This is a genomic window from Haloleucobacter albus (genome assembly GCF_052492075.1).
The window spans coordinates 399,111-456,781 of record NZ_JBQWAS010000028.1; the positions used below are offsets into that span (position 1 = coordinate 399,111).

At 63.1% G+C, this 57,671-nt stretch carries 46 protein-coding genes, 1 pseudogene and 1 riboswitch (3 of these 48 running past the window's edge); of the genes and pseudogenes, 22 read left to right on the forward strand and 25 right to left on the reverse strand.

Annotated features, from left to right (window positions below):
- Positions 1-64, reverse strand: the 5' portion of a protein-coding gene (gene catB / locus ACT6QH_RS11765; protein ID WP_444975010.1) for a type B chloramphenicol O-acetyltransferase. 572 nt of this gene lie to the left of the window's left edge; the window shows 64 of its 636 coding nt (coding positions 1-64); the start codon lies at positions 62-64; its stop codon lies beyond the left edge, outside the window.
- A gap of 103 nt (positions 65-167) precedes the next feature.
- Positions 168-1,856, reverse strand: a pseudogene (locus ACT6QH_RS11770) (DNA translocase FtsK); the annotation flags it as partial.
- A 3,176-nt stretch (positions 1,857-5,032) separates the two neighbouring features.
- Between ACT6QH_RS11770 and ACT6QH_RS11775 the strand changes: the two are divergent.
- On the forward strand, positions 5,033-6,280 hold the full coding sequence (locus ACT6QH_RS11775; protein WP_444975011.1) for a BaiN/RdsA family NAD(P)/FAD-dependent oxidoreductase: 1,248 nt from the start codon (positions 5,033-5,035) through the stop codon (positions 6,278-6,280).
- Between the two features lie 21 nt (positions 6,281-6,301).
- Here the strand turns inward: ACT6QH_RS11775 and ACT6QH_RS11780 are convergent, their stop codons facing one another.
- The 3 genes from ACT6QH_RS11780 to ACT6QH_RS11790 form a co-directional block, all read right to left on the reverse strand.
- Positions 6,302-6,862, reverse strand: a complete 561-nt coding sequence (locus tag ACT6QH_RS11780) for a DUF924 family protein (protein ID WP_444975012.1) — start codon at positions 6,860-6,862, stop codon at positions 6,302-6,304.
- Positions 6,863-6,965: 103 nt separating this feature from the next.
- Positions 6,966-8,102 carry a CobW family GTP-binding protein gene (locus ACT6QH_RS11785; RefSeq protein ID WP_444975013.1) on the reverse strand — a complete coding sequence of 379 codons (1,137 nt, stop codon included), beginning with the start codon at positions 8,100-8,102 and terminating at the stop codon, positions 6,966-6,968.
- A gap of 175 nt (positions 8,103-8,277) precedes the next feature.
- Entirely contained in the window at positions 8,278-9,555 is a 1,278-nt protein-coding gene (locus ACT6QH_RS11790; RefSeq protein WP_444975014.1) for a D-alanyl-D-alanine carboxypeptidase family protein, read from the reverse strand.
- A gap of 521 nt (positions 9,556-10,076) precedes the next feature.
- Between ACT6QH_RS11790 and ACT6QH_RS11795 the strand changes: the two genes are divergently transcribed.
- Positions 10,077-10,475 carry an acyl-CoA thioesterase gene (locus ACT6QH_RS11795; RefSeq protein ID WP_444975015.1) on the forward strand — a complete coding sequence of 133 codons (399 nt, stop codon included), beginning with the start codon at positions 10,077-10,079 and terminating at the stop codon, positions 10,473-10,475.
- A 31-nt stretch (positions 10,476-10,506) separates the two neighbouring features.
- Here the strand turns inward: ACT6QH_RS11795 and hrpB are convergent, their stop codons facing one another.
- Positions 10,507-12,996 (reverse strand): ATP-dependent helicase HrpB, encoded by a 2,490-nt coding sequence (gene hrpB / locus ACT6QH_RS11800; protein WP_444975016.1) that lies wholly within the window; start codon positions 12,994-12,996, stop codon positions 10,507-10,509.
- Positions 12,997-13,169: 173 nt separating this feature from the next.
- Here hrpB and ACT6QH_RS11805 point away from each other — a divergent pair, with 173 nt between their 5' ends.
- The 3 genes from ACT6QH_RS11805 (at position 13,170) to ACT6QH_RS11815 (ending at position 16,278) form a co-directional block, all read left to right on the forward strand.
- Positions 13,170-14,168, forward strand: coding sequence for a WD40 repeat domain-containing protein (locus ACT6QH_RS11805; RefSeq protein ID WP_444975017.1), 999 nt, complete (start codon positions 13,170-13,172; stop codon positions 14,166-14,168).
- A 131-nt stretch (positions 14,169-14,299) separates the two neighbouring features.
- Positions 14,300-15,049: an acetoacetate decarboxylase gene (locus ACT6QH_RS11810; protein WP_444975018.1), complete on the forward strand. Its 750-nt coding sequence runs from the start codon at positions 14,300-14,302 to the stop codon at positions 15,047-15,049.
- Between the two features lie 71 nt (positions 15,050-15,120).
- Complete coding sequence (locus tag ACT6QH_RS11815) at positions 15,121-16,278, forward strand: patatin-like phospholipase family protein (protein ID WP_444975019.1); 1,158 nt, start codon at positions 15,121-15,123, stop codon at positions 16,276-16,278.
- Positions 16,279-16,376: 98 nt separating this feature from the next.
- Here ACT6QH_RS11815 and ACT6QH_RS11820 read toward each other — a convergent pair whose 3' ends face one another.
- Positions 16,377-17,603 (reverse strand): polyhydroxyalkanoate depolymerase, encoded by a 1,227-nt coding sequence (locus tag ACT6QH_RS11820; protein ID WP_444975020.1) that lies wholly within the window; start codon positions 17,601-17,603, stop codon positions 16,377-16,379.
- Between the two features lie 396 nt (positions 17,604-17,999).
- Here ACT6QH_RS11820 and ACT6QH_RS11825 point away from each other — a divergent pair, with 396 nt between their 5' ends.
- A complete protein-coding gene (locus ACT6QH_RS11825; protein ID WP_444975021.1) occupies positions 18,000-18,650 on the forward strand; it encodes a glutathione S-transferase family protein in 651 nt (216 codons plus the stop codon).
- Between the two features lie 99 nt (positions 18,651-18,749).
- Here ACT6QH_RS11825 and ACT6QH_RS11830 read toward each other — a convergent pair whose 3' ends face one another.
- Positions 18,750-19,304 carry a GNAT family N-acetyltransferase gene (locus tag ACT6QH_RS11830; RefSeq protein WP_444975022.1) on the reverse strand — a complete coding sequence of 185 codons (555 nt, stop codon included), beginning with the start codon at positions 19,302-19,304 and terminating at the stop codon, positions 18,750-18,752.
- Between the two features lie 298 nt (positions 19,305-19,602).
- Positions 19,603-20,733, reverse strand: a complete 1,131-nt coding sequence (locus tag ACT6QH_RS11835) for a type III PLP-dependent enzyme (RefSeq protein ID WP_444975023.1) — start codon at positions 20,731-20,733, stop codon at positions 19,603-19,605.
- Between the two features lie 745 nt (positions 20,734-21,478).
- On the opposite strand from ACT6QH_RS11835, the gene hemA reads away from it, so the two are divergent.
- A complete protein-coding gene (hemA, locus tag ACT6QH_RS11840) occupies positions 21,479-22,762 on the forward strand; it encodes a 5-aminolevulinate synthase (protein ID WP_444975024.1) in 1,284 nt (427 codons plus the stop codon).
- 266 nt (positions 22,763-23,028) lie between these two features.
- Here hemA and yidC read toward each other — a convergent pair whose 3' ends face one another.
- The 3 genes from yidC to rpmH all read right to left on the reverse strand — a co-directional run bounded on the left by yidC (position 23,029) and on the right by rpmH (position 25,824).
- Entirely contained in the window at positions 23,029-24,861 is a 1,833-nt protein-coding gene (gene yidC / locus ACT6QH_RS11845) for a membrane protein insertase YidC (protein WP_444975025.1), read from the reverse strand.
- Entirely contained in the window at positions 24,858-25,619 is a 762-nt protein-coding gene (gene rnpA, locus ACT6QH_RS11850) for a ribonuclease P protein component (protein WP_444975026.1), read from the reverse strand. The genes yidC and rnpA overlap by 4 nt, the downstream gene beginning before the upstream one ends.
- Before the next feature lie 70 nt (positions 25,620-25,689).
- Complete coding sequence (gene rpmH / locus ACT6QH_RS11855; protein ID WP_444975027.1) at positions 25,690-25,824, reverse strand: 50S ribosomal protein L34; 135 nt, start codon at positions 25,822-25,824, stop codon at positions 25,690-25,692.
- 360 nt (positions 25,825-26,184) lie between these two features.
- Between rpmH and rplU the strand changes: the two genes are divergently transcribed.
- From rplU to ACT6QH_RS11875, 4 genes are all read left to right on the forward strand, one after another.
- Entirely contained in the window at positions 26,185-26,535 is a 351-nt protein-coding gene (gene rplU, locus ACT6QH_RS11860) for a 50S ribosomal protein L21 (RefSeq protein ID WP_444975028.1), read from the forward strand.
- A 22-nt stretch (positions 26,536-26,557) separates the two neighbouring features.
- The gene (rpmA, locus tag ACT6QH_RS11865; protein WP_444975029.1) at positions 26,558-26,827 is read left to right on the forward strand and encodes a 50S ribosomal protein L27; all 270 of its coding nucleotides are present in this window, start codon (positions 26,558-26,560) and stop codon (positions 26,825-26,827) included.
- Between the two features lie 234 nt (positions 26,828-27,061).
- Positions 27,062-27,685 (forward strand): GNAT family N-acetyltransferase, encoded by a 624-nt coding sequence (locus ACT6QH_RS11870; RefSeq protein ID WP_444975030.1) that lies wholly within the window; start codon positions 27,062-27,064, stop codon positions 27,683-27,685.
- A 113-nt stretch (positions 27,686-27,798) separates the two neighbouring features.
- Complete coding sequence (locus ACT6QH_RS11875) at positions 27,799-28,311, forward strand: RNA pyrophosphohydrolase (protein ID WP_444975031.1); 513 nt, start codon at positions 27,799-27,801, stop codon at positions 28,309-28,311.
- A 57-nt stretch (positions 28,312-28,368) separates the two neighbouring features.
- Here the strand turns inward: ACT6QH_RS11875 and ACT6QH_RS11880 are convergent, their stop codons facing one another.
- Together ACT6QH_RS11880 and ACT6QH_RS11885 are read right to left on the reverse strand one after the other, a co-directional pair.
- Positions 28,369-29,547, reverse strand: a complete 1,179-nt coding sequence (locus tag ACT6QH_RS11880) for an NAD(P)/FAD-dependent oxidoreductase (protein WP_444975032.1) — start codon at positions 29,545-29,547, stop codon at positions 28,369-28,371.
- A 40-nt stretch (positions 29,548-29,587) separates the two neighbouring features.
- Positions 29,588-30,442, reverse strand: coding sequence for a universal stress protein (locus ACT6QH_RS11885; RefSeq protein WP_444975033.1), 855 nt, complete (start codon positions 30,440-30,442; stop codon positions 29,588-29,590).
- Positions 30,443-30,688: 246 nt separating this feature from the next.
- Here ACT6QH_RS11885 and ACT6QH_RS11890 point away from each other — a divergent pair, with 246 nt between their 5' ends.
- The 5 genes from ACT6QH_RS11890 to ACT6QH_RS11910 all read left to right on the forward strand — a co-directional run bounded on the left by ACT6QH_RS11890 (position 30,689) and on the right by ACT6QH_RS11910 (position 35,737).
- Positions 30,689-31,303, forward strand: coding sequence for a 50S ribosomal protein L25/general stress protein Ctc (locus ACT6QH_RS11890; RefSeq protein WP_444975034.1), 615 nt, complete (start codon positions 30,689-30,691; stop codon positions 31,301-31,303).
- A gap of 54 nt (positions 31,304-31,357) precedes the next feature.
- Complete coding sequence (gene pth, locus ACT6QH_RS11895) at positions 31,358-31,966, forward strand: aminoacyl-tRNA hydrolase (protein ID WP_444975035.1); 609 nt, start codon at positions 31,358-31,360, stop codon at positions 31,964-31,966.
- Positions 31,967-32,190: 224 nt separating this feature from the next.
- Positions 32,191-33,288 (forward strand): redox-regulated ATPase YchF, encoded by a 1,098-nt coding sequence (gene ychF, locus ACT6QH_RS11900; RefSeq protein ID WP_444975036.1) that lies wholly within the window; start codon positions 32,191-32,193, stop codon positions 33,286-33,288.
- Between the two features lie 20 nt (positions 33,289-33,308).
- A complete protein-coding gene (locus ACT6QH_RS11905; protein ID WP_444975037.1) occupies positions 33,309-33,809 on the forward strand; it encodes a MaoC/PaaZ C-terminal domain-containing protein in 501 nt (166 codons plus the stop codon).
- 362 nt (positions 33,810-34,171) lie between these two features.
- A complete protein-coding gene (locus tag ACT6QH_RS11910) occupies positions 34,172-35,737 on the forward strand; it encodes a 2-isopropylmalate synthase (RefSeq protein ID WP_444975038.1) in 1,566 nt (521 codons plus the stop codon).
- A 244-nt stretch (positions 35,738-35,981) separates the two neighbouring features.
- On the opposite strand, the gene ACT6QH_RS11915 is transcribed toward ACT6QH_RS11910, so the two are convergent.
- From ACT6QH_RS11915 to cobO, 10 genes are all read right to left on the reverse strand, one after another.
- A complete protein-coding gene (locus ACT6QH_RS11915) occupies positions 35,982-38,213 on the reverse strand; it encodes a 3'-5' exonuclease (RefSeq protein ID WP_444975039.1) in 2,232 nt (743 codons plus the stop codon).
- Positions 38,210-38,599 carry a response regulator transcription factor gene (locus ACT6QH_RS11920; protein WP_444975040.1) on the reverse strand — a complete coding sequence of 130 codons (390 nt, stop codon included), beginning with the start codon at positions 38,597-38,599 and terminating at the stop codon, positions 38,210-38,212. Before ACT6QH_RS11920 ends, ACT6QH_RS11915 begins: the two co-directional genes overlap by 4 nt.
- 68 nt (positions 38,600-38,667) lie before the next feature.
- The gene (locus ACT6QH_RS11925; protein ID WP_444975041.1) at positions 38,668-41,436 is read right to left on the reverse strand and encodes a sodium:solute symporter family transporter; all 2,769 of its coding nucleotides are present in this window, start codon (positions 41,434-41,436) and stop codon (positions 38,668-38,670) included.
- Between the two features lie 156 nt (positions 41,437-41,592).
- Positions 41,593-41,970 carry a hypothetical protein gene (locus ACT6QH_RS11930; RefSeq protein WP_444975042.1) on the reverse strand — a complete coding sequence of 126 codons (378 nt, stop codon included), beginning with the start codon at positions 41,968-41,970 and terminating at the stop codon, positions 41,593-41,595.
- The gene (locus ACT6QH_RS11935) at positions 41,967-43,508 is read right to left on the reverse strand and encodes a DUF294 nucleotidyltransferase-like domain-containing protein (RefSeq protein WP_444975043.1); all 1,542 of its coding nucleotides are present in this window, start codon (positions 43,506-43,508) and stop codon (positions 41,967-41,969) included. The genes ACT6QH_RS11930 and ACT6QH_RS11935 overlap by 4 nt, the downstream gene beginning before the upstream one ends.
- A gap of 10 nt (positions 43,509-43,518) precedes the next feature.
- Positions 43,519-45,240 carry a cation acetate symporter gene (locus ACT6QH_RS11940; protein ID WP_444975044.1) on the reverse strand — a complete coding sequence of 574 codons (1,722 nt, stop codon included), beginning with the start codon at positions 45,238-45,240 and terminating at the stop codon, positions 43,519-43,521.
- Positions 45,237-45,545 (reverse strand): DUF485 domain-containing protein, encoded by a 309-nt coding sequence (locus tag ACT6QH_RS11945; RefSeq protein ID WP_444975045.1) that lies wholly within the window; start codon positions 45,543-45,545, stop codon positions 45,237-45,239. The genes ACT6QH_RS11940 and ACT6QH_RS11945 overlap by 4 nt, the downstream gene beginning before the upstream one ends.
- Positions 45,546-46,099: 554 nt before the next feature.
- Positions 46,100-46,861: a precorrin-6A synthase (deacetylating) gene (cobF, locus tag ACT6QH_RS11950; protein WP_444975046.1), complete on the reverse strand. Its 762-nt coding sequence runs from the start codon at positions 46,859-46,861 to the stop codon at positions 46,100-46,102.
- 21 nt (positions 46,862-46,882) lie between these two features.
- Positions 46,883-48,361, reverse strand: coding sequence for a cobyric acid synthase (locus tag ACT6QH_RS11955; protein WP_444975047.1), 1,479 nt, complete (start codon positions 48,359-48,361; stop codon positions 46,883-46,885).
- A complete protein-coding gene (gene cobO / locus ACT6QH_RS11960; RefSeq protein ID WP_444975048.1) occupies positions 48,361-48,966 on the reverse strand; it encodes a cob(I)yrinic acid a,c-diamide adenosyltransferase in 606 nt (201 codons plus the stop codon). The genes ACT6QH_RS11955 and cobO overlap by 1 nt, the downstream gene beginning before the upstream one ends.
- Before the next feature lie 131 nt (positions 48,967-49,097).
- A riboswitch (cobalamin riboswitch) is annotated at positions 49,098-49,285 on the forward strand.
- A gap of 188 nt (positions 49,286-49,473) precedes the next feature.
- Between cobO and cobW the strand changes: the two genes are divergently transcribed.
- From cobW to cobJ, 6 genes are all read left to right on the forward strand, one after another.
- Positions 49,474-50,541 carry a cobalamin biosynthesis protein CobW gene (gene cobW, locus ACT6QH_RS11965; RefSeq protein ID WP_444975049.1) on the forward strand — a complete coding sequence of 356 codons (1,068 nt, stop codon included), beginning with the start codon at positions 49,474-49,476 and terminating at the stop codon, positions 50,539-50,541.
- A 203-nt stretch (positions 50,542-50,744) separates the two neighbouring features.
- Positions 50,745-54,110 carry a cobaltochelatase subunit CobN gene (cobN, locus tag ACT6QH_RS11970; protein WP_444975050.1) on the forward strand — a complete coding sequence of 1,122 codons (3,366 nt, stop codon included), beginning with the start codon at positions 50,745-50,747 and terminating at the stop codon, positions 54,108-54,110.
- A complete protein-coding gene (gene cobG, locus ACT6QH_RS11975) occupies positions 54,107-55,450 on the forward strand; it encodes a precorrin-3B synthase (protein WP_444975051.1) in 1,344 nt (447 codons plus the stop codon). Before cobN ends, cobG begins: the two co-directional genes overlap by 4 nt.
- Positions 55,451-55,466: 16 nt before the next feature.
- Complete coding sequence (locus tag ACT6QH_RS11980; protein WP_444975052.1) at positions 55,467-56,123, forward strand: precorrin-8X methylmutase; 657 nt, start codon at positions 55,467-55,469, stop codon at positions 56,121-56,123.
- 5 nt (positions 56,124-56,128) lie between these two features.
- The gene (locus ACT6QH_RS11985) at positions 56,129-56,893 is read left to right on the forward strand and encodes a precorrin-2 C(20)-methyltransferase (protein ID WP_444975053.1); all 765 of its coding nucleotides are present in this window, start codon (positions 56,129-56,131) and stop codon (positions 56,891-56,893) included.
- Positions 56,890-57,671: the 5' portion of a precorrin-3B C(17)-methyltransferase gene (gene cobJ, locus ACT6QH_RS11990; protein WP_444975054.1), read on the forward strand. The gene runs 28 nt beyond the window's last position; the window shows 782 of its 810 coding nt (coding positions 1-782); it begins with the start codon at positions 56,890-56,892; its stop codon lies off the right edge, out of view. Before ACT6QH_RS11985 ends, cobJ begins: the two co-directional genes overlap by 4 nt.
- On the reverse strand, positions 57,654-57,671 hold the 3' portion of the coding sequence (locus tag ACT6QH_RS11995; protein ID WP_444975055.1) for a cobalt-precorrin-6A reductase. Its footprint extends 756 nt past the window's final position; only the last 18 of its 774 coding nucleotides appear in the window; its start codon lies beyond the right edge, outside the window; its stop codon occupies positions 57,654-57,656. The two genes, cobJ and ACT6QH_RS11995, sit on opposite strands and share 46 nt — an antisense overlap.

Genomic DNA, 57,671 nt, shown 5'->3' on the forward strand with positions numbered 1-57,671 from the left:
TCGGGTTCTTCACCTGCTCTTCAAGCCGAATACCCTTGAACGGGCTTTCGAATACAGAGATCATGTCAAAAATTCCATCTCATTGGCCGGGCCGGCAGGCCGGCCACACAAGAAAAGCCCCGGCCTTGCGACCGGGGCTTTTCTTCATTCAACCCTGGAAGGGCGGATCACTCGCCCCTGTTCAGCGCCAGAATCTCGCGCTTTCCGGCATGGTTGGCCGCGCCAACAATACCTTCCTCCTCCATCCGCTCCATCAGGCTGGCGGCCTTGTTGTAGCCCACCTGCAAACGACGCTGGATATAGGAGGTGGAAGCCTTGCGATCACGCATCACAATGGCCACGGCCTGCTCATAAAGATCGCCGGAGCCATCGCCCATGCTGCCCTTGTCGAACACGGCGCTGTCATCACCCTCGCCGGAGCCTTCGGCCTCGGCATCCGTCACCACTTCCTCAAGATATTCCGGGCCGCCCTGGGTCTTCAGATAGGAGACCACATGCTCCACCTCGGCATCCGAGACGAAGGGGGCGTGCACCCGCTGGATGCGTCCGCCACCGGCCATGAACAGCATGTCGCCCTGGCCCAGCAGCGTCTCCGCGCCCATCTCGCCCAGAATGGTACGGCTGTCGATCTTGCTGGTGACCTGGAAGGAAATGCGAGTGGGGAAATTGGCCTTGATGGTGCCGGTGATGACATCCACTGAAGGACGCTGGGTCGCCATCACCAGATGGATGCCGGCGGCACGAGCCATCTGGGCCAGACGCTGGATCGCGCCCTCGATTTCCTTGCCGGCCACCATCATCAGGTCGGCCATTTCGTCCACGATGATGACGATGTAGGGAAGCGGGGAGAGATCCATCTCCTGCTCCTCGAACAGCGCCTCACCGCTTTCCTTGTCGAAGCCCACCTGCACCTGACGCGTGATGACCTCACCCTTCACGCGGGCCTCGGCCATGCGGGCATTGAAGCCATCAATATTGCGCACGGCCAGACGCGCCATCTTGCGGTAACGATCCTCCATCTCCTTCACCGCCCATTTCAGGGCGATGATGGCCTTCTTCGGGTCCGTCACCACGGGGGTGAGCAGATGGGGGATGCCCTCATAGATGGAGAGCTCCAGCATCTTGGGGTCGATCATGATGAGCCGGCACTGCTCGGGCGTGTGCTGGTAGAGCAGGCTCAAAATCATGGTATTGATGGCCACCGACTTGCCGGAACCCGTGGTGCCGGCAACCAGCAGATGCGGCATGCGGGCCAGATCCGCAATCACCGGCTCGCCGCCAATGGTCTTGCCCAGGCCAAGGCCAAGCTTGGTGCGGGCTTCCTCGAACTCCTGGCTGGAGAGCAGCTCCCGCAGCCACACCGTATCACGCCGGCGGTTCGGCAGTTCAATACCGATGACATTGCGACCGGGCACCACCGCCACACGGGCGGAAATGGCGCTCATGGAGCGGGCGATATCATCGGCAAGGCCAATCACGCGGGAGGACTTCACACCCGGCGCGGGCTCAAACTCATACATGGTGACAACCGGGCCGGGATTGGCGTCGATCACTTCGCCACGCACGCCAAAATCACGCAGAATCTGCTGAAGGGCGGCAGAGTTCTGATCCAGAGCCTCTTCCGAAAGCTCGTAATCGGGCTCCAGTTCCGGCGGCTCGCTCAGCAGATCCAGATCAGGCAACTGATAGGCAGCTACCGGCTCGCCGGGCACCACCACCAGATCTGTTCCTGTCGCCACAGCTGCGGGCGCGGGCGCGGCCGGGGCTTCACCCGCGCTGTCATCCTGCGTGGACGCCTGAACCGGGGCCTGCGCGACAGTTGCGGAGGGCTGTACGGCAGCCGGTGCAACCGGCTGGGCCACCAGACCAAACCGCATCAGATCAGAGCTGATATTCTGCTGATAAGGCTGCCACTGGAAGCCCGCCCCCAGAACCTGCCCGCCAACACTGGCCGCAGCGGCCAGGCCCATATCCTGCGCCTCAGGCGTGGAAGGCTGGCTTTCAGGCTGCACGGCCACAGCATCCGCCGCCTCATCCTGCACGCACGTCTCTTCCGTCAGGACCAGTGCGGATGCGGGTTCGTCCTGCACCGGAGCGGCGTCTTGCCCGTCCGCTTCCGTTTCGGCTGCGCACGCATCCCCGGCGACCACCGCCATCTCCTCGATAACGTGTTCAGCCGCACTCACATCTTCGCTGATCCGTTCAGCCTCGATTTCATCCATCGCGTCTTCGGCGACGTCATCCTCACAAGCTACAGCGTCATGAATGAGAAGGTCCGCCTCATCATGCGCGATCTCCTCAGCCGGCTCCAAAGCCGAGAAGGTCTCCACCTCAAGGCTTTCCGCCACAGCATCTGCAATGGAGGACTGAAGCGGGGCGACATCCTCCGCGGCGAAGGTCTCTTCGGCCACATGCATCAGGCCGGCTTCATCCAGCAGTGCATCGCCGGAAACCTCGGCGAGCGCCTCGCACACCACCGCCACAAACGTGTCCAGCGGGGCTTCGGGCAAATCCACCACTTCGGCCAACCCTGTCGCGGCCTCGGCGACCTCAGCAACAGCGTGCTGGGCCGGCACCTCGTCCAGAGCCCCGATTGCGGCATCCGCAATCAGAACCGGGCTTTCGGCAATATCCGCGTCGGCCATCTGTGCCTCATCCTGCCCGATGAGTTCGTCAGAGATATCGGCGACGGGTTCAGCAAACACTACGGGTTCGGAAAGAGCTGTGGTTTCGGAGAGATCCTCTGTTTCCACGACGGTCTCAGCAACGCTGTCCAGTCCGTCAGTGTCCGCGATGAGCCCCTCAGCCTCGATCGGCAGGTCCTCTTCCGGGCGGGCCAGCATCGTGGCATCCACGACGTCACCAGCCAATTCAGCCTCTTCCGCGGCTTCAGCCTCATGCTGCGCATCGGAAGACCAGCCCATGGCCTCCAGCTCGGCGTCTCCCACCACAGGCATGCCGATGGCGGCACCGCCCACCAGCGGTTGCAGATCCTGATCGCCCGCATGGTCGCGGACAAAATCGGCATCACCCAGAATGAAACTGCGCGCCAGCACCATGAGATGCGCCGGCGGAGCGAAATCCATCTGCTCCTCCCCATCACGCGCGGAGACCGACGCCTCAAAGGCTGGCTCCTGCGCAACCAGTTCGCCGGCCTCCAGAGCAGAGGCACCACACGTCAGGGCTTCCGCATCCTCCGCTTCGGAGCGCCCCAAATCAGCCGTTTCCGCATCAGCATGCAGAAGAGCCGGCTCTCCATCCATCTGCGTAGCGGCAACGGGGCGGGCATCCGACGACCTGCTCACCTGCCCGACCACCTGCCCGCTCACCTGCCCCGCCATCTCGCTCTCAAGCGGGTTCTGTTGCAGGGCATCCTGCATCAGCCCGCCCCCGAAGGTGAGAGCAGAAGGCGTGAGTGCCGGCATGGCCTGTTCGATCGAAGACGCGTTGGCGTCGGCCCAGGCCGCATCCGCCCAATCGCGGAAATGCAGCTCCTGCCCGGCCTCAGTCATACCCTCATCAGCCACGCCTGTTTCCGGCTGCATGTCAGGCATCGAAGCTTCGGGCTGAAAGGCGCTCTCATCCTGCACAACAGGCTGGCCGCCTTGCGCATAATAACGCAGTTCCTCATCCGAGAGGCTGGCCGCAAATTCCAGATCGTCCGGTGCATGCAGCATCTGCCCGGCCTGTGCTTCCGACAGTTCCCCCCCGGCATCCGCTTCAATCAGAAGCTCAGGCTCCACCTTTACAGGGGCCGCAGCAACGTCCGGGGCGGCATAGGCGGCGGCACGCTCCACCTCTTCCGCACTCAGCTCCGAGGCGACGGACTGCTGGGCCGGAAGATCCGAGAAAGCATGTTCAAGGGCCTCCAGATCGGCATGAACACTGGAGGCAGCTCCCGCCTCCTCATCCACATCCGGCGGCACATCCAGAAAATGCCAGCCTGCCCCGCCGATGCAGTAGCCAATCTCATCGGCAGTGGACAGGTCTTCCGGCTGAGGGGGCACTGTTGCAGCAGCTTCAGCCACCAGCTCTTCATCCGATTTGCGCATCAGATGATCCGGCGTTCGGGTGAAGCGGGTGTTGCCATCCAGATTGAAGGGCCGCAGCCAGCTCGGCACAAAATCCGAGTCGATCCAAGTATGAACGTCAGAAGTATGAACGCCGGCTGGGTGCGTCTCAGGGAGAGGCTCCACAGGAGCAGGCGTCATGGCCGCCGACATGATGGGCGCGGCCGAAGCGGACGCAACCGACACGGAAGCCCCGGACATGGAAGCCCCGGACATGGAGGCAGCCGGCGCAGCGTTTCTCTGCATGGAGCCAGCCTGTGCGGTGCTAACCTGTATGGCGCTGGCTGAAACATCCCCCGCCTGCCCCGGCTGGAAAGCCATATGGCTGTTGCGTCCGGCATTTGTCCGCAACACATGGTCCAGATCGCGCAGATCCTGAGGCAGAAGATGCCGGGCTGTCCGGGTGCCGGAAGCGCGCTCATTCGTGCCCCCGTCCTCCGAAACCAGGAGCGAGGGGAAATTGACCGATCTCGGTGGCTGGTTCGAAGCTGACATGATCCATAACCCAAAGGAAGACTGATGCTGCAAGGCATAGAGCGGCGAAATTAAAAGGAGGTTTTCATGCCGGCTCAGATCTCGCCCATCTTGTGGGCATGCCGGCTTCGCTCCCGTTTCCAGCCCCGGATAAAGCTGAGACGAGCACGCCCGGCAACGTTCTCTATCCTGCTGTTCCAGCGCATCTTTCCCGGCCTCGGAGCAGCGCACAGGCACGCCGTGAGGCGGCAAGTCACAGCAGATTATGCACATGCCGTTTCATCCGCAGGGTGCGGCCTGCTGCGCCAATCCTGTCGTGGCTTCGCAACAATTGAGTGGTTCCATGAAACCGGATCGCACTCTAGAGAAGGGGGTGGAACCTTCATTCAGGCTGGCGCTGCCACCGAAACCTTCCTCGATTCTTTCCGCACCGCCCGAGCGCCTCGGGCCGATTCTCTCCCTCTTCCAGTTTGAGCCAGCCCAACACCATGCCGCGTACCTCTTCCCCGCCCCATATCGCCATTATCGGTTCCGGCCCGGCCGGCCTTGCAGCGGCAGAAAGGCTGGGCCAGGCGGGCCTTCAGGTGCATCTGCATGACCGGATGCCCTCACCCGCACGCAAGTTTCTCATGGCCGGGCGAGGCGGGCTGAACCTCACCCATTCAGAACCCTTTCCCCGGTTTCTGGCCCGCTATGGCGAAGCAGCGGAGCGGCTTGAAGCGGCCCTGCGGGCGTTTCCGCCTTCCGCGCTGCAACGCTGGGCCGAAGAACTGGGTGAGCCGACCTTCATTGGCTCCAGCGGGAGGGTTTTTCCGCACAGCTTCAAGGCCAGCCCGCTGCTTCGCGCCTGGCTGGCGCGTCTGACCCGCCTCGGCGTTCAGCTTCATCCCCGTCATAACTGGCTGGGCTGGAGCACAGATGGCGCGCTGCGGTTTGAAACGCCCGAAGGCCCTGTGGAGAGCCGGCCCCACGCCACCATTCTGGCGCTGGGGGGTGCCTCCTGGCCTCGCCTCGGCTCAGATGGCCACTGGGTGCGCCTGCTGGAACAACAGGGCGTGCAGATACGCGAACTGACGCCCTCCAATATGGGCATTCACCTCGACTGGTCGGATATATTCCGGGAGAAATTTGCCGGCAGCCCCCTCAAGCGCATCGCCATGAGCTGCGGCGGAGAAAAGGTTCGCGGCGAGGCGATGGTGACGCGGAACGGACTGGAAGGCGGCGTGATCTATGCCCTTTCCCGCAAATTGCGCCATGCCCTGTCCGCCGGCCACTCCACGCTTCTGGTGGACCTGCGCCCCGATCTGGATGTGGCAGCCCTCACCGCCCGGCTGGCCGCTGCGCCACGCAAGCTCTCATTCGCCAATCTCATGCGCAAGGCTGCGGGGCTTTCACCCGTAGCCACTGGGCTGGTGCGGGAGGTGATGGGCCAGAGCCGGCCTGAAACCGCCGCAGAACTGGCCCATCTCATCAAGGCCCTGCCCTTGCCTGTCACCGGGCTGGCCGGCATCAGCCGCGCCATTTCCAGCGCCGGCGGCATCATGTGGGAAGGTATCGGGGAAGATTACGAGCTCACCGCCCTTCCCGGCACCTTTGTATGTGGCGAGATGATGGATTGGGACGCACCCACAGGGGGCTATCTACTTCAGGCCTGCTTCGCCACCGGGCGGGCCGCAGCAGAAGGCGTGCTCGCCCATCTGACCCAGACCGGACAGATACCGGAAAGGCGGGGCTAAAGCCCCACCTGCCACCACCCGTCAGCCGCTGAAGCCGCCGCCATCCAGATAGGCCTGTTCTTCCGGCGTAGTCGTGCGCCCCAGAATGGGGTTGCGATGGGGAAAGCGACCAAAACGGGTGATCGCATCCTGATGAATACGTGCAAATTCCAGCCCGGTTTCATCTCCCCACGCCTCATAGAGAGCCACACAGCGGGCCTGCGCCCGCGCATTTTCTGCATGCATGAAGGGCAGATAGAAAAAGCCCCGCAATGAAGGCGGCGCATTCACGGCCGGCGCCTGATCGAACCCACGGGCCACCGCATATTCCGCTGCGGCAAGGGCGAGAATATCCGTTGCAAAGGCGCGAGGCGTGCCGCGAAACACATGACGCGGCACCTGATCCAGCAGAATGATCCGCGCAACGGCGCTTTCCGGCGCATCCTGCCAATCATCCAGTTCGCCGGCCACGGCGCGCTCATAAGCCGACAAAAGATGATTCTTCACCTCTTCATCGAACACCGGCCCGCCTCCGAACCATTTCTGCTGCCCCTCCGAGCGCCAGAAATCCAGAACGGCATTAATCTCGGCCTGCGTGCTCATGCATCTCTCCCTTTGGCTCTGGTGCGGTTGTTGGCGCATATGCCTGCCAGCAACCTGTTTGCCGGCAACAACAAATGTTTCCGACAAGGCTCTGCGCGGCCCCCTACCCCATGCCGGGTGGGGCCAGCGGATTTTCCGTCAAGGCCACCTTGTCCGGTCCATCAATGCGCGGAATCCCCAGAAAGGCGTTGAACAGATCCGCGATCCGGCGCGGCTCCAGATCCCGCACAATCATCACCAGACGGGTACGATGATCCTCATCCGGCCAGGCGGGCAAACGCTCTGGCGGGTGCATCACATGCTGTACGCCATGGATAACCATGGGCTGATCCGGCGTATCACTCATCTTCACGATCCCCTTCAGCCGCAGCATATGGGCCCCGTGGTTCGCCCGCACCAGATCCAGAAACATATCCAGCGTGGCTGGAGAGATGGCTGCATCCGTCGCCAGAGTGAAGGCGCGGATATGCGCATCATGCCTGTTCGGATCATGGCGTGGCGCACAGGCATCACCCGTCTCCTGCGCCGCCGCAATGGCTTCATCCGCCAGCCATCGCGCCACATCCGGGCTTTTGCCAGTGGGGTCATACAGGCCGGCATTCAGCAACTGATCGGCCGAGGCCTCGCCCTGCGCCGCATCCAGCATGCGGGCGCCGGGGGCCAGTTGCTCCAGCCGGTAACGCAAGGCCCGCCCCTGCGCCTGTTCTTCCGGCGTGACGAGAAGATCCGTCTTGGTCAGCACGATGCGGTCTGCCATGGCCACCTGCTTGACGGCTTCTGCATGGGCATCCAGCGTGGCGTCACCATTCACCGCATCCACCACACACACCACCCCATCCAGGCGATAACGCAGCACCAGATAGGGGTGAGTCATGATGGTGTGAAGCACCGGGGCCGGATCTGCCAGCCCCGTGGTTTCGATCACCACACGGGTGAAAGGCGGCAGGCGCTTGTTGTCACGTCCGCGCAGCAGATCCTCCAGCGCCGCCACCAGATCCCCCCGCACCGTGCAGCACAGACAGCCGGAAGAGAGCAGCACCACGCCCTCCTCCACCGTGCGGACAAGCAGATGATCCAGCCCGATCTCACCAAATTCATTGATGAGCACGGCCGTATCCGCCAGCGCCGGATCAGCCAGCAGGCGATTGAGCAGGCTGGTCTTCCCCGCCCCGAGAAAGCCAGTCAGAACAGTGAGTGAAATGGGAGCCGGAGGCCCCGCCTTGGGATCTGCGCCAGACATGCCGGCAAGCTAGAGCATTTGCGCAGGCAGTGGCTACCGCTTTGGACGAAGAAATCGTCTTGCGCTGCCCTGCGGCGTCATCCGCACACGGCCCCGCCCTGAAATGCCGACATGAAAAGCCGGCATGAAAACGCCCACAACAGCGAAGTTGTGGGCGCATGCTCCATTCTTCCGCTCAGATAGCTGGACGAGAAGGCGGAATGGGCGCTCCACCGGCAGCCGCGCGCGGCTTGTCAGAACTGCTCTTGTTGGAGGATCTGCGTGCAGTGTTTTTACCGGCCACACCGCTTGTATCCGCAGAAACCCGAACCGGAGGCATGGAGGGGGGCAGTTTCTGCAACAATTCCGCGCCGGAAGCCGGCAAGCCCGGATCATTGAAGGACAGAAGCCCCCCCAGCGTTTGCCCGCCGGGCTGTTCATCCTCATTTTCAGCGGCCACAGTGTTGCGCTTGGCACCACAAACTTCGGCCCGCATGCTTTCCGGCTGCCCCCCCTCATTGGGCAGGCTGGACAAGGTGGTGCTGAAGAAGGAGAGGCTGGGCCCGGAGCGGAAGCCCTTTTCCAGCAGCAGGGCGGCATCCTCATTGCGCCCCTTGGCGGAATGAGAGCCGAACACCACCGCAATCAACCGGCGATTGCCGCGCGTGGCCGTGGCCACCAGATTGAAGCCGGAATCACAGATGAAGCCGGTTTTCATGCCATCCGCGCCGGGATAGCGATCAATCAGGCGGTTATAATTGCGCAATACCCGGTTACCAATCTTGATGGAAGGGATGCGGAACAGCCCTTCATATTCCGGGAAATGATAAATCAGCGCACGCACCAGAAGGGCCATATCGCGCGCGGTCGTCACCTGTCCGGGATTGGGCAATCCGTGAGGGTTGGCAAAATGCGTGCCGCTCATGCCCAGATGCTGGGCCACGGCGTTCATCTCCCTGACGAATTCCTCTTCCGAACCGCCAACCCCTTCCGCCACCGTCACGGCGATATCATTGGCGGATTTCACCATCAGCATCTTCAGGGCATCTTCCAGCGTCACTTTCGTGCCGGGCTTGAACCCCATCTTGGAAGGTTGCTGCGAGGCGGCATTCCGGGAGACGGTGATGGGCGTATCCATGGCGAGGCGCCCGCTTTTCACAGCGTGCAGCGCCACATAGGTAGTCATCAGCTTGGTGACGGAGGCCGGATACCAAGGTTTGCCGGCATCCTTCTGCTCCAGCACCCGGCCGGTTTCAGCCTCCACCAGAAGAATGGGGTTGGCCTGCGCGGCCAGCGGCGCAAGAGCCACAACGCCTGCGAGCGCCGCCAAAGCCAGAGCAGGGCGCCCGGCGCGGCTGCGGTCCGGCCCGCTTTTCCGCCAGCCACGAGACCATGCGTTCGCGAACGCGGATATGAAGGTTTTCGCGCGCAACACCCGTTCCGCTCCCGTAATGAAAGGAGGCACCCTGTTCATGAGGCCTTCTTCTTAGCTCTTTTTGCAATTGCGGGAAAGGTGAAAGGGCATGCCGCAACCACATGCCCGGCCCGATTTTCAACCGGCTGATTGCCTTGATTTTGCCGAATTGGCGCAAAACCCATCAGCCCGAAACAGACATGCCCATACATCTTGCAGGAATCTTCCCGAAGAAAGGGCTGCCGCCGAAGATCAGAGCAGCATGCGGGGAAAAAGGCCGGCTCCGCCCACACAGCCAGGCGGAGCCGGTATCCATGCCCTGTCTGCCCCGAGAAGACATGGACGCACATATATGAGCAGAAAAATCGTCATTTGGCTCTGAGGTGAATCAAATTTCAGCACGTTGATTGTATCTTTTCCACAAAACACAACCTGAGATTGCCGAAGCACCCCTGCCCGGCGGGACAAACGCCGTACCGCACAACAGATGCTCCCCTGCCCCGATACCACCCGGCCATGAAATGTTCTAAGCTGCGCCCACCGTCAGGAGCTCTCAATCTGGCGGGACTCGGAGAAAACTGATGCAAGACACAAAAGCCAGGATGCCGGAAAGCGCCCCCGCCATCCGCACCATCGCCATGCCGGCAGACACCAATGCGGCGGGCGATATTTTCGGTGGCTGGCTGATGTCTCAAATGGACCTTGCCGCAGGTAACGTGGCCGCCCGCCGCGCCAAGGGGCGCACGGTCACGGCTTCGGTGGAAGCCATCAGCTTCCTGTCTCCTGTTTATGTGGGAGATGAAGTAAGCCTGTTCGCCAATGTGGAAAAGGTGGGGCGCACCTCCATCCGTATTGATGTCGCCGCCTGGCGGCGGGATCGCGGCACCGATGAAACCATCAAGGTGACCCAGGCCGTTTTCACCTGTGTGGCCGTGGATGAAAAGGGCCATCCCCGCCCGCTGCCGCCGGAAGGTGCCTGAGCGCATCTCCGGCTCAACGCCCACCCCGCCGTCAGGTCCCTCTGGGCTTGGCGCGTGTGGTGGGCGGGGCTTCTGCCGGGTCTTCCGGCCAGGGATGCCTGGGATAGCGCCCGCGCATTTCGGCGCGCACATCCCGCCAGGAGCCGCGCCAGAATTGCGGCAGATCCTGCGTCACCTGAATGGGGCGACGGGCAGGTGAAAGCAAAGCCAGTGTCAGTGGCACACGCCCGCCCGCCATGGCCGGATGCTCGTTCAGGCCAAACAGCTCCTGCACCCTCACCTGCACCTGCGGCCCGCCTTCCGCGCCATAATCTATCGGCAGACGCGAGCCAGTGGGCGCGGTGAAATGGGTGGGGGCCTCCTCTTCCAGCCGGCGGCCCAACTCATAAGGCAACAGGCTGCGCAGGGCATTGGAGACCTGCTCAGCCCCGATTGAGGACAGCGCCGTTTCCCCCTCGATAAAAGGGGCGAGCCATGTCTCCACCGTAGCGACGAGGGTGTTGTCGGTGAGATCCGGCCAGACCCCACCCTCCGCAGCACGCAGAAACATCACCCGCTCCCGCCACTGCTTCAGCGCCGGGCTCCAGGGCAGGCGTTCAAGCCCCAGCGCTGCAATGCCCTGTGCCAGCAGCCGCGCCGTTTCGCTGTCCGCCTCCAGCTTGCAGGGGCGGCTGGCCAGCTGAAGAGCGCCAAGCCGGCGCACTTCACGCGCCCGCATGGCTGCGGCCTGCCGATCGAAGCTCACATCGTGACCGGCCTGAATCTGGTCCTCAAACAGGCTCTCCAGTTCCTCCACCGTCAGGGCCGCCGCAAGCGTGATGCGCGCAGCCTCCGCCTTGCCGGAGATTTCGGCCACCGCCAGAAAAGGCGCGCGTGCAAGGCCCACCGCCGGGTCCATCACCCCACCGCGTCCATTAGCCAGAAGAAAGCGCGCACCATCTCCACGCGCCTTCGCCACCCGATCCGGAAAGGCAAGGGCCAGAAGGGCAGCGGGAGACATCTCTTCCCGCGCCGGCGTCACGCCCCGTTCTGCCGTTTCAGCCCAGCGAGCAGCCAGACGACGTGCATCTTCCGCCCGGCGGGAACGATCACGCAGGAACCCGTCGAGGCGATGCAGCAAATCCACGCTCTCGCCGCCCAGACCGCGCTCGGTCAACAAGGCTGCGATATTGGCAGCCAGCGCCCCCCTGCCCCGGCGCGCGCCCATCACCACCATATGGGCCAGACGCGGCGGCAAAGGCAGGCGCGCCATGCGCGCACCCAGTTCCGTCACGCCGCCCTCTTCATCCAGGGCTCCCAGCAGACACAGCAGAGCCTTCGCCTCAGCCACGGCAGGCGCGGGCGGCGGATCAAGAAAAGGCAGGGCGACCGGCTCACGCACGCCCACACGGGCCAGATCCAGCACCAGCCCGGTGAGATCCGCCGCCAGAATTTCCGGCGTGGCGAAGGGCGGCAGGCTGGCCGTCTCCCCCTCATGCCACAGCCGGTAGCAAACGCCAGGTTCAGTCCGCCCGGCGCGACCCCGGCGCTGGTCTGCGCTGGCCCGCGAGACGCGCACGGTTTCCAGCCGTGTCAGCCCCACATCAGGCTCATAGCGCGGCACGCGGGCCAGGCCGCTATCCACCACCACCCGCACACCTTCAATGGTGAGAGAGGTTTCGGCAATGGAGGTGGCCAGCACCACCTTGCGCCGCCCGGCCGGGGTGGGCAGAACGGCCCTGTCCTGCTGGGCCTGATCCAGCGCGCCATACAGGGGCACGATGTCAATCGAGGAATCTCGCACACTATTGCGCAGCAGATCTTCCGCCCTGCGAATTTCACCCGCCCCCGGCAGAAAGGCCAGCACAGAGCCTTTTTCATGCGTCAGAGCCCGCACCACCGCCTCCGACACCTGCGGGGCGATTGGCGCACGGGCATCGCGCCCCAGATAGTGCGTTTCAACCGGAAAGGCCCGCCCTGCACTTTCCAGAACCGGGGCCGGCGCGTCTTCCCCCATCAGGGCCGCCACCCGCGCACCATCCAGCGTGGCCGACATAGCCAGAAGCCGCAGATCCTCCCTCAGCCCGCGTTGCGTATCCAGCGCCAGTGCGAGGCCAAGATCAGCATCCAGACTGCGTTCATGGAACTCGTCGAACAGCACGGCGGCGACACCCGATAGTTCAGGATCATCCAACACCATACGGGTGAAGACCCCTTCCGTGACCACCTCGATGCGGGTGCGACGCGACACCTCGGCTTTCAGCCGCACGCGATAGCCCACCGTCTCGCCCACACGCTCGCCCAGTGTCTGCGCCATGCGGTGCGCGGCGGCACGGGCAGCCAGACGACGCGGCTCCAGCATGAGAATGCGACGGCCCGCCACCCATGCCTCATGCAGCAGGGCCAGCGGCACCCGCGTGGTCTTGCCCGCACCGGGCGGCGCAACCAGCACGGCGCAGGAGCCGCAGGCCAGCAGGGACTGAAGCTGCGGCAGAACAGCATCAATGGGCAAGGCGGCATCGAAGGAGGGTGTGTCAGTCATGCAAGCTGGCGATCATGGCGGGCGGAAAGAAAGGCTGGCGCCTCTATATCAGGCCATGGCGGGCGCAGGCCATCTGGTGAGGTGGAAGACTTTTCCGCACCGCGCCTATCGCATTTGCGACCGGCAGCCTACATACATGCTTTCCTCTCCTTCAGCCGGAAAGTTGCGTCGCAATGACCTCCGCCCCATCCAGCCTCACCGACAAGGTTCACACCCTCGCCCTTGATGCCGAGATCATCACGGCCGGCTTTCTGGGCGACACTCCGGCCTTTGTGAGCGCGGATGGCGAACTGCTTCTGGTGAACGAGAATGCCGAAATCCGCCGCATGCAGTTGCATGAAGGGGCCATTCTCTCCGCCATCATGGAAGATGGTCGCCTGCTGAGCGGCGGCGATGATGGCCGCGTGGTGGAAACGCGGGAAAGCGGGGACAGCGAGCCCCTCTCCGAGCACAAGCACAAATGGATTGATCGCATCGCCTTTGGCCCCTCCGGGGCGCGGGCCTGGTCTGCCGGCAAGACCGCCTTCGTGCGCGACGGCAAGGGTGCGATCAAGAGCTTCGACGCCCCCTCCACCGTGGGAGGGCTGGCCTTCGCGCCCAAGGGCCTGCGTCTGGCGATTGCGCATTATGGCGGTGTGACCCTGTGGTTTCCCAATGCGCCGGGGGCCAAGCCGGAGAAGCTGGAATGGAAGGGCTCACATCTTGGCGTGCAGTTCTCGCCGGATGGGCGCTTCGTCGTCTCTTCCATGCAAGAGCCTGCGCTTCATGGCTGGCGGGTGGTGGATGGCGCGCATATGCGCATGAAGGGCTACCCTTCACGCGTCCGCTCCTTCGCTTTTACTGCCGATGGAAAATGGCTGGCATCATCCGGCTCGGGCGAGGCCATTCTCTGGCCGTTCCAATCCAAGGATGGGCCGATGGGCAAACAGCCCACCATGCTGGCCCCTTCTCCTTCAGCACGGGTGAGCTGCGTGGCGCCGCACCCCAAAGACCCTGTGGTGGCCATGGGTTATGATGACGGCATGGTGATGATGGCGCGTATTGCCGATGGCGCTGAAATTCTGCTGCGCGCGCCCGATGGCGCAGCCGTGAACGCCATGGGCTGGCACACCGCCGGAGGGGCGCTGTCCTTCGCGTCCGTCAAGGGCGGCGCAGGCATTCTCACCTTCTGATTGCATTGCGATAAACATGCGCTACATAAAGGCTTGTGCAGTCTTGGGGTGGGTTCCCACGTACACGCCCCTTTCGCGGAGCAGCGATACTGTATCAGCCCCCGTCACGCTCGACTGGAGATCTGCCTCTCATGAAGATCGAAGACGTCCGTCGTTCAGCCTATTCCATGCCGCTGACAAGCCCTTCCTTCCCCAAGGGGCCATATCGCTTCTTTGATCGGGAGTTTTTCACCATCACCTATCGCACGGACCCCGCCGCGCTGGAGAAGGTGGTGCCCGAGCCGATGAAATTTGATGAACCCATCGTCAAGTATGAGTTCATCCGCATGCCCGATTCCACCGGCTTTGGTGATTACACCGAAACCGGGCAGGTCGTTCCCGTCACGCTGAATGGCGTGAAGGGCGGTTATGTGCTGGGCATGTATCTGGACGATGAGGCCCCCATTGCCGGTGGGCGTGAATTGTGGGGCTTCCCCAAGAAGTTCGCGCGGCCGCGTCTTCAGGTCGAGAAGGATACGCTGGTCGGCTCCCTGCATTATGGCAGCGTGCTGTGCGCCTCCGCCACCATGGGCTACAAGCATGTGGCCGCAGACCGGGAAGCCGTGCTCGCTTCTCTGGCTGAGCCCGCCTTCTTGCTGAAGATCATCCCCCATGTCGATGGCTCTGCGCGCGTGTGCGAGCTGGTGCAGTATTACATGGAAGACGTGACGCTGAAGGAATGCTGGGTGGGCCCGGCCGCCTTGGGGCTGTTTCCCCACGCCCTGTGCACAGTGGCCCAATTGCCGGTTCTTGAAGTGCTCTCTGCCGTGCATCTGAAGGCCGACATTACCCTCGGCCTCGGCACGGTGGTGTATGACTATCTGAAAGACGAGCAGGCGTGATGATCTTGCGTGGGGGCGCTGCTCCCACGCTTTCATTCCACCCGAGCAAAGCCGCCCCAAAAAGAGAGAAGATGACCATGTCTTCAAATGCCTGGGAACTGCCCCCTGATCTGTGCGACATCACCAAGGATTATGAGCGCATTGCCCTTGTGTTTCAGGGCGGCGGTGCGCTTGGCGCCTATCAGGCCGGCGTGTATGAGGCGCTTTCCGAAGCCGGCTGCGAGCCAAACTGGATTTCCGGCGTCTCTATCGGCGCGATCAATTCAGCCATCATTGCCGGCAACCCGCCCGCCCTGCGCGTGCAGCGTCTGCGCGAATTCTGGGAAACCATCTCCGGCAACAAGGGCATGGTCTGGACCCCGGAAGGTGATATTTTCCGCCAGTGGCGCAACCAGTTCAGCGCCGCCATGACCATCATGCGCGGCCAGCCCGGCTTCTTCCAGCCGCGCGTTCCCAACCCCTGGCTTCAACCCAGCGGCGCAACCGGCGCAACCTCCTTCTACGACACCTCGCCCCTGCGCGAGACCTTGCTGAAGCTGGTGGATTTCGATCTCATCAACTCCAACGAGAAGCGCTTCTCGGTTGGCGCGGTGAATGTGCGCACAGGCAACTTCATCTATTTCGACAATAAGGTAGACACCATCGAGCCGGAGCACATCATGGCCTCCGGCGCGCTGCCGCCCGGCTTCCCCGCAGTAAAGATTGATGGTGAATATTACTGGGATGGCGGCGTGGTTTCCAACACCCCGCTTCAGTTCCTGCTGGATCAGCCCGATCACCCCAGCGCGCTGGTGTTCCAGGTTGATCTGTTCAGCGCCCATGGCCCGCTGCCACGCGACATGTTCGATGTGGCGGAACGGCAGAAGGATATCGGCTATTCCAGCCGCACCCGCTACACGACGGATGTATTCCGCCGGGTGCAGGAGCTGCGCAACAAGCTGTATGATGCGCTTCAGCGTGTACCGGCAGACCAGCTGACCCAGGCGGATCGAGATCTGATGAAGGATTACTCCACCTCCGGGCCGGTCAATATCTGCCACCTGATTTATCAGGAAAAAACCTATGAGCGCGATTACAAGGACTATGAGTTCTCTCTCGCCTCAATGCGGGACCATTGGCGCACCGGCTATGAAGACACGGTGAAAACCCTGCGTCAGCGCAACTGGCTGCAAAAGCCGGATGATTCCATCCAGATTGCGGTTCACGATATTCACCGCATAGCGGAGTGATCCGCGCCCCAGCGCGGGGCGTGTTCCGATACATATGAAAAGGCCCGCGGCAAATCTGTGCCGCGGGCCTTTTCATGTTCACTTCATATCCGGCTAGTTCAGTCTGACGCAAGAATGTGATTGCGCACGATGGGATAGACCTGCCCCGCCCATTTGCGGCCAGAAAATACCCCATAATGCCCCACCCCCGCCTGCATATGGTGGCGCTTGCGGTGCGGGCGGATATTCGCGCACAAATCATGTGCAGCCATGGTCTGGCCGATGGAGCAGATATCGTCCCGCTCCCCCTCCACCGTCAGCAAAGCCGTGCGACGGATAGCCCCGAAATCCAGCGGCCGGCCCCGATAGGTCAGCGCGCCCTTCGGCAGCAGATAATCCTGAAAAACATATTTCACGGTTTGCAGGTAGAAATCCGCATCCATATCGAGAACCGCGAAATACTCATCATAGAAATGCTTCGTGGTCTGTGCCTGCTCCCAATCGCCTTCTGCCAGACTGTAATATAAATCCAGATGCGCCTTCAGATGACGGCTCATATTCATGTTCACAAAGGCTGTGAGCTGCATGAAGCCGGGATAGACCCGCCGCCCGGAACCGGCGAAACCACGCGGCACCCGTGAAATCAGATTGCGCTCAAACCAGCTCATCGGCTTGGTGGTGGCCAGCTTGTTCACGGCCGTGGGGTTGATGCGGCAATCAATCGGCCCGGCCATCAGCGTCATGGAGGCAGGCGTCGCCGGATTTTCCTCTTCCGCCATCACCGCCGTGGCCACCAGAGCCTGCACGCAGGGCTGGCACACCGCCAGAATGTGCGCGCCCGGCCCCAGAACTTCCAGACAGCGGATGACGTGCTCCACATAATCATCAAAGCCAAAGCGGCCATCGGAGAGGGGTACATCACGGGCATTGTGCCAGTCCGTGATGTAAACATCATTGTCGGGCAGCAGCACCTTGACCGTATTGACCAGCAGCGTGGAAAAATGGCCGGAAAGCGGGGCCACCACCAGCACCCGAGGTTGCGGCGGCAGATCCGCCTCCTTCCGAAAGCGCAGAAGGGTGGCGAAAGGCAGGGTCGCGACTTTCTCCTCGGTCACCGCGACCTCGGCCCCGCTCTCCCCCACCTCCACGGTGCGAATGCCGAAATCCGGGCGGCCATGGCTGAGGCCGGCGCGCTCCACCATCTCGCAGGCGGCCGCCAGCGGGCGCAGAGCAGGGCGGGCCTGCGCATTGAAGATGGGGCCGCTCAGTGTCTGCCGCACCAGCCCTGCACATGCGCGCACCGGCTCCATGAGATCGGCCTGAGCCTGATATGCCTGATACATCATGAGCAACCTGTCATGGCTGTGAGCACAGGGCGAAACGCCCGCGGAAAATGGCGGCCCCCAAGGGGCTGCCGAAAGAAAGGATCTGCACATATGGCCAAGCCATCATTCCCTCCTGTTCCGCAGGGGCTGCTGGCCCACAGTGCTGGAACGTCAAGATGTTACCCCCAATTGCTGCAACTGTTGCTTCAGCCCCGCTGAAATTGTAACAATAATGGATATTGAGACGCCGGATGGCGCATTGCAACATACTGTGCCGCCGAAACAAAAGGCACGACTGCCTATATATTCATCTTCTTCGCAGCCCTATTCTGGCGATAATCAGAAGGGCGGACGGCAAAACCACTTTCCACCATGAAAGTATCCGGCGACAAGCCGCGAAGCCAGGGAGCAGGCGATATGGCAACACTCACCATCTCCAGCAAGAACTACTCCTCCTGGTCCTTGCGGGGCTGGCTTCTGTGCAAGATGGCCGGCCTGCCTTTCCGGGAAGAACAGGTGCCAGCGGATGATCCGGGCGTTCGGGCAGAACTGCTGCTGCTCTCCCCTTCCTTTCTGGTGCCCCGCCTCACCCATGAAGATGTGACGGTGTGGGACACGCTTGCTATCGCGCTGTTTCTCAACGAGCTGTTTCCGCAAGCCCGCCTTCTGCCAGAAGATCGCGCCGCCCGCGCCCACTGCCTCTCCATTTCGGGAGAGATGCATTCCGGCTTCGCCAATCTGCGCTCGGCTTTGCCCATGAACATCAAGGCCCACTATCCCGGCTTCAAGGTGTGGTTGGGGGCACAGGCGGATATTGACCGCATCGCCGCCATCTGGCGCGGCTGCTTTGCGGCCCATGGCGGCCCCTATCTCATGGGCAACCGTCCCACACTGGCAGATGCCATGTATGCGCCGGTCTGCTCACGCTTCACGACATATGACGTGCCGCTGGACGAGGCATGCGCCGCCTATCGCGACAGGGTAATGGCCCACCCCGCCATGCAGGAGTGGATTGCCGGCGCCCTGTCCGAGCCGGACGATCTTGAAGAACTCGACGTCGAGTTCTGAACCTGAAATCCTGACACCCCAACGGCTCCGCCTGATGGGATGCGGCAGGCTTGCTACTGCCCCGCCGCCCCCAATGTTTGCCCCCCCCTGAACGCCTGTTCAGGCGGACTGACGGAACTCCCCGGCGATCAGATCCGCCAGAGACGGGCGCGCCACTTCCAGCCCGGTGGGGCTGATGAGCCCGCGCGCGCCCAGCAGGGCATCGGCTTTCAGCTCCAGCCCCAACAGGCGATGCTGTTCATACACCCCCGGCATCCACAGGGCTCCGGTACGTGCGGCAGAAAAGCCAAAGCGCTGGTAATAAGCCTCATCACCCACCAGCAAAATAGCGTCATGGCCAAGCTGACGTGCCGCCTCGATAGCCGTACGCATCAAAGCCCCGCCCAATCCTCCGGCGCGAAACCAGGGATGGACAGCCAGCGGCCCCAGCAGCAGCGCCGGGCGCGCCGCGCCAGCCGAAACGTGCCAAAGCCGCACAGTGCCTGCAAGGCGCCCATCCGGTCCATGGGCTGCAAAAGCCAACCCTTCCGCAGGCAAACGCCCTTCACGCAAACGCTCGGAGGCTTTAGCCCGCCGCCCCTCGCCCATGCACAAATCCAGCAGGGCTTCGCGAGCGGCCAGATCTTCCACGGCTTCCAGAACGATGTCTGTCATCGACAACTCCCGTGGGCACCTTGTGCCCGATCCGAGATATGAAAACCCCTGCTCCGGCCCGCAGGCGCAAAAGCGCGCGACAGCCAGCGACCTCACACGAGGCACAGCAGCCGAAACGGTTCAGAAACAGGGTGCGGAAGACGAGGGGGCATCCCCCTCCTCATGCCTCCGGACGGCAAGCCGGTGCCGGAAGAACAGACGCAGCATGAAACGGGCGCACAATCACGCTCTCCCGGCACGACGTCTGCCGTGCCGTTCCCGTTTCAGCCAGACCGGCAGCCCAATGCAGCCGACGCGTTCAGATAACGTAGGACTTCAGCGGCGGGAAGCCATTGAAGGCCACGGCCGAATAGGTGGTGGTGTACGCACCGCACGCCTCGATGAGAATCTTGTCACCGATGGCAAGCGAAAGCGGCAGTTCCACCGGGGTCTTTTCATACAGCACATCAGCGGAATCGCAGGTCGGGCCGGCGAGCACGCAAGGTGCGGTATTGTCCCCGTCACGCGGAGTGCGCAGCGGATAGCGGATGGATTCGTCCATCGTCTCGGCCAGACCACCGAACTTGCCGATATCCAGATACACCCAGCGCAGCGCCTCGCCTTCCGACTTGCGGGAGATCAGCACCACCTCGGCCTCAATCAGCCCGGCATTGCCGACCATGCCGCGCCCCGGCTCCATGATGGTTTCGGGAATGCGGTTGCCGAAATGCTTGCGCAGCGCGCAGAAAATGGCCTCGCCATAAGCAGAAGCCGCCGGCACATCATGCAGGTAACGGGTCGGAAAGCCGCCGCCCAGATTCACCATGGACAGGGCAATGCCCCGCTCAGCGCATTCCCGGAAAATGGCAGCCGCCGAAGCCAGCGCCCCATCCCAAGCCTCCACATTCTTCTGCTGGGAGCCAACATGGAAGGAAACGCCATAAGCCGTCAGGCCAAGACGATGGGCGTGCTCCAGCACATCAACCGCCATCTCCGGCTCGCAGCCGAACTTGCGGGAGAGCGGCCATTCAGCGCCCGCCCCATCGCACAGGATGCGGCAGAACACCTTCGCGCCCGGCGCGACACGGGCGACCTTCTCCACTTCCTCGCGGCTATCCACCGCGAACAGGCGCACACCCAACTTGTAGGCGCGCGCAATATCACGCTCCTTCTTGATGGTGTTGCCATAGGAGATGCGCTCGGCGCCAGCACCTGTGGCCAGCACCATCTCGATTTCCTGCACGGAGGCGCAATCGAAGCAGGAACCCAGCTCTTCCAGAGTCTGGAGAATGAAAGCGTCAGGATTGGCCTTCACCGCATAGAAAACGCGGGTATCGGGCAGAGCGCGCGCAAAAGCGCGGTAATTGGAGCGCACAACGTCGAGATCAACCACCACGCAGGGGCCATCTTCACGTCGGTTACGCAGGAATTCGCGGATGCGATCGGTCATGGTATCCTCCCCCGTGACCTGAAGCCGAGTGATGCACGGCATGGCCGTGCGCCGACAGGGACAGATGAGATGGCCCGCGCCATAATCCATGCGGCGGCGGCTTTCTCTCATCCGGGACATGCACCCACGCTTTCCGACGATGTGGAGACGCCTGGAAAGTCCATGAGCCATGCCCGCTTCGCCGGTCTTTCAACCGGCCGCATCATGGCACCGACAGCAGAGCACTCGCCCGGCTCGACCTTCAGGGCGAGCCTTGCGATTGAACTGCGCACGTTTGGAGAAGGAAATTCCCGCTCCGCACGGCCGGCAAGATGTAATGCCTCTTCAGTACCGCAGCCCTTTGGAGGGGCCACTGAGACCAAAAAAGCCCTTACGTCGTTGCTTCAAGTCACGTCCCCCGCATTGAGGAGCGGGGTGGGCCGGTTCCCTCCGGCTATCGATCGTCCTGGCGGCTTTCCGGTCTTTAAACCGGAGTCCCCACCGATCGACACGCAACCACAGGCACGTGCGAAATTGGGCAGCCGCTTATGTAAGGGATTCGCCATGGCGATGCAAGAGGCAAAAGTCCATAAAAGCAGCAATCCGCCCCCCAACCGTATGCAGCCGGCAAAATCAACCGCGCCGGATCGCCGCGCACCCCTTCTGGCACTTGATTACTGTTCTTCTCCGTCGCAATGTACGAACAGAATAGGATTAGAAAAAGTTCGGATCGCCCACCCGATCCGCCCCGCCTGTAGGGACCGGAATGAATTACGATCATTTCTTTACCGACGCCATTGACGCATTGCGCAAAGAGCGCCGCTATCGCACCTTCGCCCAGATTGAGCGCGACGCCTCTCATTTTCCCCGCGCAGTCTGGCATTCTCCCGGCGGCCCACGCGATATCGTGGTGTGGTGCTCCAATGATTATCTCGGCATGGGAAGCCACCCTGATGTGGTGAACGCCATGTGCGAAACAGCACGCGCCCGCGGCGCAGGCGCAGGCGGCACGCGCAACATCTCCGGCAACAGCCATGAAATCGTGATGCTGGAGCGCGAACTGGCCGATCTGCATGGCAAGGAAGCCGGCCTGGTTTTCACCTCCGGCTATATTTCCAACGCCACCGGTATTTCCACCATCGTGAAGCTCATTCCCGATTGCGTGGTGATCTCTGATGAACTCAACCACAATTCCATGATCGAGGGCGTTCGACAGGGCGGCCGGCAGAAGTTCATCTTCCGCCACAATGATCTGGAACATCTGGAAGAGATCCTCAAGACGATCGGCGACCGACCCAAGCTGATCGCCTTCGAGAGCGTCTATTCCATGGATGGCGATATCGCCCCCATCAAGGAAATCTGCGATCTCGCTGAGCGTTATGGTGCCATGACCTATCTGGACGAGGTCCATGCCGTGGGCATGTATGGCGCGCGCGGCGGCGGCGTCGCCGAACGCGATGGCGTGATGGACCGGGTGGATGTGATCGAAGGCACGCTGGGCAAGGCCTTCGGCGTGATCGGCGGCTATATCACCGGCAAGCGCGCGATGATTGATGCCGTGCGCTCCTATGCGCCGGGCTTCATCTTCACCACGGCCCTGCCCCCGGCCATTTCCGCTGCGGCCACCGCTTCCGTGCGCCACCTCAAGGCATCGCAGAGCGAACGTGAGGGCCAGCGCGCACAGGTCACCAAGACCAAGGCGGCGCTCGCCGCTGCCGGCCTGCCTCAGATGGACACGCCCACCCATATCATTCCCGTCATGGTGGGCGATGCAAAAGCCTGCAAGATGGCCTCTGATCTGCTGCTGGCGGAATATGGCATCTATATTCAGCCCATCAATTACCCCACAGTGCCACGCGGAACAGAGCGGCTGCGCATCACCCCCACCCCCTTCCATGATGACGCATTGATCGCCCATCTGGTTCAGGCGCTGAGCGATGTGTGGGAGCGGCTGGAACTGCCCTATGCCGACCGTATGGCCAAGGAAAGCAAGTCTCGCCGTGTGGCTCTCGGCCCGGCCCCCATTCCGGTGCCCGTAGCCGGTGGCTGAACCCGGTTTCTCATGAATGACCTTTGAAATGCCCCGGCCCAAAGCCGGGGCATTTTCTTTGGGCCACACACCTCATCTCCGCACACAAGCCCAGCGGGCAAATCTCACCCGCCCCAGCAGATCCCCTGTCGTGCAAGGCCGCGATCATCCTCACCCTTCTGACCTCACGCCACCTTGCAGGAACGCCGCAGGAACTCACTTGCCCAATAAAAATGCCGCCGACCCACAGGCCGGCGGCATTTGTTGTGCTGTGAAAAAACTTCGCGCTAGGCGGTTGGCTTCTTCTTGCGGAACATGCCCTTCACATTGTCCCACAGCTCGATCTTCACACCATGGCGCTTCATGATGACCGACTGCTGCGCCACGGAGAGCGCATTGTTCCACGCCCAATAGATCACCAGACCCGCCGCGAAGTGCGCCAGCATGAAGGTGAAGATCACCGGCATCCAGTTGAAGATGGTCTGCTGGGTCGGGTCAGTCGGCGCGGGGTTCAGCTTCATCTGCACCCACATGGTGATACCCATGATGATGGGCCACGCCCCAAGCATGAGATAGGCACCCAGAACCGGCACCGCAGACGGATCCCACGGAATAAGCCCGAACAGATTGAAGATGGTGGTCGGATCCGGCGCAGAAAGGTCGCGAATCCAGCCGAAGAAGGGCGCATGGCGCATTTCGATGGTGACGAACAGCACCTTATAGAGCGCAAAGAAGACCGGAATCTGGATCAGAATGGGCAGGCAGCCCGCCACCGGATTGATCTTCTCCTTCTTGTACATCTCCATCATGGCCTGCTGCTGCTTCACCTTGTCATCGGCGTAGCGCTCGCGAATGGCCGTCAGCTCCGGCTGAACCGCCTTCATTTTCGCCATGGAGGCATAAGACTTGTTGGCCAGCGGGAAGAAAATGATCTTCAACAGCACTGTCACGACCAGAATCGCGACACCAAAATTGCCCACGAGCCGGTAAATCCAGTCAATCACCAGGAAGAGCGGCTTGGTGATGAAATAGAACCAGCCCCAGTCAATCAGCAGGTCGAAGCGGTCAATATTATAGGTGCTCTGATAGCCATCCACCACCTGCACCACCTTGGCTCCGGCGAAGAGCTGTGACTTGGAATGCACAGTCTCGCCCGGCCCCACGGTCACCGGGGCCGCCAGATAGTCCGCCTGGAAGGTCGGCTTGCTACCGCGCATCACAGTGGAAAACTTGGCATCGAACTTCTGGGCCTGATCGGGAATAACAGTCGCAGCCCAGTATTTATCGGTGATACCCAGCCAGCCGCCAACATTGCCACTGAAACCTTGAGGGGTGCCCGGCTCCACGTCGGAATAACCGATTTCCTGCAAGCCATTTTCACCGATCACGCCGATCAGGCCTTCATGCAGGATGTAGAAGCCCTCCACATGCGGCACGCCATGGCGCGACACCAGCGCATAGGGATACAGTGTCACCGGATTACCGGAGGAGTTCACCACCTCATCCTTCACGGTGAACATATAATAATCGTCCACCGCATAGGTGCGGCGGAAGACCAGTCCCTCGCCATTATCCCAGTTCAGAACAAGCGGTGTCCTGTCCGTCAGCTTTGCGCCGTCTTCAGCCGTCCACACAGTATCCGGCCCCGGCAGCTTCACCGGGTTGCCGGCTGCGGCAGCCCAGCCAAATTCCGCATAGAAGGGATTCGGCGCGCCAGAGGGGGACAGCAGCGTGATGTTCGGGCTGCTGGGGTCAACAGTCTCGTGATACTCCATCAGCAGCAGGTCATCGACCCGCCCACCCTTGAGCGCGACGGAGCCATGCAAACGAGTCGTGTCGATCGCCACACGCGGAGAAAGGGCCAGCGCCTGGGCGCGTGTCATCGGCACGCCCGGCAAGGTGCTGCCCTGCCCCGGCTGGGGCACGCCATCCGGGCTACCCGCAGGCGCCGGGGTGGGGGCGGCGCTGACCTCATGCGCGGCCTGGCCGGCGGCATTCACCTGCTGGGCCTGCTGCTGCGCCTGACGCTCGGCCTCCGGCATGCCGAAATAAAATTGCCAGCCGAGAAGAATCACCAACGACAATGCGATGGCGATAAACATATTGCGGTTTTCACTCATGCCGGAAGGCCTCCGTCGGCGGCGGGTGGCGCCTCGGAAAGCGCCGGAGCATGCGCATCACTCACACGCATAGAGGATGAAGGGAGAAGAGATTCGTCAGCATTCGCTACGGCCAATGGCGCTGTGATGACAGAGCCATGCACCTCAGAGCCATGCACGTCCGCCCCGCTCCGATCTGGCGGAGAAGGTTGCACCGCAGCCATGGAATCACCGGATATATGCTGAGAAACCTGAGCAGATTTCGCACCCGAAGGCCCCATGTGATCAGAGCCTGAATCGCGAACACCCGCACTCCCCTTCTGGCCAGAGCCATCAGGAGCACGTCGGGCAGCTTTGCCATCTCCGGCTTTTGGGCGCGCCTTGCGACCCGCAGCAGAAGCAGGGCTGGATGAGGGTGCAGCAGGCGCGTGCAATTTCCGCACGGCCCGCTCTATGTCACGCACAAGCCCTTCAAATGACATTGTCAGGGCTTGGTGACGTGCGATGAGCACATAATCGTGCCCATCTTTCCCGGCCTGGGGCAGAACCTGACGCGCAGCTTCCCTCAGGCGGCGGCGAATGCGATTCCGCACGACCGCATTCCCGATCTTTTTGGTGACTGTAAAGCCGACACGCAATGCGCCGGCATCACCACGGTCGCGCCCCTGCATCAGGCAGCAGCCGGTTCCTGCGCGTCGCCCTTTGGCGGCGGCGAGAAAATCCCGGCGTTTGCGGATATGGTCCAAGGCAGACGACCAGAACGGGAGAACGACTGACAAAGGAACAAGCCAAGCCTGCCGATCCGAAAAGAAGAACTTCCTTCAGACCGGCTGCACGGCTGCGCCTTTATCAGGCGGACAGGCGCTTGCGGCCGTGGGCGCGACGAGCGGCAAGAATCTTGCGGCCGTTGCGGGTCGCCATGCGCGCACGAAAGCCGTGGCGACGCTTGCGCACGAGCCTGCTGGGTTGATAGGTGCGCTTCACGGTTCTTGTCTCCGGATTAGCTGAAAGTTCAAAAAAGGATCAGGGCGACCATGCCGCCGGATGGGCCGCTTTCACATTTCCCTTATGCTCGCAAACGAAGCGTGGCAATATGGAGAGACGCGAAACCGGGCTCCGGCCGCAAACGCCGCCCGAGTTCGGAGGGCTTATAGGGGCGCAAGGCGCGTCCGTCAATGTCCTGCATCCGCTTTCTGCCTTCCCCTCGCGGCTGCACATTGACTTTACCCTCCATCTCCTGTAGGCGCATCAGTTCGCGCAGAGCCTGAACATGGCCTGCATTTCCCGCAGACCGGAAAAAGCCCGCCCTCGCAGGCGCGGCTGAACACATAAGCGAGACAAAAGATGTTCGCGGTCATCAAGACGGGTGGCAAGCAGTATCGCGTTGCCGCCAACGACGTTCTGACCCTTGACAAGCTGGAAGCCGAAGCCGGCGCCACAGTGACCTTCCCCGTGCTGATGCTCGGCGGCGAAGAGGTTGCCGTGGGTGCGCCCGTGGTTGAAGGTGCCAGCGTCACCGCTGAAGTGGTGGAGCAGACCCGCGGCAAGAAGGTGATCGCCTTCAAGAAGCGTCGCCGTCAGAACTCCCGCCGCAAGCGCGGCTTCCGCGCCGAGCTGACCACTGTGCGGATCACTGAAATTTCCGGCCTCGGCAAGACCGTGAAGGCCGAAGCCTCTGACGCCGCTGGCGCCTGAAGACTGAACGAGGAGAGCAACAATGGCTCATAAAAAGGCAGGCGGCTCGTCTCGCAACGGCCGCGATTCGGAAGGCCGTCGTCTCGGCGTAAAGCGCTCTGGCGGCCAGGCTGTGGTGCCCGGTAACATCATCCTGCGCCAGCGCGGGACCAAATGGCACCCCGGCGATAATGTTGGCATGGGCAAGGATCACACCATCTTCGCTCTGGTGGAAGGCCGCGTGGCGTTCCGCACCAAAGCCAATGATCGCACCTATGTATCGGTCGTACCTGCTGCTGAAGCAGCAGAGTAATCCGGCGAAAGACCTACTCATGCAGGTTTCCGCCGGTCACGCTGAACCGGGGGAGCCTGCATAGGGCCGCACCAGCCAACACAGCAGGCTGAATGTGGCGAGGGTTCCCAGACCGGGGAGGCGCAAGCCGTCATGATGCCCACTTTGTGCGGCAGTTCCTCATGACGAAAGTCTTCCCGGTTGCATATGCCCCACATGATACACGCATATGCCCAAGTGACAGGAGCCCGTTTCATGACCATGCTGGGAACATCGTCAGATCCGGCACTGGCTGAAAACAATACGTCCGTCCTTGAAACCCGCCGGCTGGTGCTTCGCGCGCCGCAAATGCGGGATGCTTCGGCCATTGCGACACTGGCCAATAATCGCAAGATCGCGGAAATGACCGCGAGTCTGCCGTTTCCCTATTCCAGAGAAGATGCACGCGCTTTTGTGGAAAATGGGTGTTTCACGGCCGATTCCGCGATTTTCGCCCTGTGGCAGAAGCGCGCCGAAGGCCCTGTCTTCATCGGCATGAGCGGCTTTACACCGCGCCCCGGAGAAACCACGCCAGAGCTTGGCTACTGGCTGGGAGAACCCTATTGGGGCCAGGGGCTGGCGACCGAAGCCGTACGCGCCGTGATTGATTATGCCTTTTCCAACACGCCTGTGACGGCCCTTTCCGGCTCCTCCCGCGTGGTGAACGCCGCCTCGCGCCGGATTCTGGAAAAGTGCGGCTTTGAATGGCAAGATGTGAATCTGTGGCAGGTGCAATCTCTCGGCGCCTCCGTCCCGATGGATCGCTTCCGCCTTGAGAAGCAGCAGTGGATCTCCGGTGCCACGCCCAGTTATCCGCCACGCCTGACCATCGCTCATTAGCATTTCGACAGAATGGCGGGTTCTGCCCTTCTGTCGACAAGCCTGCGCATCATGTCTTGCGCTCAGCCCCTGCACGCGGCATCACTGCCTGAAAGTGGCGGAGCGAAGCCCAGATGAGCAAAGAGCAGCACCCTTCCCTTTATCGCCCCTGCGTGGGCTTGTGCGTTTTCAACCCGGCTGGCCAGGTTTTCATTGGCCGCCGCTTGGGTGAGGCCGATCAGGTGGACCCGGCCTATTGCTGGCAATTGCCACAAGGGGGCATTGATGCCGGGGAGGAGCCTTATGCCGCCGCCCTGCGCGAGTTGTATGAGGAAACCTCCATCCGCTCAGTTTCCCATCTCGCCGAGGCGCAGGACTGGCTTTCTTATGACCTGCCGGGAATCGTGGCCGGACAGTTCTGGCGCGGCAAATATCGCGGGCAAACCCAGAAGTGGTTCGCCCTGCGCTTTACCGGCAAGGAAGCTGAAATCAATATCAGCACCCCCGGCGGCGGCCGGCACAAGCCGGAATTCGTGGAATGGCGCTGGGAAAATCTGGATCGGGTGACAGATCTCGTCATCCCCTTCAAGCGCGATGTCTATGCACAGGTCGTGCAACAGTTCAGCCCGTTTGCTGTCACAGCCTGAAAATCCAGCCAATGAAACAGGAAGAGATGGCACTCCAGCATGCCGTCTCCTCCATATTCAGCGCGGCTGTGCGGCCAGCGCCCGGCGCGCAAGCATATGGTTGCGCGGATCATTGACGGAACAAACCGCCAAAAGCCGCTCACCCAGAAAATAACGCACGCTGAACCGCCCGGACGCCAACTCCCCTTCCAGCTCCGAGCGATCATGGCCATCCAGAAGGCCGGCAATCTGCATTTTCACATCATACTGATCCGACCAGAACCATGGCACCGGATCATAGGTCACGGCCTGCCCGATCATGGCCCGTGCCGCAGCCTTTGCCTGATCTATCGCGTTTTGCACCGATTCGAGGCGAATCCGGCGGCCATAAAGCGCCGAAGGGAAGGACGCCACATCCCCAACCGCAAAAACATCCGCCATGCTGGTGCGCGTGGCCGCATCCACCTTCACGCCATTATCCAGCACAAGCCCGGCAGCCTCCGCCAGCTCCAGATTCGGCTGGGCCCCGACAGCGCAGAGCACCAGATCGGCGGGCAGAGCCTCACCATCCGATAGAATCACCGTGCGAACGCGACCGTTCTCTTCACCCTGCAAGGCTGAAACACCTGTCTGCGTGCGCACCCTCACCCCCTGCTTCTCATGCAACTGTTGCACGAATTGCGAGATGATGGGGCAAGCCACGCGCGCCAGCAGACGCTCCCGCCCCTCCAGAAGGGTGACATCAAGCCCCAGCTTGCGCGCCTTGGCCGCAACTTCCAGCCCGATATACCCGCCACCGATAATGACAAGCCGCGCACCGGGCTGGCAGGCCGCGCGGAAGGCGTTCACATCCTCAATGCTGCGTATGGAAAAAACGCCGGCCAGATTCGCGCCAGGCACAGGCAGCGCGCGCGCCCGTGTGCCCGTAGCCAGCAACAGGGCGCGATAAGACAGACGCGCGCCCCCTTCCAGCTCCACCATTTTTTCTTCTGTCAGCAGAGCTGTCACACGGCTGGAGAGCCGCACCTCCACCCCATGTTCAGCATAGAAAGCCGGTGCCTTCAGCTCCAGCCGCGCCGCATCCATCTCCCCGCCCAGATAGGCTTTGGAAAGCGGAGGACGCTGATAGGGCAAATAGGGCTCATCCCCAATCAACACGATCGGGCCGCTGAAAGTCTCCGCCCGCAGGGTCGTGATGACCTGGGCGGCGGCCTGTCCGCCCCCCACAATCACGATAGGGCGCGCATCTGTTTCCATGCTACTCTCCCAGCTAATCCCGCCTCGCGAGAGCCATGGCTCAGTGATAGATGAACAGGGCGCAGGGTGGATTTTCCACCAGCTTGCCCGTGGTGGAGCCAAACAGCATCTGCCGCCAGCCGCGCCGGCCATAACAGCCCATCACCAGTGTACGGGCTTTCTGCCTTTCCACCTCACTGCGAATGACGCTGGTCGGGTCTGCGCGGGAGGCCACGGGCAGGGCTTCCGCCTCGATCCCGTGCAGTTTCAGATAGGATACCGCCCCCTCCGCCCGTCGGGCGGCCTCTTCTTCGGAGGCATCAATGGACAGCACCCGGATGGATTGACCATTTGCATGGCCAATCCCATGCCCCAGCCCGATAAGGGTAAACATTTGCAGGGCCCGCATGGCTGGCAGGCTGCCATCATAGGCCACCAGAATGCCGCCATCCTCCGGCACATCGTCGCCACACACCACCACAGGGCGCGGCGTGGCGGCCAGCAGGCGAGACAACATCTCAGACAAGGGCTGGCCAACCCGCGCCTCAAAGGTGATGTCATGGCCCGTAATGAGCAGATCGCGTGTTTCCGCGGCCAGCAGCAGCGCCTCATCCGGGTCGCCTTCGAAGGTCAGCCACTCGAAGGGCACGCCATGACGGGTGCATTCGCGCTGATAGCTCTCGTGCAGGCGCTGGCGCAGCTCTTCCGATTGCTGACGCAGATCCTCTTCCAGCCGAGCCTGAATGGCGGCCGCCCCCGCCCGCCCCAAGGTGGGAATATGCAGCGACACCAGATCAATGCCTGCAAGGCCCGCAAGCTGCATCCGGTCAGACTCGCCAGCCAGGCGAAAAGCATACTGACGGGCCGCAACGGAGGGCGCAGATTCACCGAGCAGAACCAGAAGACGTCTCAGCATGTTTCCTTTCCCCTTTCATATCGGCTGTCTTCACCAGTTGTTCTTTCAAACTGGCTGTTACGCACTCCACCTCAACAGGGCAACCAGCCAGAAGCAAGGCCATTGTTGCATTTGCAGCCATAGAGGGCTATAAGCGCGCTCTCGCGCAAGGCATGCGCCCCCCTGGAGGCGTGCCGGTGCGCGGCCGGGGCCGGCAATCTGCATGGCCCCTTTTCATATCCATATTCAGATTCAGGACGATACAACATGACCGCCACCAAGAAACTGCAGGCTGTGGCACGCCCGCGGGCTGGCAAGGGGGCCGCCCGTGCAGAGCGCCGCGCCGGACGTGTGCCCGCCGTCATCTATGGGGACAAGCAGGAACCCGTGACCATTTCGCTCGAATATATCGAGCTGAACAAGGCGATCTATGCCGGTCACTTCCTCTCCACCCTGTTCGAGATCGAGGTCGACGGCACCAAGCATCGCGTGCTGCCGCGCGACTACCAGCTCGACCCGGTTCGTGACACCCCCCTGCATGTGGATTTCCTCCGCGTGGCCAAGGGCGCGAAGATCACCGTGGAAGTGCCGGTGCTGTTCATCAATGAAGAAGCCTCCCCGGCCATCAAGGGCGGCGGCGTGCTCAACATCATTGCCCACACCGTGGAAGTCGAGTGCCCCTCCGATGCCATCCCCGAAGGCATCACTGTGGATCTGACCGGCGCTGATTTCGACACCACCTTCCACCTCGACAACATCACCTTGCCGAAGAATGTGGTGTGGACCGGTCGTGGCGAAGACACGCTGGCCTCCATCGTGCAGCCGACCGTCTCCGCCGAGCCGACGGACGAAGCCGCTGCCGAGGGTGGTGAGGAAGCCTGATCGGCTTTCCCGCTTTTCGTGTAAACTGAACAGGTTTCGGGCCGGAGGCGCCATATGTTCCTGCTCGCAGGGCTCGGCAATCCCGGCCCGAAATATGCCGGCAACCGGCACAATATCGGCTTCATGGCGCTGGACGCCATTTGCCGCCGGTATCGGCTGGGTCCGCTGCGACGGCGCTTTCAGGGCGCTGCGGCGGAAGGGGAAATCGAGGGCCAGAAGGTTCTGGCCCTGTTTCCCGAAACCTTCATGAATGAGAGCGGCCGCGCCGTGGCGGAAGCCATGCGCTTCTACAAGATCCCGCTCGATCATGTCTTCGTCTTTCATGACGAACTGGATATCGCGCCCGCCAAGCTGCGCATCAAGAAGGGCGGCGGCAATGCCGGCCATAATGGCCTGCGCTCCATTACCGCCCAGTGTGGCAATGATTACTGGCGCGTGCGGCTCGGTATCGGGCATCCCGGCGACAAGGCGCGGGTGCACTCCTATGTTCTGGGTGATTTCGGCAAGGCCGAACGTGCGTGGGTCGAGACGCTGGGCGATGCCTGCGCCGACAATGCCGGCCTGCTGGTGAACGGGCAGCCGGATGCCTTCCAGAACAAGGCGCATCTCTACATGGCCGCGCAGGGTTTTGCAGACCAGAAAATGCCCGGCGAGAAAGCCTGAAACGCGCAACATGACGCGCACCAGCAAGGCGGGCGCACCCGGCCCGGCCATAATGCCCGCCGCTTCCCCGCCGCCCCCCTTGACTTGAGCGCCGTTCCGGCCAAGTTGCGCCCAATCCTTCTTCGTGCGTGCGGGCACGCTGTTTCTGCTGCGGTCGCCACGCGCTCACCCCTTCCGTCACGCCTCACGGCGGGCCAGATCAGATCAAGCACAGGTAAGGCATCATGGGCTTCAAATGCGGTATTGTCGGCCTGCCGAATGTGGGCAAATCGACCCTGTTCAACGCACTCACCCAGACAGCGGCGGCGCAGGCGGCCAACTACCCCTTCTGTACCATCGAGCCAAATGTGGGTGATGTGGCCGTGCCAGACCCGCGCCTCGATATTCTGGCCAAGATCGCCCATTCCGGCCAGATTCTGCCGACCCGCCTCACCTTTGTGGACATTGCCGGCCTGGTGCGCGGTGCATCCCGCGGGGAAGGGCTGGGCAACCAGTTTCTTGCCAATATCCGCGAGTGCGACGCCATCGCCCATGTGGTGCGCTGCTTCGAGGATGGCGACGTAACCCATGTGGATGGCCAGATCGCCCCTGTGAACGATATCGAGACCATCGAAACCGAGCTGATGCTCGCGGATCTCGAAAGCCTCGAAAAGCGCGCCGCCGCGCTGGAAAAGAAGGCCAAGGGTGCGGACAAGGAAGCCAAGGAAACCCTTGAGCTCATGAACCGCGCACTGGTGCTGCTGCGCGAAGGCAAGCCGGCTCGTCTGGTCGAGGTGAAGCCGGAAGAGCAGAAGGCCTTCAACATGCTGGGCCTGATGAGCGCCAAGCCCGTGCTTTATGTGTGCAATGTGGAGGAAGCCTCGGCCTCCGAAGGCAACGCCCTCTCCGCGCAGGTGTTTGAGCGCGCGAAGCAGGAAGGCGCCCGCGCCGTGGTGGTGTCCGCCAAGATCGAAAGCGAGATCGCCGTTCTGCCTCCCGAGGAACAGAAGGACTATCTCGAAGCCATCGAGCTGGAAGAGCCGGGCCTCAACCGCGTCATCCGTGAAGGCTACGCCCTGCTGGATCTGGTGACCTATTTCACCATCGGTCCCAAGGAAGCCCGCGCCTGGACCATCACCAAGGGCACCCGCGCCCCGCAGGCTGCCGGCGTGATCCATACCGATTTCGAGAAGGGCTTCATCCGCGCGGAAACCATCGCCTATGAAGACTATGTGAAACATAATGGCGAAACTGGCGCGCGTGAGGCTGGCCGCTTCCGTCTTGAAGGCAAGGACTATGTCGTCATTGATGGCGACGTGCTGCATTTCCGCTTCGCCAACTGAAGAAGCCAGGAGATCAGCCCATGTCCCACACGCCCGCACAGGCTGGCGGCCCGCAGGAGCTGGGCCGCTTCACCTTCTCGACGGACGAAATCATCCGCTTCGCCAGCCAGTATGACCCCCAGCCCTTCCACACTGATCCGGCAGCGGGGGATCAGGCCCTGTTCGGTATGCTCATCGCCTCCGGCTGGCAGGTGGTGATGGTGTGGATGCGTTTCTTCGTGGATGCTCACGCCGTGCCGGTGGAGCCGGTGGACCCGCGCACCCTGGTGCCGGTGGGGCTGGGCATCGGCATTGACAAGCTGCGCTGGCACGCCCCGGCCCGGCTGGATGATACGCTGGTGTTTGAAACCGAAGTGCTGCAAAGCCGCGCCAGTTCCAGCCGCCCCGGCTGGGCCGTGGTACAGCGTATTGGCAGCGCCCGGCGCGAGGATGGCACCCGAGTGATGAGCTTCGAGATGACCCATCTGGCACCGGATTTCACCCTTCCGGCCCCGCAAACTGCTCCGGCAGAGGCTGGCTGAACCCGAACCAATGCCGGCCGGATACCAACCGGCCGGCATTTTTCTTGCTTTTTGTGGCAGGGGCGTTTATCTGGAGGTCAGATAGCGTTCACAGATGAGAGCTTGCAAACCCGTGTCGTGCCATACGACCATGACTGCTTCTTCTCTCTCCCGGGCCATGACGGCTGCGGGCACTTGCGCTATTTCTCTTCCCCTTCTGCTCCTTAGCCGCCCCTGAGAGCCGGCCGGGCTTCTGCCTGGGCACTCAGGGGATTGTGTCGCCGGCATCAAGACCCGGCATCCGTTTCGGCTTATCATCCGGCTGAGATCTGCGCGCACTCCAGCACCATGCGCACCGCCGGACCGCAAGAAGGACCAGACCCATGACCAACACCACTTCCGCTTCCGCCCAGAAGGACCGTGTCATCATTTTCGACACCACCCTGCGCGATGGTGAGCAGTGCCCCGGCGCCTCCATGACCTTCGAGGAGAAGATGACGGTCGCCGCCCTGCTGGATGAAATGGGCGTGGACGTGATTGAGGCCGGATTCCCCATGGCCTCCATCGGGGATTTTGAAAGCGTCTCCGAAATCGCCCGCCGGGTGAAGCACGCCTCTGTGTGTGGCCTGTCCCGCGCCGCCCTGAACGATATTGACCGCTGCGCCGAGGCCGTGAAGCATGCCGTGCGCCCGCGCATCCACACCTTCATCTCCACCTCTCCGGTGCATATGAAGTACAAGCTGCAAAAGACGCCCGAGCAGGTGCTGGAGATGATCTCCGCCTCTGTCACCCGCGCGCGCAACCATGTGGAAAATGTGGAATGGTCCGCCGAGGACGGCACCCGTACGGAGATTGATTTCCTGTGCCGCTGCGTGGAAACCGCCATCCGGGCTGGCGCCAACACCATCAATATTCCCGATACGGTCGGCTACACCACGCCGGCGGAATATGAGGCACTGTTCCGCACCGTGCGCGAGCGCGTGCCGAATGCGGATCAGGCCGTTTTCTCCGTGCACTGCCATAACGATCTGGGCATGGCGGTGGCCAACTCCCTGGCCGGGCTGGCCGGCGGCGCGCGGCAGATCGAATGCACCGTCAATGGCATCGGCGAACGGGCCGGCAATGCCGCGCTGGAAGAGGTGGTAATGGCCATCGACACCCGCTCGGATGTGCTGCCCTACAGCACCGGCATCAACACCAAGATGCTGACGCGCGCCTCCAAGATGGTTTCCGCCGTCACCTCCTTCCCTGTGCAGTACAACAAGGCGATTGTGGGCCGTAACGCCTTCGCCCATGAAAGCGGCATCCATCAGGATGGCATGCTGAAGAACACCCAGACCTACGAGATCATGACCCCGGAAAGCGTGGGCGTTTCCAAGACCTCTCTGGTGATGGGCAAGCATTCCGGTCGCCACGCCTTCAAGGAAAAGCTGAAGGAGCTGGGCTATGAGCTGGGTGAAAACGCCCTGAATGATGCCTTCGCCCGCTTCAAGGATCTGGCTGACCGCAAGAAGGTGGTTTACGACGAGGATATTGAGGCGCTGGTGGATCGCGGCATTGCCGCAGGCAATGAGCGCATCAAGCTGGTGTCCCTGTCCATCATCGCCGGCACCCGTGGGCCGCAGCGCGCCACCATGAAGATTGAGGTGGATGGGGAAGTGCACACCGAGGAGGCCGAGGGCAATGGCCCGGTGGACGCCACCTTCAACGCCATTCACGCACTGGTGCCGCACGAGGCCAGGCTGGAGCTGTATCAGGTCCATGCCGTGACCGAGGGCACCGATGCGCAGGCCGAGGTTTCCGTCCGTCTGGAAGAGAATGGCAAGGTGGTGACCGCCCGCGCCGCTGACCCGGATACGCTGGTGGCTTCCGCCGAGGCTTACATCACCGCGCTGAACAAGATGCAGATGAAGCGCGAAAGCATAAACCCGCAGAGCGTCGCCATCTGAGGCCAGAGGTCACGCCGAAGGTGGGGCTGCGGCCCCGCCAGACATTCAAGACAACAGAGGCGCGTCCTTCCGGGGCGCGCCTTTTATTCAGCCTCCATCCTCCCGCAGCAACCGGAAGAACGCCCCGAACATCTGCACCAAAGCCTCACCGGCAAGAGCTTCACCGGAAAGCGGGCAACTGGGCAGGCGGCAGGTTTGGGCAGGTTGCAGGTTGCCACCCTCACGGGTTCACCGGGCTGCCGCCTTAATAATTCAACCGGGCATAATAGCTTTCTTCCGCCGCCTTACGGGCCTGCGACAGCGTGTGAATATCGCGCTGGGCCAACAGCGGCAGCAGCTTGAGAAACACTTCCGCCGTCACCAGCGCATCCCCCAGCGCCCGGTGACGGTCTGATACCTGAATGCCCAGCCGGCCGGCCAGCGCCTCCAGCCCATGGGCCTCCTCATTCGGCCATACAATGCTCGCCAGAAGCAGCGTATCCAGAACCGGAAGATCGAAGAAGATCCCCGTAGCCTCCTCCTTCAGCTTCAGAAAGCGCATGTCGAAGGCGACATTGTGCCCCACCAGCACCGTATCGGAGACCCAGGCCCGGAAGCGTGGCAACACCTCGCCAATGGCGGGCTGCCCCCGCACCATGGCCGGCGTCACCCCATGCACGGCGATGCCCGCTTCGGGAATGCTACGCTGCGGGTCCACCAGCTGATCGAAGCATTCCCCGCGCAGAATCTTGCCATTCACGATGCGCGTCGCCCCGATTTGCAGGATTTCATCGCCCCCGCGCGGATCAAGGCCCGTGGTTTCGGTATCGAACACCGTGTAACTCAGTTCACCCAGTTCGCGCTCTTCCAGCTCACGATTGCCGGCGCGAGCAGAGAGCAGGCCGAAATCGTAATATTCCGGCCGACTGTCGGCAGGGCTCAGCAGATCCACAGCGGCTCCCGTGGCCTGCGGCAGCAGAAAGCGGAAAAAGGCCAGATGGCGCGCGCCATCATGCTCCAGCCACAGCTCGCCCCCATGGCGCTCGGCCACATCGCGCGCGCTCATATGGCCTTCGCCCTGCGCCGCCATCGGCATGTTTTGCCAGGCTGTCAGCTTCTCCACCGGCAAGGCCGCCTCCAGAAGGGCGCCCCCTTGCCCGCCACGCCGCCACGCCAGATCCAGATGCGCCCGGCCGCCGGCTGCGGAAAGGCGCAACAGCAGTTTCAGATCCGCCTGTTCCTCCACCAGTTGTTCCGCCAGAAAGGCCAGTGATTCCACCACGGCGAAACTGTCAACGCTCAGCCATAGCCCCGCATCCACCTCCTCCATGGCAACCGGCTTGTGAAGCCGGGTCTGGATGCGTTCGGCCACCAGCGTCACCAGATCAATGCCGGGCATATTTTGCAGGGGCCAGCGGGTTTTCAACTCCTGTCCCACATCGGCGGCCAGCACGCTCAGGCGCGCGCTCATGGCCCGCACCTCATCACGCACAATGGCGAGGAAGCGCTCGCGATCCGCAACGTCCAGATCGGGATAATCCAGCATGTCGAGCGCGGCCTGCATATTGGCGAAGGAGGCGCGGCTTGCCTCCGTCAGTTCCAGCAGGTGGCGATCACGGCGGGCATCGGCCTCATATTCCTCGGTGATGTCATCCAGCAGCAGCACGAAACCAGAGAGGGCCTGCATTTCAGTCGCCTCCCCCGCATCGGCCATATCTTCCGTATCGGCCGGGCGCACCGGCGCCATGCTCACTTGCAGCAGATGGCCGGCCGGCGTGGTGATGACGAAACGGGCTGAGGCCGGCATTTCATGACGGGCCAGATGGCGCTCCACCTCTGCGCGGGCATGATCCAGATAGGCTGGCTCAATCAGCGTATGAATGGAACGCCCCAGCCCGATAGCCGCACTTGCCGGCGTGCCTCCCGCCTCTCCCTCCTCCTGCAAGACGCGCCGGAACAGGGCCCGCGCCCGCGCATTGTAGAGCAGGATGCGCCCTTCCAGGTTGCACACCACCACGCTCTGCTCCAACTCGGCCATGAGGGCGGCGAGCTGGTCGCGCTGATGGGCCACATTGCGGCTGGCCTCTTCCACCAGACGCTCCATATCCTTCGCCAGATCCCGGCGACGTGCCGCCAGCGCATTGATGGCGCGGGCCAGTTCGCCCACAGCGCCGGAATGATCCGGCAGATCCGGCGCTGCCGCATCCTCGCTCATGGCGCGGGTCGCATCCGCCAGGCGGGCCGGCGTGGAGACATGGCTTTCATGAAAGCGCGCCACCACCCACGCCCCAACGCAGGCCAGCACCAGCCACCAGGCGAACACCAGCCCGCCATGGCTTTCCATGATGGGCTCAACCGCCTCCAGCATCTCCTTCTTCTGGCCCGGAACCAGCATCACCCAGCCCAGCACAGCCCCCAGCACCAGCCACAGGCCCAGAACAATGCCCGGAACCGCAATGGCCAGAATTCGGCCTTTATCGAAACCCGGCCGGCTCATGCCATCAGCCCCTGCACCTTTTCCATCAGATCCCGCGTGGAGAAGGGCTTGGTGACATACAGATCCGCCCCAGCTCCCATGCCACGGGCCATGTCTGTCTCGCGCCCCTTGGCGGTGAGCATGAGAATGCGGGTGTCATTGAAGGCCGTATCGGCGCGCACGGTGGCGCACACATCAAAGCCGCTCATGCCGGGCATGGAGGCATCCAGCAACACAAGGCGCGGATGGTGGGTGCGAATGGCCTCCAGCGCCTGCGTGCCATCACGGGCAACAAGCACCTCATAGCCCGCACGCTTCAGCATGAATTCAAGGGAGATAACGATATTGGGCTCGTCATCGGCAACCAGAACCTTCCGGCTGGCACCCGCGCTGGCGGTCTGCTCCATGGTTACTTCCTCCCTTTTGAACCCGCATCCATCGCCCCATGCGCAATAGGCGGGTTTCTTCTTATGTTTCAGGCCGGCCCGGCAACTGGGCCATGACCTGTCATCTCGGCATGCCATGCCTCTGTCTGCAAGGGCAGACGAAAAATGAAACGCGCTCCGCCACCGGGCGCTTTTTCCAGCCACATCCGCCCGCCAAAATGTTCCACAATCTGCCGGCTGATCGGCAGCCCCAGCCCGGTGCCCGGCGGGCGAGTGCCCCCGGCCCCGCTCTGGCGGAACTTCTCGAAGATGGTGTTCTCCTCGCCCTCCGGCACGCCCGGCCCGTTATCCTCCACATGAATGGTGAGGCTCTCCGCGTCCACTTCCATCGCAACTGTAGCGCGTCCCCCCTGAGAGGGCACAAATTTCGCGGCATTGGAGAGCAGATTCACCATCACCTGTGTCAGGCGATCCGGGTCGGCGCGCAGCGGCGGCACCATATCGGGCAGGTCCAGCACCAGCTCCGCGCCGCGGCTGCGAAACAGCTCGCCCGAGGCTCGGGCGGCATCGCGCACGATGCGGCCCATATCAACATCCTCGGCGTGCCATTCGGCCAGGCCGGATTCCAGCTTGGCCATGTCCAGAACCTGGTTCACCAGCCGGCCCAGACGCTCACTCTCCGCCACAATGATGGCGAGGAACTCCTCGCGCTGCGCCTCCTCCATATCCGGCGCATCATGCATCAGCTCGGACAAGGCGCGGATGGAGGTGAGCGGCGTGCGCAGCTCATGGCTGACAGAGGAGACGAAATCATCCTTCATCTGGTCCAGCGTCTTGAGCTGCGCATTGGCGGCGCGCAATTCCGCCGAGGCCAGTTCCAGAGAACGGGATTTATCCTCCAGCGCACGAGCATAGACGCGCAATTGTGAAGCCTCATCGAGAATCTCCACCACGTCATTGATGCCCAGCGGCTCCTCATCCACCACCGCCGAAACCAGGACCCGCGCCGAGGCACTGCCCACCGCACCGGCGAGCTGTCGCTCCACCCGGTCCACCAGCCGTGCATCGGCCACCAGATCCCGCACCTGGGCCACACCGCTCTCGCGGGCATGTTGTTCAAACAGGCGCTGCGTGCGCTCCTCTCCCAGAAGCCGGGTTGAAAGCGCCATCAGATCATCCAGTTGTGCCCGTCCGCGCCAGAAAACCGGCACGGCATTGCCCGTGCGCTCGAACACATCCACAAACAGCAGCCCCTGGCTGGCCTCGCGCGCCGCAGGCGTGCGCCACAGGGACAAACCGACAAACAGCGCAATATTGACGAGAAAGCTCCAGAACAGCGCATGGGTCAGCGGGTCCAGCCCCTCAAGGCCGAACAGATGCTGCGGTGCCAGCAGGCTGAAACCGAAGGGGCCAGAGAGAAACCCATCTCCGATCCAGCCGGATTTCGCCACCGAAGGCAGCATGAGCGTATAAGCCCACACCACAAAACCGCCCAGCAGCCCCCACAGCGCCCCCAGCCGGGTGCCGCCCTGCCAATACATGCCGCCAATCAGCGCCGGTGCAAATTGCGCCACAGCCGCAAAACTGATGAGGCCGATGGACACCAGCGCATAGGCTTCACCGGCAATATGAAAATAGAGATAGCCCAGCAGCAGAATGAGCAGAATGGCCGCCCGGCGAATATTCAGCAGCAACCGGGAAAGATCGCCCTGCGCCCCGGCGCGGAAACTCTTCAACCGCAACAAACTGGGCATCACCAGATCATTGCAGACCATGGTGGAAACAGCGATCGTCTCCACAATCAGCATGCCGGTGGCCGCCGAAAGCCCGCCAATATAGGCAAACAGCGCCAGCCCCGGCGCACCATGAGCCAGAGGCAGGGACAGAACGAAAGTGTCCGGGTCCGCCCCCTGTGGGCCAAACAGCACCAGCCCGCCAATGGCCAGAGGCAGCACGAAAATATTGATGAGCAGAAGATAAGCCGGAAACACCCAGGCCGCGCGGCGGATATGCTGCTCGTTTCCGCATTCCACCACCATCACCTGAAACTGACGCGGCAGCATCAGCACCGAAAGGGCGGAAAGCAGGGTCAGGGTGAACCACTGGGCATGGCCAAAATCCTGCGCGCCGGCGGTCGAACCCAGACGCAGCAGCGCGTCCATGCCGGGCAGATCCTGCGCCCGCGCCCAGATATCCCCCATGCCATTGAACAATCCATAAGTGACAAACAGCCCCACGGCGAGGAAGGCCACCAGCTTCACCAGAGATTCAAAGGCCACGGCAGCAACCATGCCCTCATAGCGTTCCGCGCTGTCGAGATGCCGCGTGCCGAACAAAATGGTGAAGGCCGCCAGCGCCACCGCCACGACCAGCGCGCCATCTCCCGCCCATGGTGGCAGGGCCGGGCCGGCATCACTGGCCGTGAGAACCTGAAAGCCAGCGGAGACCGCCTTGAACTGCACAGCAATGTAGGGAACGATACCCACCACCGTGATGAGCGTGACCAGCGCCGCCAGAAGCGGGCTCTTGCCATAACGGCTGGCGATGAAATCCGCGATGGAGGTGATACGATAGGTGCGGGCGATCCGCACCATCTTGCGCACCACCAGCCAGGCCAGCACCATGGCCAGCATCGGCCCCAGATAAATGGGCAGAAACCAGATGCCGCTCGCCGCCGCCCGGCCCACCGAGCCGAAATAGGTCCAGGCTGAACAATAGACCGCCAGTGAGAGCGCATAGACCCAGCCATTGGCGATGATGGAGCGGCCCTGATCCGCCCGCTTGTCGGCATAGGCCGCAATGGCGAACAGCACCAGCAGATAGGCGATGCATACGCCGATGACGAGAAGAGCATTCATGCCCGGCCCCTCCCGCGCATCCTGCGGCCCGCCCTGATCCCGCAGGCCCTCCCTGTTACCGGGCCTGTTACCTCAAGGGCGAGAAAGCACCAGGGCGCGCATGGAGCAACGCGCACCCCGAATGCGGATGATGCCGACCCGGCTTTCAGGAAGAGCTCATGCCGTGCGTCCATCGCCCGGCTCCCTGTGCGATAGCTGAAGAGAGGCCGCATCCGGCCTGCTTTCAGCTTCGCCGGTTTCAGCGTCTGACCACCCCGCCTCTGCGACCGCGCCCCCTGCCAGATGCGCCTCCATACGCGGCTCTCCATTTCGGCGGGGCATCCGTTCACACACAATGGCCAGAACCACAATCAGCCCGGCCCAGACCGTGAACAGCGCCACCGGCAGCAGGGGCAACCCCAGCACGGTGGATGGGCTGTCCCACACCATGAGCAAGGGAAAATTGAACAGCACCACGCCGGCCGCACACAGAAAGAACAGCACCTGTGGCCGGGGGCCGCGTGCGGCGGCGCTTTCGTGGCGGGTACGATTCATAGCCGATCAAACCTGTAATGCCGGCCCAGCCATTCACGAAACTGGCGCACAATGGCGAGCGAATCCTTCAGTGCCTGCTTGTCCAGCGTGCCCAGATCCGACAGGCGAATACTGTTGCCCGGTTTTTCCCCGCGTGCCATCTGCCGCAGATTGTTGCCGAGCTTCAACCCCATCAGACAATGCAGCGCATCGGCAATATCGCGCGCCAGCGGCGCTTCCAGCCGTTTCTCCTTCACCAGCTCATCCAGCCGCCCGGTGGTGCTGCACGCCTTCACCCGGAATTCCAGCGCCAGCGCGCGCACCCCGTGCACCACGGGAAACAGACCCAGCTTCTTGATGTCGATTTCCGCCGCATCGCGACCACGCAGGCCCGGCAGGCGCGACCACCAGCTACCCGGCGCGGTGAACTGTTCCACCGCCATGGCGAAACGGGCATAATAGGCGGCATCATCCTGCAACAGGCGGGTGAGATGGGCGCGCGCCTCATCCAGCAGCGCCTCATCTCCGGCCACCACATCGGCATCCAGAAAAATGGCGAGATTCATTGGCCCCTCGGCTGTGGCGTCAAACAGCCAGGCCGCCAGCGTCTTGCGAAAACTGGCCACGCTCTGGCACCACAAGGGGCGGCTGAGCATGATGCCGCCGGGGCATGGCGGGTAGCCGAAATCAATCAGGGCGGCAGTGAAGGCCGCTGTCACCTGCTCCAGCTCCGGGCATTCAAAACCATCGCGCAGCAGCAGCGCATTATCCTGATCGGTCTTGATGATCTGCTCTCCGCGTCCCTCGCTGCCCATCACCAGCAGGCAACTGTTCCGGCGCAGCGCTTCGGGGGCCAGAAGCTCCCACAGGCGGCGGAACAGCAGGCGGTTCAGCTCACCCACAAGGCGGGCGATGATACCCACCCGCACCCCGTCCTCATTCAGCACGGTGATGAGACTGTCGATCTGCGCGGCGGCGGCCTTCAGCCCGGCGACAGTCTGCGCCCCGCTGATTTCAAGGGAAATGAGATGAGAATGGCTGGCCACGAAGGCCATCAGATCCAGTTGGCCCAGCAGCCCCACCACCTTCTCGCCATCGCGCACCACAACGCGATGAATGCGATGGCGCAGCATGAGGATAAGGGCGTCGTAAAGCTCATCATCCACCGAAACCGACCATGGCTCGAAGGTGGAGACATCGCGCACGGCCATGCTGGCGGGGGCCTCGCCCCGCGCCAGCGCATCGCGCAGATTGGTGGTGGTGAAAACGCCCAGCCGACCGCCATCGCGCACCAGCGCATCGCTCAGGCCAAGGCGGGAGAGTTCCTTGCACAGGGTGACGAGATCCGTATCGCCCTCCACGAAGAAGGGCTTGCGCACATAAGCCTCGCCGACCCGCGAGCTCATCAATGAAATGAATTCGCGCTGATCCGGCCCCGGAATGGAGGCTGAGGCGGAATGCGCACCGGCCCGCCCCTTTCGGGGCGAGCCGTGCTCTTCCGGCCTGTTCTGTGCCGGACCCTGACCCGGCACAGATGGATTGGAAGATTCAGGTGCCATGCGCACCACCTCAGTGAGAGGAGGCCTGCGAGGCGCCGATACCCGTTTCCGAACGCACCTGCTGCGCCAGGAAGCCATCGCGATCCTTCTTCGCACGGGCGCTGTTATCGGTGATCGAGAACAGCCAGATGCCGAGGAAGCCGATGGTCATGGAGAACAGGGCCGGAGAGGTATAGGGGAACGGCGCGGAACCGGCCGGGTTGCCAAGAGTCGCTTCCCACACCGAAGGCGAGAGGATGGTGAGCAGCACAGAGGCGATAAGCCCCAGGAAGCCACCCACAACCGCGCCGCGCGTGGTGCAGCCCTTCCACAAAATGGAGAGGAACAGCACGGGGAAGTTGGCGGATGCCGCCACCGCGAAGGCCAGAGACACCATGAAGGCGATGTTCTGCTTCTCGAAGGCGATGCCCAGCAACACGGCCAGCACACCCAGGCACAGCGTGGTGATGCGCGAGACCCTCAGCTCCGAGGCGCTATCGGCCTTACCACCCTTGATGACGGTGGAGTAGATGTCATGCGACACCGCCGACGCACCCGACAGGGCCAGACCCGCCACCACCGCGAGGATGGTCGCGAAGGCCACCGCCGAGATGAAGCCGAGGAACACCGAGCCACCCACGGCATTGGCCAGATGAACCGCCGCCATGTTGTTGCCGCCGATCAGGCCTCCCTCGGGAGTGAGGAATTCCGGGTTGGTCAGCACGAAGGTGATGGCGCCGAAGCCGATAATGAAGGTGAGCAGGTAGAAATAGCCGATCCAGGTGGTGGCCCACATCACCGACTTGCGCGCTTCCTTGGCGGAAGGCACGGTGAAGAAGCGCATCAGGATATGCGGCAGACCGGCCGTACCGAACATCAGGGCCATACCGAAGGAGATGGCCGAGATCGGGTCCTTCACGAAGGTGCCCGGCCCCATGATGGCCTGGCCCGCAACGGCTGCGGCCGTCGGGTCCGCCCCCTTGGTTTCGGCAATACCGGCCTTGATCTGCACCGCACCGGCAAAAAGCTGCTCGGGGCTGAAGCCATAGTGCATCATCACCATGAAGGCCATGAAGGTGGCGCCGCCCAGCAGCAGGCAGGCCTTGATGATCTGCACCCATGTGGTGGCCGTCATGCCGCCGAAGAGCACATAGATCATCATGAGGATGCCGACGATCACCACCGCGATCCAGTATTCGAGGCCGAACAGCAGCTTGATAAGCTGACCGGCACCCACCATCTGGGCGATGAGATAGAAGGCCACCACGACCAGCGTGCCGGAAGCCGCAAACATGCGCACCGGGGTCTGGGCGAAGCGGAAGGCCGCCACATCGGCAAAGGTGAACTTGCCGAGATTACGCAGCCGTTCGGCCATGAGGAAGGTGACGATCGGCCAGCCGACCAGAAAGCCGATGGAGTAGATCAGGCCATCGAAGCCCGACACCATCACCGCGGCAGAAATGCCGAGGAAGGAGGCGGCGGACATATAGTCACCGGCGATGGCCAGACCATTCTGGAAACCGGAAATACCGCCGCCGGCGGTGTAGAAGTCTGCCGCAGACTTGGTGCGGGATGCCGCCCATTTGGTGATGAAGAGCGTGCCCACCACGAACACCGCGAACATGATGATCGCGGTCCAGTTGGTAGCCTGCTTTTCGGTGGGGCCAATCGTTTCCGCCGCGAAGGCGAGAGCAGGCAGAAGGGTGGCACCGGCCAGCGTGGCCGTGCCGAGAAGCGCGCGAGCGTTTTTCACTTCAGCACCTCCTGCTTGATCTTTTCGGACAGCTCATCGAATTCGCCATTGGCGCGGCGGACATAGACGCCCGTGATGAGAATGGTGAAGACGATCACCCCGAAGCCGATCGGGATACCCCAAGTCATCACGCCATCACCGAAGCGTGTGGCCAGCAGTTCCTTGTCGAAGGCAATCAGCAGGATGAAGCCGTAATAGACGATCAGCATGAGGATCGTCAGCGTCCAGCCAAAGCTGGAGCGCGTGGCTTTCAGCTTTTGATAATTCGGGTTTGCCGAGATCTTCTCGACGAGTGATGTTTCCATCGCTTGCTCCCTGGGTCGCCCCGGTTTGTCCGAGGGCGTTTTGTTTTTCAGGTGGCCGGCTGCCAGCGTCAGCTCAGCAGCACGTTAGGCCTACAAGTATTAGCAGACCCGCGCGAAACGCATACCGTACTTTCGACGGAATTCGGCACGAAGTGCCATGACAGCGTGCATTGCACAAATTGTGGCGTGCATATTCCATGTTGATGTATACAAAAAATGCAGAATACAAAAACATCCTCGCCGCATTGCAGCAATTCATATAAAAAATACAAATATCACAAGAAAGAATTACATTAAAAATCCTGCAACCCCATCATCTTCAGCCCCACACAAGGCGATATTAAGGGGTTACAAAAGGATAAAACAAAATATGAAAAGAATACCGTCAGGTTGCATGACGACAACCTCACACACGCAAGCCGGGTGACGGACGGCCTGGCAAAGTGTGGCGCAACGTCACATCAAAATGTCCGGCAGCCGAAGACAGACCCGCCAGACAAGCCGCTGGCGGGCAGATGGCGGGCTGACTCACCCCGATCTGAATGCGCCAAAAATCAGCGCGCCACGCGACGCAGCAGATAAATATCCATGATCCAGCCATGGTGACGGCGCGCCTCTTCCCGCGCGGACAGAATCTGCGCAGAAACCTGCTCCAGCGGGCCGCAGATAAGCAGTTCCTCATCCATACCCAGATAGGCGCCCCAGAAGATCTCCAGCCCTTCGGGGTCGATATGGCTGAAAGCCTGCTCCCCATCCAGCATCACCACCACGCTGTCGGCCTCCGCAGGAAAGCCCTGCATGAGGCGACGCCCCGTGGTGATAAGCACAGGTGCACCGATGCGGTTGAGCGGAATGCGATGGCGCGCCGCCAGCATCTGCACGCTGCTGATGCCGGCAATCACCTCATGTGAGAAGGCCAAAGTGCCCCGGCCATGAATGCTGTCCAGAATGCGCAGCGTGCTGTCATAGAAGGCCGGGTCCCCCCACACCAGAAGAGCTCCGCATTCCTCTTCGCCCAGCTCCGTACGGAAGGCGTCGATATAATTGCGCTCGATCTGCGCGTGCCAGTCCGCCACGGTGGCGCGGTAATCTTCCGGCTGAGCCTCACGGGCGGGGATCTCCACGTCCACGAAACGGTAATTCCGATGGTGGATGAAACGCTTGCAGATGGCCTCGCGCAGATGAGCCAGCGCCTCCTTCTGTGCGCCCTTGTGGGGAATGAAGAACACATTCACCCGGTTCAGCGCCTCGATCGCCTCCTGCGTCACATGCGCCGGATTGCCTGTGCCGATGCCGATAACCAGAATCTTCCGCATGTTCCGTCCTCAATGCAGGCGTCAGCGCCCGACCCTGCCATTGTTTTCATGTGCCAAGGCAAGCAGCGCATCACAATCCACATGGGTTTCCAGATGGCTGGCGAGATGCTCCAGCACCTCGTCCAGCATCACCTCATAAGACAGGCCGGAGGCGGAGGCCCCCAGTTGCGCCAGAAAACGCCGGCGCATCTCATCCGCCGTGAACAGGCCATGCAGATAGGTGCCCGCCACACGGCCATCTGCGGATATCGCCCCATCGACGCGCCCATCCGTCAGATACGCGAAAGGCCGGGCCGTATCCGGCCCGGATGTCACACCCATGTGCATTTCGTAACCAGCAAGGGGTACAGCGCCTTCAGCCAGATGCCCGCTCACCCGCTCCAGCCGCTTGCCGGCCTCCATGCGGGTTTCCACATCCAGCAAGCCCAGCCCTTCCACCCGGCGGGGAGCCCCCTCAAGGCCCAGCGGATCTTCAATCATGCGCCCCAGCATCTGGTAGCCACCACACAGGCCCAGCACGCGCCCGCCACGTCGCAAATGCGCCTTGATATCGATATCCCAGCCTTCCGCTCTCAGGTTCTCCAGATCATCAATCGTGGCTTTCGATCCGGCCAGCAGCACCAGTGCGGCATCTGCCGGCAAGGGCCTGCCGGGGGGAATGAAACGCACCTCCACCCCCTCTTCCTCGCGCAGCGGGTCGAGATCATCGAAATTGGAAAGGCGCGGCGTCACCGGCACCACCACCAGCGGCTTGCCGGGGCGGGCGGGCGAATCAGCCAGCCCCAGCGCGTCTTCCGCCGGCAGGCGGCGCGCCTCGTCAAAATGCGGGATCAGCCCCAGCGGAGCCCAGCCGGTGCGCGCCGCGATAAAAGCCATGCCATCGGCGAACAGCGCCGGATCTCCCCGGAAGCGATTGACGAGAAAGCCTCGGATCATCGCCGCATCATCCGGGTCAATCACGGTCTTCGTGCCGACAAGGGCGGCGATCACCCCACCGCGATCAATATCGCCGGCCAGAACCACCGGCGTGCCAGTGGCACGGGCAAAGCCCATATTGGCAATATCACCGGCCCGCAGATTCACTTCTGCTGCTGAACCCGCCCCTTCCACAATCACCAGATCGGCCTCGGCCTTCAGGCGGGCGAAACTCTCCTGCACCGCCCCCATGAGGCGCGGTTTCAAGCCCTGATAATCACGCGCACGGGCCGCGCCGAACACCTTGCCCTGCACCACGATCTGCGCCCCCACATCGCTTTGGGGCTTCAGCAGCACCGGGTTCATGTGCACGCTGGGGGCCACGCCCGCCGCACGCGCCTGCATGGCCTGCGCCCGTCCAATCTCGCCACCATCCTCGGTCACGGCTGCGTTGTTGGACATGTTCTGTGGCTTGAAGGGGCGCACGCGCAGCCCCCGCCGCGCGAACAGGCGACAGAAGCCCGCCACCAGAAGGGACTTGCCCACATTGGAGCCGGTGCCCTGCACCATGAAGGCGCCGGCCATCAGAATTCGATACCCTTCTGCGCCTTTACCCCGGCCGCGAAATGATGCTTCACCAACATCATTTCCGTCACCAGATCAGCGGCCGCGATCAGCTCCGGCTTCGCATTGCGGCCGGTGACCACAATAGTCAGGTCATCGCGCCGGTTGGTGAGGGTGGAGATCACCTCGTCCAGCGGCAGATAATCATAGCGCAGGGCGATATTGAGCTCATCCAGCACGATGAGGCGGATCTCCGGGTCGGTCATCAGCTCGCGCGCTTTGGCGAAGGCGGCCTCGGCGGCAGCGATGTCGCGCGCCTTGTCCTGGGTCTCCCAGGTGAAGCCCTCGCCCATGGTGTGCCAGGAGATCTGGTCTCCGAAGCGCTCGAAGGCCGTACGCTCGCCAGTTTCCCACGCGCCCTTGATGAACTGGACGATGCCGACCTTCCAGCCATGCCCCAGCGCACGCAGCAACAAACCCATGGCTGCGGTGGATTTGCCCTTGCCCGGCCCGGTATGGACCATGAGAAGCCCCTTCTCGATGGTCTTTTCCGCCACCTCCCGATCCTGCACGGCCTTGCGCTTCTGCATCTTCTCACGGTGGCGGGCAGCTTCGGCGGTTTCCATCTCGTGCTCCTGTGTGGGACACCCTCTGTGGGATATGGGTGTTGTGGGCAGTGGGGCTCATGCACAATTCACAGGCTGGTGTACAGCCCCGCCCCGCATCATGCGCGGCCTTGCGCGGCGCAGCGCCGCCCGCTAACGCTATAAGCGACGGTGCCTCGAACTTCGAGGTGAAAAGGGAATGCGGTGCAAAAGCCGCGGCTGCCCCCGCAACTGTAGGCGGATTCGCCTTTCGCAACAGGCCACTGGGCGCACGCGCTCCGGGAAGGCGCGAAATGGAATGTCCGCGAGCCAGGAGACCTGCCGTCACGCCCTGCTTCCATGGGCCCATCCGTCGGGGTGACGGATGGCGCTGTGCCGGACATCCGTCCGCTCCGTCCGTGGAAGAGACCGGCAGAACCGCCGGAGCCTGACGGAGCTGATGATGCCACGCCTTTCTCCCGCCCGCTGCGCCGCTGCGCGCCGCGCCCTTTTGCAGAACAGCAACAGGCGGCATGCGGAGGCCGGGCGATGAACACCCTTTCTCCCGCCCCCAACACCCTCACCAAGATCCCCTGCACCATCGTCACCGGCTTTCTCGGTGCGGGCAAGACCACGCTGGTGCGCCACGTTCTGGAGCATGCCCATGGTGCACGCATCGCGGTGCTGGTGAATGAATTCGGCGATGTAGGCTTTGATGGCGGCTTTCTGGAAGGCTGCGGCATCAAGGGCTGTGAAGACGGCCGGGTGGTGGAACTGCCCAATGGCTGCATCTGCTGCACCGTGGCCGATGATTTCGTGCCCGCGCTGGACCAGCTCCTGGGCTCGGATACCCCGCCCGACCATATCCTCATCGAAACCTCCGGCCTGGCCCTGCCCAAGCCGCTGGTGCAGGCTTTCAACTGGCCGCAAATCCGCTCACGCGTCACGGTGGATGGCGTGATTGCGGTGGTGGATGGCCCCGCCGTCGCCGCCGGCTTCTTCGCCGATGACCCAGAGGCGCTGGCCACCCAGAGGGAGCAGGACCAGTCCGTCGATCATGACAACCCGCTGGAAGAAGTGTTCGAGGACCAGATCCTGTGCGCAGATCTCATTCTGCTCAACAAGGCGGACCTGATGGATGCCGGTGCGAAGGCGAAGGCGCATGCCGAAATCTCCGCCCATCTGCCCCGCGCCGTGAAGATCGTGGAAACCGCGCAGGGTGAGGTAGAACCCAGCCTGCTGCTCGGCCTTGGCGCGGCGGCGGAGGATGATCTCGAGGCCCGCAAGACCCATCATGATTCCGGCGAGCCGCACGATCATGATGATTTCGAGAGCATCGCCCTGCCTGTGGCCGACGCCGCCTCGCCGGAAGAACTCGCCGCCCGAGTCAGCCGCGCCACAGAGGCCGCGGGCGTGTTGCGCATCAAGGGGTTCGTGCCCGTCACTGGCAAACCCATGCGGCTGGTGGTGCAGAGCGTAGGCCGCCGCGTCTCCCATCATTATGACCGCCCCTGGGCTCCGGGGGAGGCGCGCGAGGGCAAGCTGGTGGTGATCGGCCTCAAGGGGTTCGATCAGGCCGCGGTGGCCGAAGCGCTGGCTGGCCGGGCGGCGGCCTGAAGATGAGACGGGAACAGGCACAATACAAAGGCGGGGGCAAGAGGCCTTGCGCCCCGGTGCGCCCGCGCCGGCTAAAGGTCATGTGGGGGCAAGAGGTGCTCTGGCCTCATGCGGGCCATATCATGCTGGCCCGCCCCGGCTCCAGCCCCAGTGCCCACCCTGCCCTGTTCCTGTCTCCCGTCTTTTTCAGGGCGGGCTAGGTCATGCATCTTCTGCCTGTCAGCACGGTCAGCCTGGATGAAGGGGAAACCGCCACGAATCTGGCCCAGCCGCCCGGAGATGTGGTGGCGCTCTCCTTTGCGGACAGCGACCTTTCCGCACTCGCGCTGGCGCAGGCCCGCCTTCAGGCTAAGGCCGGGCCGACCGCCGGGCCGGCCTTTCCCACCTTGCGCCTCGCCAGCCTGAAGAAGCTGCGCCATCCACTCTCTGTGGATTTCTACACGGAAAAGACACTGGCCCATGCCCGTGTCGTCATCGTGCGCTGTCTGGGCGGGCTGGATTACTGGCGCTATGGGGTGGAAACCCTCTCCGCCCTGTGCCGGGCGCGCCATATCTCTCTGGTCCTCCTGCCGGGAGATGACCGGGAAGACCCGCGCCTTGCCGCGCATGACACTGTTCCGCCAGCCCTGCGGGCACGAATGGACGCCTGCTTCCGCGCCGGTGGGGTGGACAATATGGAAGCCCTGCTGCGCCTTGTCGCACATGAGCTTCTGGGCCACGCCTGCGCCGTTCCGCCCCCGCAACCCGTTGCGAAACTCTTTGTCTGGAACCGAGAACAGGGCATCACCCCGATTGAGGCAGAAACGCCCGGCCAGCACGCCTCAGGCTCTGCTCCACGCGCACTCATTCTGGCCTATCGCTCCGCCATTCTGGCCGGTGAAACCGCGCCACTGGAGAAGCTGGCGGCAGCACTGGCACAGCAGGGCATGGCCGTACAAATTCTCGGCCTCTCCAGCCTGAAGGATGAAGAGGTGGCGCAGACGCTCGCCACCCATATGGCCGCCTGCCCGCCGGATATCATCCTCTCCACCACCGCCTTTTCCGCCCGGCAGAATGAGGGCTTCGTGCTGGATGGCGCTGATTGCCCCATTCTTCAGGCCACCCCTTCCGGCAGCACCCGCGCCGCATGGGAGGCATCCGGCCGGGGGCTGGCGGCGGCGGATCTGGCCATGCAGGTCGCCTTGCCGGAATTTGATGGCCGCCTCTCGGGCTACCCCATCTCCTTCCGGGAGGAGCTGGAGGAAGACCCGGCTCTCGCCTTCACCCGCCGTGTGCAAACACCTTATGCAGAGGGCATCGAGGCCCTTGCCCGGCAGGCCGCCGGCTGGGTGCGTCTGCGCCGCACGCCCGCCCATGCGCGCCGCCTCGCCATTGTCCTGCCGGATTATCCCGCCCGCGGCGGACGGGCCGGTTTTGCCGTGGGGCTGGATACGCCGCAAAGCGCCTGCGCCATTGTGGATCTGCTGCATGAGGCCGGCCATGACACGCCCCGCGCCTTTAACGGGCCGGCCCTGATGGCCGCCCTCACGGGCGAGGGTGCCGCAGATGAAATCACCATCCCCCTCGCAGATTATGAAGCCTGGCTGAAGGCGCTGCCTGATGCGCCCCGTGCGGCCCTTCTCGCCCGCTGGGGTATGCCGGCAGATGACCCGACCTGCCGGGATGGCGCATTCCGTTTTCCGGCCCGGCGCGCCGGCAAGGCCGTCATCGCGCTCCAGCCGGACCGCAGCCGAGGAGTGGACCGCAAGGCCATTTATCACGACCCGGAAGAACGACCGACCCACGCCTATCTCGCCTTTCATCTGGGCCTTGCGCATCAGAGCGATGCGCTGGTGCATCTGGGCACCCATGGCACGCTGGAATGGCTGCCAGGCAAGGCGGTGGCGCTTTCACCCGCCTGCTGGCCACGTCTGGCACTGGCGGGCCTGCCTGTCATCTATCCCTTCATCGTGGATGATCCGGGAGAGGCGGCCCCGGCCAAGCGGCGCATCGGCGCGGTGGCGCTGGGCCATCTCACGCCGCAGATCGGGGAAGCCGGCCTGCATGGCGAGGCCACCGCCCTGCGCGCGCTGGTGGAGGAATATGCCACCGCCCAGGTGCTGGACCCGCGCCGGGCCGATCTTGTCGCCGCCGATATATTGGAACGCGCAGAATTATGTGGCCTTGCAGCCGAATGCGGCGTGACACAGGACATGGCCCGCACCGAAACCGGCATGAGCGACGCCCTGAGCGCGCTCGATGCCCATCTGTGTGATATCGGCGAAGCCTCGGTGCGTACCGGCCTGCATGTTTTCGCCCATGCACCGGAAGGCCATGAGGATTGCAGCCGGGGTGAGCGCGAAGGGCTGTTGTGCGCCCTTTCCGGCCGCTTCGTCATTCCCGGCCCGGCGGGTGCGCCCCTGCGCGGGCGACGGGATGTACTGCCCACCGGGCGCAATCTGGCCACGCTTGATCCGCGCGCCATTCCCACCCGCGCGGCAGCCTTTCTGGGCGAGAAGGCCGCCGCCGAGGTGCTCCGTCGCCATTTGCAGGATCATGGTGACTGGCCGCGCCGCATTGTCATGGATCTGTGGGCTTCGCCCACCCTGCGCACCGGCGGGGAAGACATGGCCCATGCCCTGGCCCTGATGGGCGCGCGCCCGCGCTGGGATGATGGCTCCACCCGCGTCACCGGCTTCGAGATCATCCCGCTGCCGAAGCTGAACCGACCGCGCATGGATGTGACATTGCGTATCTCCGGCGCGTTCCGCGATACCTTCCCCGAACAGATCGCCCTTCTGGATCAGGCCATTCACGCCATCGCCGCGCTGGATGAAGAGGCCGAATGGAACACGCTGGCCGAGGCGCGCCGCACGGGTGATGCCCTGCATCGCATTTTCGGGGCCGCATGGGGGCGCTATGGCGCGGGTGTCTCCGGTCGGGCGCTGGATGGCGCATGGCAGAATGGAGAGGATCTGGCCGCCACCTACCTGGCGGAAAGCCAGATGGCCTTTGGCGGGCGCGAGGGGCACGGGCACCAGGGGAACGGGGAGATGCGCGAAGGCTTTTCCGAACGCATCCGCACCGCCGAAGCCTTCGTGCACATAACGGATGTCGCCGAACGCGATATTCTCGATGGCGATTCCATCGCAGACAGTTTCGGCGGCTTTGCTGCGGCCGCCCGCGCACTCGGGGCCAGCCCCGCCCTCTACAGCCTCGACACCTCCCGCCCGGAACAACCCAGAAGCCGGACTCTGAAGGAGGATCTTGGCCGCATCGTGCGGGCGCGCCTCATCAATCCGGCATGGATCGAGGCCCAGTTGGCCCATGGCTGGCGCGGCGGCGCGGAGCTGGCGCAGGGGCTGGATGCACTGTGCGTGTTCGCCGCCACCACGGATGAGGTGCCGCCCCACGCCTTCGACGCCATCTTTGAGGCATGGATTGCAGATGCGGCCGTGAACAGCCGCCTGCGCGCCGCCAACCCACCGGCGGAAGCCGCCATTCGCGACCGGCTGAAGGATATGCGCGCGCGGGGCCTGTGGCGCAGCCGGCTCAATTCTGTCGCAATGCTGGACGAGTGGAACATATGAGCCACCTCCTCCCACCCCATTTCGCACTCTCTTTCGATACCATGGCCCGCGGCTGGTGCCCCGGCCTTACCCGCCCCATGGCGAGCGGAGACGGCCTTCTGGCCCGCATCCACCCCCCCCTTGGCACGTTGACCCCGCAACAGGCGCTGGTGTTGTCCGAGGCTGCCCATCAGGAAGGCAATGGGCTGATCGACATCACCAGCCATGGCAATCTGCAAATTCGTGGTGTGCGGGCCGCCACCCATGCCGCCCTGCTCGCCCGGCTTGCGCCTCTGGGGCTGGATGATGCCGGGTTGCGCGCCCCCTATCGCGCCACGGTTCTCTCGCCTCTGGCCGGGCTGGACGAGGCCGAGCTGATGAATGGGCGCATACTGGCCGAACAGGTGGAAACCATGGCCCGCGCCGTGTTGCTGCCGCCCAAATTTCTCATCACGATCGAGACCGGCGGGCTGTTCGCCCTGGACCATTTGCGGCCGGATCTGCGCCTCATGGCCACCGCCCCAGACCGGGCGCAACTGGTGCTGGCCGGCGCTCCCCCCCTAGCCTGCGCCCCCATGAAGGCGGAGCAACTTCTTTCGGCCCTGCCACATCTTCTGCACATGCTCTCGGCCTTGCTGGAAGAAACCGGCGCGCGGCGGGTGCGCCGGCTCACCGGCAATGCCCGAAGGGCGGTTCTGGTGCAAGCCGGGCTCGGAACCGCAGGGCTGGAAACGGCTCCCTTGCGCCACACGCCAGCGTCAGAGCGGGGTGAAAGCCCCGCAGCCCGCCCGCGTCGCGCACCGCGCGCAGGCATTATCGTTCTGAAAAATGGGCGCTGCGCCCTTCTGGCTGCGCCGCCCTTCGGCCAGATGTCTGCCCGCGCGCTGGAAGGCGTGGCTCGGCTGGCGGAAGATCTGGGGCTTGACGAAATCCGGCTCTCGCCCCTGCGTGGTCTTGTTCTGGCCGGGCTGGGAGTGCAGCAATTGCCGCGCGCACAAGCGCGCCTGGCTGCGCTGGGCCTCATTCTCCGGGCTGATGACAGCCGCCTGCGCATCCTCACCTGCGCCGGCGCGCCGGCCTGCGCCCGTGCACACTGCAACAGCCATGCTCTGGCGAGCCAGCTTGCCGCTCATCTGCCCTCCGGCCCTTCAGATGACGCCGAGATTCATCTTTCCGCCTGCCTCAAGGGCTGCGCCCGGCGGGAGGCCTTGGCCCTCACTCTGGTGGCTATGGGCGAAGATTTCGCCGTCATCCCCGATGGCGGGCCTCTTGATGCCCCCCTGATGCGCCTGCCCTTTGCGCAGATCGTTCACCGCCTTTCCACCCTTCCGGCCGGCCACACGCTGCGCGCCGCCTTCTGAAAGAACCGCCTGCCCGATGCCCGAAAACGCACCCGTCGCCACACGCGAGACCTATGAGAAATCCGGCGCGGAGATTTATCGCCGTTCCTTCGCCATCATCCGTGCGGAGGCGGATCTGACGCGCTGGCAAGGACAGCCCATAGCCGAGCGTGTGGTGGTGCGCATGATCCACGCCTGCGGCATGACGGATCTGCCCGCCGATGTCGCCATGGCCGAGGATTTCGCCGAAAGGGCCGAAGCGGCCCTGCGCGCCGGCGCGCCGCTTTTGTGTGATTGCCGCATGGTCGCCGATGGCATCACCCGCGCCCGTCTGCCGGCGCATAATGAAGTGATCTGCACCCTGAACGACCCCCGCGTGCCGGAGCTGGCCCAAGCACAGGGTACCACCCGCACCGCCGCCGCCATGAACCTGTGGGGCGAGAAGCTGGCCGGAGCCGTGGTGGTGGTGGGCAATGCCCCCACAGCCCTGTTCCGCTTACTGGAAATGCTGGATGAAGGCTGCCCCGCCCCCGCCGCCATCATCGGCATTCCGGTGGGGTTTGTTGGCGCGGCGGAATCCAAGGATGCGCTGGCGGCGGACGGGCGCGTGCCCTTTCTCATCGTGCGTGGGCGACGGGGCGGCAGCGCCATGGCCGCGGCAGCCGTGAACGCCCTGTCCAGCCCGAAGGAATGATCTGCATGGAACAGTCCCAGATGGCGGAAAAGCCCGCAACCCCCGTCGCCCTGCTCTATGGTATCGGCCTTGGGCCTGGCAACCCGGATTACATGACCCTGAAAGCCCGCCGCCTGCTGGATGAAGCGGACCTGCTCGTGCATTTCTGCAAGGCTGGTGAGCGGGGCAATGCCCGGCGCATTGTCGATACACTGCTCGGCCCCCAGCCGGAGCGGGAACTGGCCTTGCCCTATCCCCTCACCACCGAACTGCCGCCCACCCACCCGGAATATCGTGCCCGCCTCGGGGCCTTCTACGAAGAGGCCGCCAGCAAGCTTGCGCAGGAACTTTCCCGTGGGCGGCGCATCGGAGTGCTGTGTGAGGGAGACCCCTTCTTCTATGGCTCCTTCATGCATTTGTGGCGGCGTCTGGCCCCGCGTTTTCCCACCGAGGTGGTGCCAGCGGTCTCCGGCATGTCTGCGGCCTGGACCCATGCGGATGCGCCCATCACCTGGGGCGATGACATTCTCACCGTGCTGCCCGGCACCCTGCCGGAAGAGGTGCTGACGGAGCGCCTGAAGCAGACCGACGCCGCAGTCATCATGAAGCTGGGCCGGCATCTGCCCAAGGTGCGCCGCGCCCTGACCGCCGCCGGGCTGGAATGGCGCGCCATCTATGCCGAGCGGGTGAGCATGGCGGAAGAAAAACTGATGCCGCTGAGCGAAAAGACGGAAGATGACGCCCCCTATTTCTCCATGATCCTCGTGCCCGGCAAAGGGCGCAGGCCATGAGCGGAAGCAATGGCGGCCAAACAGGCCGCGTGAGCATTATCGGCCTTGGACCGGGCGATGCCTGTTACCTCACCCCGGCGGCACAGGCGGCGCTGGATGAGGCGACAGACCTGATCGGCTACTTTCCCTATGTCGCCCGAGTGCCGGAACGGAACGGCCTGACGCGCCATGCCAGCGACAACAGGGTGGAGCTGGATCGCTCCCGCCATGCGCTGGAGCTGGCCGCCGGCGGCGCCCATGTCGCTGTGGTTTCAGGCGGAGACCCCGGCGTTTTCGCCATGGCCGCGGCTCTGTTCGAGGCGCTGGACAATGGCCCGGATCACTGGCGCGCCTTGCCCATCACGGTGGAGCCGGGCATCACCGCCATGCTGGCTGCCGCCGCAAAGGCCGGCGCGCCGCTGGGCGGGGATTTTTGCGCCATCTCACTGTCAGACAATCTGAAACCCTGGGCGTTGGTGGCCAGAAGGCTGGAGGCTGCGCTTTCGGCGGATTTCGCCATCGCCCTCTACAACCCCATCTCGAAAGCCCGACCGCATCAGCTGGATGACGCCTTCACACTCGCCCGCGCGCATCGCGCCCCGCAAACGCCGGTGCTGCTGGCGCGCGCCGTGGGGCGGACAGATGAAAGCCTGCGCATCGTGCCACTTTCAGAGGTGCGCGGGGCCATGGCGGATATGTCCACCCTCGTGCTGATCGGGGCCAGCACCACAAGGCTGATTGAAAAGCCGGATGGCACGGCCTGGGTCTATACGCCGCGCTTTCACGCCGGGCTGGAAGG

What these genes read in the sequence shown, in the direction of transcription:
- ACT6QH_RS11775 (WP_444975011.1), top strand. Translation starts at nt 5,033, where the DNA reads ATGCCGCGTACCTCTTCCCCGCCCCATATCGCCATTATCGGTTCCGGC.
- ACT6QH_RS11780 (WP_444975012.1), bottom strand. Translation starts at nt 6,862, where the DNA reads ATGAGCACGCAGGCCGAGATTAATGCCGTTCTGGATTTCTGGCGCTCG.
- ACT6QH_RS11785 (WP_444975013.1), bottom strand. Translation starts at nt 8,102, where the DNA reads ATGTCTGGCGCAGATCCCAAGGCGGGGCCTCCGGCTCCCATTTCACTC.
- ACT6QH_RS11790 (WP_444975014.1), bottom strand. Translation starts at nt 9,555, where the DNA reads ATGAACAGGGTGCCTCCTTTCATTACGGGAGCGGAACGGGTGTTGCGC.
- ACT6QH_RS11795 (WP_444975015.1), top strand. Translation starts at nt 10,077, where the DNA reads ATGCAAGACACAAAAGCCAGGATGCCGGAAAGCGCCCCCGCCATCCGC.
- hrpB (WP_444975016.1), bottom strand. Translation starts at nt 12,996, where the DNA reads ATGACTGACACACCCTCCTTCGATGCCGCCTTGCCCATTGATGCTGTT.
- ACT6QH_RS11805 (WP_444975017.1), top strand. Translation starts at nt 13,170, where the DNA reads ATGACCTCCGCCCCATCCAGCCTCACCGACAAGGTTCACACCCTCGCC.
- ACT6QH_RS11810 (WP_444975018.1), top strand. Translation starts at nt 14,300, where the DNA reads ATGAAGATCGAAGACGTCCGTCGTTCAGCCTATTCCATGCCGCTGACA.
- ACT6QH_RS11815 (WP_444975019.1), top strand. Translation starts at nt 15,121, where the DNA reads ATGACCATGTCTTCAAATGCCTGGGAACTGCCCCCTGATCTGTGCGAC.
- ACT6QH_RS11820 (WP_444975020.1), bottom strand. Translation starts at nt 17,603, where the DNA reads ATGATGTATCAGGCATATCAGGCTCAGGCCGATCTCATGGAGCCGGTG.
- ACT6QH_RS11825 (WP_444975021.1), top strand. Translation starts at nt 18,000, where the DNA reads ATGGCAACACTCACCATCTCCAGCAAGAACTACTCCTCCTGGTCCTTG.
- ACT6QH_RS11830 (WP_444975022.1), bottom strand. Translation starts at nt 19,304, where the DNA reads ATGACAGACATCGTTCTGGAAGCCGTGGAAGATCTGGCCGCTCGCGAA.
- ACT6QH_RS11835 (WP_444975023.1), bottom strand. Translation starts at nt 20,733, where the DNA reads ATGACCGATCGCATCCGCGAATTCCTGCGTAACCGACGTGAAGATGGC.
- hemA (WP_444975024.1), top strand. Translation starts at nt 21,479, where the DNA reads ATGAATTACGATCATTTCTTTACCGACGCCATTGACGCATTGCGCAAA.
- yidC (WP_444975025.1), bottom strand. Translation starts at nt 24,861, where the DNA reads ATGAGTGAAAACCGCAATATGTTTATCGCCATCGCATTGTCGTTGGTG.
- rplU (WP_444975028.1), top strand. Translation starts at nt 26,185, where the DNA reads ATGTTCGCGGTCATCAAGACGGGTGGCAAGCAGTATCGCGTTGCCGCC.
- rpmA (WP_444975029.1), top strand. Translation starts at nt 26,558, where the DNA reads ATGGCTCATAAAAAGGCAGGCGGCTCGTCTCGCAACGGCCGCGATTCG.
- ACT6QH_RS11870 (WP_444975030.1), top strand. Translation starts at nt 27,062, where the DNA reads ATGACCATGCTGGGAACATCGTCAGATCCGGCACTGGCTGAAAACAAT.
- ACT6QH_RS11875 (WP_444975031.1), top strand. Translation starts at nt 27,799, where the DNA reads ATGAGCAAAGAGCAGCACCCTTCCCTTTATCGCCCCTGCGTGGGCTTG.
- ACT6QH_RS11880 (WP_444975032.1), bottom strand. Translation starts at nt 29,547, where the DNA reads ATGGAAACAGATGCGCGCCCTATCGTGATTGTGGGGGGCGGACAGGCC.
- ACT6QH_RS11885 (WP_444975033.1), bottom strand. Translation starts at nt 30,442, where the DNA reads ATGCTGAGACGTCTTCTGGTTCTGCTCGGTGAATCTGCGCCCTCCGTT.
- ACT6QH_RS11890 (WP_444975034.1), top strand. Translation starts at nt 30,689, where the DNA reads ATGACCGCCACCAAGAAACTGCAGGCTGTGGCACGCCCGCGGGCTGGC.
- pth (WP_444975035.1), top strand. Translation starts at nt 31,358, where the DNA reads ATGTTCCTGCTCGCAGGGCTCGGCAATCCCGGCCCGAAATATGCCGGC.
- ychF (WP_444975036.1), top strand. Translation starts at nt 32,191, where the DNA reads ATGGGCTTCAAATGCGGTATTGTCGGCCTGCCGAATGTGGGCAAATCG.
- ACT6QH_RS11905 (WP_444975037.1), top strand. Translation starts at nt 33,309, where the DNA reads ATGTCCCACACGCCCGCACAGGCTGGCGGCCCGCAGGAGCTGGGCCGC.
- ACT6QH_RS11910 (WP_444975038.1), top strand. Translation starts at nt 34,172, where the DNA reads ATGACCAACACCACTTCCGCTTCCGCCCAGAAGGACCGTGTCATCATT.
- ACT6QH_RS11915 (WP_444975039.1), bottom strand. Translation starts at nt 38,213, where the DNA reads ATGAGCCGGCCGGGTTTCGATAAAGGCCGAATTCTGGCCATTGCGGTT.
- ACT6QH_RS11920 (WP_444975040.1), bottom strand. Translation starts at nt 38,599, where the DNA reads ATGGAGCAGACCGCCAGCGCGGGTGCCAGCCGGAAGGTTCTGGTTGCC.
- ACT6QH_RS11925 (WP_444975041.1), bottom strand. Translation starts at nt 41,436, where the DNA reads ATGAATGCTCTTCTCGTCATCGGCGTATGCATCGCCTATCTGCTGGTG.
- ACT6QH_RS11930 (WP_444975042.1), bottom strand. Translation starts at nt 41,970, where the DNA reads ATGAATCGTACCCGCCACGAAAGCGCCGCCGCACGCGGCCCCCGGCCA.
- ACT6QH_RS11935 (WP_444975043.1), bottom strand. Translation starts at nt 43,508, where the DNA reads ATGGCACCTGAATCTTCCAATCCATCTGTGCCGGGTCAGGGTCCGGCA.
- ACT6QH_RS11945 (WP_444975045.1), bottom strand. Translation starts at nt 45,545, where the DNA reads ATGGAAACATCACTCGTCGAGAAGATCTCGGCAAACCCGAATTATCAA.
- cobF (WP_444975046.1), bottom strand. Translation starts at nt 46,861, where the DNA reads ATGCGGAAGATTCTGGTTATCGGCATCGGCACAGGCAATCCGGCGCAT.
- ACT6QH_RS11955 (WP_444975047.1), bottom strand. Translation starts at nt 48,361, where the DNA reads ATGGCCGGCGCCTTCATGGTGCAGGGCACCGGCTCCAATGTGGGCAAG.
- cobO (WP_444975048.1), bottom strand. Translation starts at nt 48,966, where the DNA reads ATGGAAACCGCCGAAGCTGCCCGCCACCGTGAGAAGATGCAGAAGCGC.
- cobW (WP_444975049.1), top strand. Translation starts at nt 49,474, where the DNA reads ATGAACACCCTTTCTCCCGCCCCCAACACCCTCACCAAGATCCCCTGC.
- cobN (WP_444975050.1), top strand. Translation starts at nt 50,745, where the DNA reads ATGCATCTTCTGCCTGTCAGCACGGTCAGCCTGGATGAAGGGGAAACC.
- cobG (WP_444975051.1), top strand. Translation starts at nt 54,107, where the DNA reads ATGAGCCACCTCCTCCCACCCCATTTCGCACTCTCTTTCGATACCATG.
- ACT6QH_RS11980 (WP_444975052.1), top strand. Translation starts at nt 55,467, where the DNA reads ATGCCCGAAAACGCACCCGTCGCCACACGCGAGACCTATGAGAAATCC.
- ACT6QH_RS11985 (WP_444975053.1), top strand. Translation starts at nt 56,129, where the DNA reads ATGGAACAGTCCCAGATGGCGGAAAAGCCCGCAACCCCCGTCGCCCTG.